Below are 56,607 nucleotides of genomic sequence, written 5' to 3'. Positions count from 1 at the left end.
AGATGTCAGGGTCATACGTAGCCCTCGAGCAGTTTGGCCACGCCAGCAGGCTGCACGTCGCCAAAGGTGTCGTCGTCGATCATCAGCGCCGGTGCCTTGTCGCAGTTGCCGAGGCAGCAGACAGGCAGCAGGGTGAAACGACCGTCGGCGGTGGTCTGACCCAGGCCGATGCCCAGATTGTTCTGGATTTCGCTGACCACCGACTCGTGGCCGCCGATGTAGCAGACCATGCTGTCGCAGACGCGAATGATGTGGCGGCCGACCGGCTGACGGAAGATCTGGCTGTAGAACGTCGCCACGCCTTCAACGTCGCTGGCCGGGATGCCGAGGATCTCGCCGATCGCGTACAGGGCGCCATCCGGCACCCAGCCGCGTTCCTTCTGAACGATCTTCAGGGCTTCGATCGACGCCGCGCGCGGGTCTTCGTAGTGATGCAGCTCGTGCTCGATGGCCGAGCGCTCGGTTTCACTCAAGGTGAAACGGTCTGTCTGGATAAGCGTGCTGTTCATGCTTAGCGGTCCACGTCGGCCATAACGAAGTCGATACTACCCAGGTACGCAATCAAGTCCGCGACCATGCTGCCTTTGATCACCGAAGGGATCTGCTGCAGATGCGGGAAGCTCGGAGTACGGATCCGGGTACGGTAGCTCATGGTGCCGCCGTCGCTCGTCAGGTAATAACTGTTGATGCCCTTGGTCGCTTCGATCATCTGGAAGGATTCGTTGGCCGGCATGACCGGGCCCCACGAAACCTGCAGGAAGTGCGTGATCAGGGTTTCGATGTGCTGCAGCGTGCGCTCTTTCGGCGGCGGCGTGGTCAGCGGGTGATCCGCCTTGTACGGGCCTTCCGGCATGTTGCGCATGCATTGATCGATGATCTTGATGCTCTGGCGCATCTCTTCGACGCGAACCATGCAGCGGTCGTAGGCATCGCCGTTGACGGCCAGCGGCACTTCGAATTCGAAGTTCTCGTAACCCGAGTACGGACGCGCTTTACGCAGGTCGAAATCGCAACCGGTCGAACGCAGGCCGGCACCGGTGACGCCCCATTCCAGGGCTTCTTTGGTGTTGTAGGCGGCAACGCCGATGGTACGACCCTTGAGGATGCTGTTCTGCAGGGCGGCCTTGGTGTATTCGTCCAGACGCTTGGGCATCCACTCGACGAAGTCCTTGACCAGTTTTTCCCAGCCGCGCGGCAGGTCGTGGGCGACGCCGCCGATGCGGTACCAGGCCGGGTGCAGACGGAAACCGGTAATCGCCTCGATCACCGTGTACGCCTTCTGGCGGTCGGTGAAGGTGAAGAACACCGGGGTCATGGCGCCGACGTCCTGGATGTAGGTACCCAGGAACAGCAGGTGGCTGGTGATCCGGAAGAACTCGGCCATCATGATGCGGATGACATCGACCTTCTGCGGCACCTTGATGCCGGCGAGCTTCTCGACCGAGAGCACGTACGGCAGGTTGTTCATCACGCCGCCGAGATAGTCGATACGGTCGGTGTACGGAATGTAGCTGTGCCAGGACTGACGCTCGCCCATCTTCTCGGCGCCACGGTGGTGGTAACCGATGTCCGGGACGCAGTCGACGATCTCTTCGCCGTCCAGCTGCAAGATGATGCGGAACGCACCGTGCGCCGAAGGGTGGTTCGGGCCGAGGTTGAGGAACATGTAGTCCTCGTTGGCACCGGAACGCTTCATGCCCCAGTCTTCCGGACGGAAACGTGCGGCTTCCTCTTCCAGCTGCTGCTTGGCGAGGTTGAGGCTGTATGGGTCGAATTCGGTGGCGCGCGCCGGGAAGTCCTTGCGCAGCGGGTGACCTTCCCAGGTCGGCGGCATCATGATGCGCGACAGGTGCGGGTGGCCTTTGAAGTCGATGCCGAACATGTCCCAGACTTCGCGTTCGTACCAGTTGGCGTTCGGCCAGATGCTGGTGACGGAAGGCATGCTGAGGTCGCCTTCGGACAAGGCCACCTTGATCATCACGTCACTATTACGCTCCAGCGACATGAGGTGATAGAACACGGTGAAATCGGCGCCGGTCGGCAGCCCTTGACGCTTGGTGCGCAGACGCTCGTCCACGCCGTGCAGGTCATAGAGCATGACGTACGGCTTGGGCAGGTTGCGCAGGAAAGTCAGGACTTCAACCAGTCTGGCGCGGGCTACCCACAGCACCGGCATGCCGGTGCGGGTTGCCTGCGCGGTGAACGCTTCGGCGCCAAAACGGTTGTTCAGTTCGACGACCACATCCTGGTCGTCTGCCTTGTAAGGCGGGATGTACAGAGCACTGCCTGTAGTCATGGTTATTTTTTCGCTTTCGGTCAACGTAAAGAATGAAGCCAGCTTCTCGTTACTTGGAACAGAACTGGATCAGACTTCGTCAGGGCTGCGCAGATTGGTGACTGCGATTCGCTGTTCGCGGCGCTGTTCCTTCTGCGATGGCATGTCGGCGCGGTACACGCCTTGATCACCAACGACCCAGGAAAGCGGACGACGCTCCTGTCCAATCGATTCCTGCAACAGCATCAAGCCTTGCAGAAATGCTTCCGGACGGGGCGGGCAGCCAGGTACGTAGACGTCCACGGGCAGGAACTTGTCTACGCCTTGAACCACGGAGTAGATGTCGTACATGCCGCCGGAGTTGGCGCACGAACCCATGGAAATAACCCATTTCGGTTCGAGCATTTGCTCGTAGAGGCGCTGAATGATCGGCGCCATCTTGATGAAGCAGGTACCGGCGATAACCATGAAGTCGGCCTGACGCGGCGAGGCCCGGATCACTTCGGCGCCAAAGCGCGCGATGTCGTGGGGCGCCGTGAAGGCGGTGGTCATTTCCACGTAGCAGCACGACAGGCCGAAGTTGTACGGCCACAGGGAGTTTTTACGTCCCCAGTTGACCGCGCCACTCAGCACGTCTTCCAGCTTGCCCATGAAAATGTTTTTGTGGACTTGATCTTCTAACGGATCGGCAACGGTTTCCCGCTGGCCAATCGGATACTGCTCGTTAGGAGCATCGGGGTCGATCCTGGTGAGATTGTATTGCATTGCCAAAGCCTCATTGTTTCAGCTTCGCCTGCCGCTTGCGACGAGCTTCCGGAGCCCAGTCAAGGGCGCCCACTCGGAACAGGTAGACAAGACCTGCCAACAGAATTGCTATGAAAACGAGAGCTTCGACGAATCCGGTCCAGCCGCTTTCGCGGACGGACACAGACCATGCAAAGAGAAAGAGGGCTTCGATATCGAAGATCACGAAGAGCATCGCGACCAGATAGAATTTGGCTGAGAGCCGCAAGCGGGCGCCACCGGTAGGTAGCATGCCCGACTCGAACGGTTCGTTTTTGCTGCGACCCCAGGCTTTTGACCCGAGGAGGCTGGAGACGCCAAGCATGAAGGCACACAGGCCGACGACACCCAGAAGGAAAATGGCAAAGCCCCAGTTGTGGGCCATGAGTCCTGTCGCTTCGGGCATGCTGGTAATCCTTAACAGAGAGCAAAGGTCTCTGAGCTTGATAAAGAAATAAGGCAGTGACGATATGTCGCAGCAATCAATCGGGCTGATTTTATGGCTAAACACCCGGCAAGTAAAATTCCAAAGGCGAAATTATTTACCGGATTAAGGACATAGCGCTTGCCCATAGCCCTGCGGCCCATGCGTTGCGGGCATTAGCCGGGTTTCCATCAATTATGTTTTGTAGGGTTTGTAACGAACATAGTTGCCGCTAAATGATAATTGATATCGTTTGGAGTGGTTTTGTAACTGTTTAACGAGTGAGTGGCTGGGAAGTTGTCTTACTTGCGCGTTACTGCAAGTAGCGAGGCCTACCGTTTTAGCGGAAATTTCTGACGCTTGTTGCGCTTCAGATCAATGTTTCGCGCGGTCGCCGCAGTCCCCTGTAGGAGCTGCCGAAGGCTGCGATCTCTTGATCCTGCCTTCCAAAAGTAAAATCAAAAGATCGCAGCCTTCGGCAGCTCCTACAGTGCACGCATGCATTTCCCCAGGCAAAAAAACGCCCCGATCCAGTCGGGGCGTCAGTCTTGCGGCTTTGCGGTTGGTTTTTTATTCGGTCCGCAAAGGCCGTTTGCTCAGGTGAAGCTGAATCAGTGGAACTGTTCTTCTTCGGTCGAACCGGTCAACGCGGTCACCGAGGACGAGCCGCCCTGGATCACGGTGGTCATGTCATCGAAGTAGCCAGTGCCCACTTCCTGCTGGTGTGCAACGAAGGTGTAACCCTTGGCGGCGTCAGCGAATTCCTGCTCCTGCAGCTTCACGTAGGCAGTCATGTCGTTGCGGGCGTAGTCGTGCGCCAGGTTGAACATGCTGTGCCACATGTTGTGAATGCCGGCCAGGGTGATGAACTGGTGCTTGTAGCCCATGGCGGACAGTTCGCGCTGGAACTTGGCGATGGTCGCGTCGTCCAGGTTCTTCTTCCAGTTGAAGGAAGGCGAGCAGTTGTACGACAGCAGCTGGTCCGGGTATTCCTTCTTGATCGCTTCAGCAAAGCGACGGGCTTCTTCCAGATCCGGCTTGGCGGTTTCGCACCAGATCAGGTCGGCGTACGGCGCGTAAGCCAGGCCACGGGCGATCGCTTGATCCAGACCGGCACGTACCTTGTAAAAACCTTCCTGAGTACGCTCGCCGGTCACGAATGGCTGATCGTACGGGTCGCAGTCGGAGGTCAGCAGGTCGGCCGCGTTGGCGTCGGTGCGGGCCAGAATGATGGTCGGCGTGCCGGCAACGTCAGCTGCCAGACGGGCAGCGGTCAGCTTCTGGACGGCTTCCTGGGTTGGCACCAGAACCTTGCCGCCCATGTGGCCGCATTTCTTCACCGAAGCCAGTTGGTCTTCGAAGTGAACGCCAGCGGCGCCTGCTTCGATCATGCTTTTCATCAGCTCGTAGGCGTTGAGTACGCCGCCGAAACCGGCTTCAGCGTCGGCCACGATCGGCGCGAAGTAGTCGATGTAGCCTTCATCGCCCGGGTTCTTGCCGGCCTTCCACTGGATCTGGTCAGCACGACGGAACGAGTTGTTGATGCGCTTGACCACGGTTGGCACCGAGTCCACCGGGTACAGCGACTGATCCGGGTACATCGATTCTGCAGAGTTGTTGTCCGCAGCCACCTGCCAGCCGGACAGGTAGATCGCCTGGATACCGGCCTTGACCTGCTGAACAGCCTGGCCGCCAGTCAGGGCGCCCATGCAGTTGACGAAATCTTTCTCTGGACGGAAGGACGGCTTGGCACCCTGGGTGACCAGGTTCCACAGCTTCTCGGCGCCCATCTTCGCGAAGGTGTGCTCAGGCTGAACCGAGCCACGCAGGCGGACCACGTCGGCAGCGGAGTAAGTGCGAGTCACGCCTTTCCAGCGCGGGTTCTCGGCCCAGTCTTTTTCGAGGGCTGCAATTTGCTGTTCGCGTGTCAGTGCCATGGAGATAAACCTCGTCGCGTCTTTTATGAAAAGTTGTTCTGCGGTGGAAAATTCCTGCGCTCGCTGACCAGAAGCTTAGGTGGTCAAGTCGGATTCGGCGGGGTAGGCGACGGGATGAACGATGGGCTCGAGGGGAAAGTGAGCAGGTAGTGGCGCGGTGCGGGCGCATTCCGGCGTCGTGGGCCTTTATGCGGTCTGCAGCGTGAAGCCGGGTTACCTAAATACGCTTCCGTCCCTCGGGACAACTTCGTTCCAGTCGGCAACCTCGTCAAACACACCTTGTGGGCGGTACAGACACGAAACGGTTCGCGGGGTAGGTGCGAACGGCGCTTCGAAGGCCCTTGCCAGGGCCTCTGATTAGCGGGAGCGAGGCCATCATGCCTTCGCTTTTTTTTCGCGTCAAACGTTTTGTAGTGCTTTTTTTCAGGCACTACATCTTTCGTCTAATACGACTAATCAGTCAGTTTTCGGTGCTTTAGTCCAGCGCGTCGACTTTCACCCGCAAGGTCATGTCATCGCGGCCCTGAGTCGAGTAGCTGCGGGTCAGGCCCTGTTTATCGGCCTGAGTCTGGCTGTTGACACCCGCCAGCGTGATCCACTCACCGAGGCGCCCGGTGACGGTTGTGTCGGTACTTTGCACGTTCACTACATCGGGACGTTCCTGGCTCATGCGGTCACGGTTGGTACTGATTGCCAGATGGACGGTTTCGCCGGTGACGCTGGCGGTGACGTAGAAGCCCTGGGTGACGTTGCGGTATTGAGTCTCGCTGCTGTAACCGCCGTAGGAATCGCTCTGGGTGTTGGTGATTGGCACGCTCTGGCCAACCTGAATCAGCGCCGGAGTGCCTTCACTGGTCTGCACTTGCTGAACGCCGCCGTTGCGGCTGGTGGTGCTGCGGCTGATGATCCGGGTCTGGTTCGGCTGGGCGCCATTGACTGAATAACCTTCGTCGCCACGGCCGTTGTTTTCGTTGGTGTCGACGGTGATCAGCAAGCGCTTCGGTGCGGTATCGAGTTGCGCCAGAAAGTCCTTCAGTTCCTCAATCTTGCCCGGCTCGGCTTTGACGATCAGTTGGTTGCCGTAAGCGCTGACCTGACCGTCCTGACCGATGAAATCCTGGGCGACCGGCAGCATGTCAGCGCTGGTGTGGTATTTGAGGGGAACGATTTCTGTGGCTGCCAGCACCGAAAAACTGCAGCCGAGCAGCAGGGTGGTGAGCAGGGTGCGTAGGGACATGTCCGTTATCTCCGCGTTCGAAAGGCTTGATATTGCCAGTTTGTCGGCCCGGGGTGGGGCAAGTTGAATCGTAGACAGCAAAACGCCCCGGCATCCGAAAATGGCGGGGCGTTTTGCGGTGTGCTGGCGGGCCTCTTCGCGAGCAGGCTCGCTCCCACAGTAGATCTCCAGCGGACACAAATTGTGTGTCAGGCACAGATCTCCTGTGGGAGCGAGCCTGCTCGCGAAGGCCGCGCCGCGGTCTTAAGCCGAATGCCGAACCATATCAACATGCGGAATCCCGGCTTCAAGAAACTCCTCGCTGACCAGGCTGAAGCCCAGGCGCTCATAGAACGCCGTGGCCTGCACCTGCGCGCTGAGCTTCTGTTGCTGCAAGCCGCGCGCTTCGGCTTCAGCGATGACCGCTTGCATCAGCGCGTCACCGACCTTCATTCCGCGCCAGTCTTTGAGTACCGAAACCCGACCGATATGGCCGTCGGACAACAGTCGCGCCGTGCCGATCGGGAAGTCGCCTTCGAACGCCAGAAAATGCACGGCGGTCGCGTCATCCGCGTCCCACTCAAGCTCGGGTGGTACCGATTGTTCGGCGATGAACACCGTTTCACGAATGCGCCGGATCTCGGCGATATCCTTCTGCCAGTCTGCGACACGAACGCGAATTTTATTCATCGGCGAACCCCAGGCTCCCTTGCTTGACCAGTTCGCAGAGCAGGCTGCGGCCGTCTTCATCGCTCAGCCACTCACCGAGGTTGTCGGCGTGCAGGGCGTCAGCGGCGCAGATCAGCTTCAACAGTTCGCGCAGCTTGCCCGGCAGGTAACGGCTCTGGCCGCTGGCGAACAGCAGCAGATCGTCGTCGACTTCCGACCAGGCCAGGCGTGCGCTCGGGTTGCGAATCAGTACAGCGCCGTCCTGCAGGGCGGCGAGGAAGTCTTCTTCTTCGACGTCTTGCGGGCCGACCACCAGTTCCGGGTAGCGCGGCTCCGTCATGTACTGGCCGAACCAGGTCAGCAGCAGACGCTCATCGCTCATGTGTTCGGCGAGCAGGCTTTTCAGGCGATCCAATGCATCGTGTTGAATCTGGTGCGGATCGACCGCCGGCTTGGCATCGGCATCGGTGTAGCGCTCTTCGTCAGTCAGGAACTGGCTGAGGAAGTCGGTGAAGTGGGTCAGCACTTCAGCGGCGCTTGGCGCGCGGAAACCGACCGAGTAGGTCATGCAGTTGTCGACCGCGACACCGCAATGGGCCAGGCGCGGCGGCAGGTAGAGCATGTCGCCCGGCTCCAGCACCCACTCTTCAGTCTCGTGGAATTCAGCGAGGATGCGCAGGTCGGCGTGTTGCAGCAGCGGGCTCTCGGAATCGCACATCTGGCCGATTTTCCAGTTGCGCTTGCCGTGGCCCTGCAGCAGGAACACATCGTAATTGTCGAAATGCGGGCCGACGCTGCCACCTGGTGCGGCGAAGCTGATCATCACGTCGTCGACGCGCCAGCTCGGCAGGAAGCGGAAGTTTTCCAGCAGTTCGCTGACTTCCGGCACGAACTGATCAACCGCCTGGACCAGCAAAGTCCACTCTTTTTCCGGCAGTTTGCTGAACTCGTCTTCGGCGAACGGGCCACGACGCAGTTCCCACGGACGCTCGCCATGCTCGATGACCAGGCGCGATTCGACTTCTTCTTCCAGAGCCAGGCCGGCCAGTTCGTCGGCGTCGATCGGGCTTTCGAAGTCAGGAATTGCCTGGCGGATCAGCAGCGGTTTTTTCTGCCAGTAGTCGCGCAGGAATTCGCGTGCTGTGAGGCCGCCCAGAAGTTGAAGAGGAATATCGGAATTCATATGTAACCTATTGAAAAAAAGCACTTTTCAGACGGGAATAAAAACGCCCGGCGCGGCCGGGCGTCTCAAACGGGGCAAACGGTCGATCAGATGCGTTTGGCTTGTGCCACTGCGTTGCCGATGTAGTTGGCCGGAGTCAGTTGCTTGAGCTCGGCTTTGGCTTGCGCTGGCATGTCCAGGCCATCGATGAAAGTCTGCAGCGCTTCAGGGCTGATGCCCTTGCCGCGGGTCAGTTCTTTCAGCTTTTCGTACGGGTTTTCGATGTTGTAGCGACGCATCACGGTCTGGATCGGCTCGGCCAGGACTTCCCAGCAAGCATCGAGGTCAGCGGCAATCTTCTGCTCGTTGAGCTCCAGTTTGCTGATGCCTTTGAGGCTGGCTTCGTAAGCGATCACGCTGTGGGCGAAGCCGACACCGAGGTTGCGCAGGACGGTGGAGTCGGTCAGGTCGCGCTGCCAGCGGGAGATCGGCAGTTTGCTCGCCAGGTGCTGGAACAATGCGTTGGCGATACCCAGGTTGCCTTCGGAATTTTCGAAGTCGATCGGGTTGACCTTGTGCGGCATGGTCGACGAACCGATTTCGCCAGCGATGGTGCGTTGCTTGAAATAACCCAGGGAAATGTAGCCCCAGATGTCACGGTCGAAGTCGATCAGGATGGTGTTGAAACGCGCGATTGCGTCGAACAGCTCGGCGATGTAGTCATGCGGTTCGATCTGCGTGGTGTACGGGTTGAAGCCCAGGCCGAGTTCGTCTTCGATGAAGGCGCGGGCGTTGGCTTCCCAATCGATTTGCGGGTAGGCCGACAGGTGCGCGTTGTAGTTGCCGACAGCGCCGTTGATCTTGCCCAGCAGCGGTACGGCAGCGACTTGAGCAATCTGACGCTCGAGACGGTAAACCACGTTGGCCAGTTCTTTGCCCAAAGTAGTCGGCGACGCCGGCTGACCGTGGGTGCGCGACAGCATTGGCACGTCGGCAAAACGGATGGCCAGTTCGCGGATGGCGTTGGCGGTCTGGCGCATCAGCGGCAGCATCACGTCGTCACGGCCTTCGCGCAGCATCAGGGCGTGGGACAGGTTGTTGATGTCTTCGCTGGTGCAGGCAAAGTGGATGAATTCGCTGACCTTGGCCAGCTCTGGCAGCTTGGCCGCCTGCTCTTTGAGCAGGTATTCGATCGCTTTGACGTCGTGGTTGGTGGTGCGCTCGATCTCTTTGACGCGCTCGGCGTGCTCCAGCGAGAAGTTTTCAGCCAGTTCGTTGAGAACGGCGTTGGCCTCGGCGGAGAAGGCTGGCACTTCAGGGATACCAGCGTGGGCGGCCAGGCGCTGGAGCCAGCGCACTTCAACCAGAACGCGGGCACGGATCAGGCCGTACTCGCTGAAAATCGGGCGCAGGGCCTGGGTTTTGCCGGCGTAGCGGCCGTCAACAGGGGAAACCGCAGTGAGCGAAGAGAGCTGCATGGGGTGTTCTCGGACAGTCGGGCAACGAAATGGGGCGCGTATCATACATGAAAAAATCCGCCGGTCCGTCGCCAACTGACCGGCGTATTACGCGTTACAGACTACAAAGCCTTCATGACGCGGCGTTTACTCGCTGCGCATCAACGGATAAAGCTCTTTGAGCAGCTTGCGGCGGCTGATCACCAACTGCCAGCGATGACCACCGAGCTGACGCCACAGGCGCGCCGAGCGGATACCAGCGAGGAGCAGGGCGCGGATCTTCGAGGCGTTGCTCGGCTGCTGCAGGTTGCGCATGTCGCCGTGCACCTGAATGCGCTGGCGCAGGGTGCTCAAAGTGTCCTGATACAACGCGCCGCAAGCGGCTACGACGTTTTCGTGGGCGGGGCCGAAATGTTCCACTTGCGACTGAATCTGCGGCAGGCGCTTGGCAATCGTCTCGAGCATGTCGTCACGCTTGGCCAGTTGTCGCTCCAGGCCGAGCATCGACAGGGCGTAGCGCAATGGCTCGCGCTGCAAGGTGCTCGGGTCGCGCTCCAGTGCGCCAATCAACGCGCGATAGCCTTCGCGCAGATTGATGTCATCGCCGCCGTACACGTCCAGGGTATCTTTCGGATCACGCACCAGCAGGCTGCCGAGCATGCAGCTCAGGCCGGCCTCGTTGGTCTGGCCGGTCTTGGCGATGCGATCCACCAGCACGGCGGCGAGAAACACACCGCCCAGCGCTGTCAGTTGCTCCTGAGTCGGGCTCATGCCTGGCCGCTCCACGGCTCGGCCACTTCGATCACGCCGCCGCCGAGGCAGATTTCGCCGTCATAGAAAACGACCGACTGGCCCGGCGTCACCGCGCGTTGCGGTTCGTCGAACACGGCGCGATAACCGCTGGCGGTTTTTTCCAGGGTGCAGGCCTGATCGCTCTGGCGATAACGCACTTTCGCCGTCAGGCGCAGCGGCTGGCTCAGGTCGATCGGGTTGACCCAGTAGATTTCCGAAGCGAGCAGGGCGCTGGAGAACAGCCACGGATGGTTGTTGCCTTGGCCGACGATCAGCTCGTTGGTTTCCAGATCCTTGCGCAGCACGTACCACGGCTCATCGCCGGCATCTTTCAAACCACCGATGCCGAGGCCCTGGCGCTGGCCGATGGTGTGGTACATCAAACCGTGGTGACGGCCAATGACTTCGCCTTCGGTGGTCTTGATCTCACCCGGTTGTGCCGGCAGGTATTGCTTGAGGAAATCGCTGAAACGACGCTCGCCGATGAAGCAGATCCCGGTGGAATCCTTCTTCTTGGCGGTAGCCAGTTCGTACTTCTCGGCAATCGCGCGGACTTCAGGCTTTTCCAGCTCGCCGACCGGGAACAGGGTCTTGGCGATCTGTTCGCCACCAACGGCGTGCAGGAAGTAGCTCTGATCCTTGTTCGGATCGAGGCCCTTGAGCAGTTCGGTGCGGCCATCGATGTCGCGGCGGCGCACATAGTGGCCGGTGGCGATCAGGTCGGCGCCGAGCATCATCGCGTAGTCGAGGAACGCTTTGAACTTGATCTCGCGGTTGCACAGGATGTCCGGGTTCGGCGTGCGACCGGCTTTGTATTCGGCGAGGAAGTGCTCGAACACGTTGTCCCAGTACTCGGCGGCAAAGTTGGCGGTATGCAGCTTTATGCCGATCTTGTCGCAGACAGCCCGAGCATCCGCCAGGTCGTCCATGGCGGTGCAGTATTCCGTTCCGTCGTCTTCTTCCCAGTTCTTCATGAACAGGCCTTCCACTTCATAACCCTGCTCGATCAGCAGAAGGGCGGAAACGGAAGAGTCCACGCCGCCGGACATGCCGACAATGACGCGCTTCTTGGATGTGTCAGAAGGGGCTGGATCACGCATAGGGATTCAATGAGTGTCTTGGAAAAGGGCGCGATTCTATCAGGCTCGCGGCCGCAAGGCTAAAGAGAAGGGCGGATCAGTTCGAGGCTGAAGTGATGACCGGCCAGATAATCGTCGATGCAACGGATGATCAGCTCGCTGCGCCAGTTGTCGCGCTGGGCGATCAATTCGTCGCGGGTCAGCCACTTGGCGCCGACGATGCCGTCGTCGAGCTGGTAATCCGGATGGTGCTGAACGGCTTTGGCGCTGAAGCACACACGCTGGTAAGTCACGCCGTTGCTCGGTGCGGTGTACAGATAAATGCCTGTCACGCCGGTGGGTTCGACGTCCCAGCCGGTTTCTTCAAGGGTTTCGCGAATGGCCGCGTCAATCAGGGTTTCATCCGGATCGAGATGGCCGGCGGGCTGGTTGAGCACATTGCGCCCGCCCTTGTGCTCCTCGACCATCAGGAAGCGGCCGTTGTCCTCGACGATGGTGGCGACGGTGATGTGGGGGAGCCATTCCATAAGATTTCCTCGACGGTAGCGCGGTCAACTGTGGGAGCGAGCCTGCTCGCGAAAGCGGTGGGCCAGCCTATGACGATGCTGAATGATAAACCGCATTCGCGAGCAGGCTCGCTCCCACAGGGTATTTGTGTGAACTCTGAAAACACAAACCCCGGCACAAGGCCGGGGTTTGTTTAACGCATTACAACCTTAAACCAGCGCAGCAATCGCCGCGTTGAAGGTTGCACTTGGGCGCATGGCCTTGCTGATCAGCTCGGCGTCGGCGTGGTAGTAACCACCGATGTCGACTGGCTTGCCCTGAACGGCGTTGAGCTCGGCAACGATGGTTGCTTCGTTCTCGGTCAGGGTTTTGGCCAGAGTCGCGAACTGCGCTTGCAGTGCAGCGTCTTCAGTCTGGGCCGCCAGGGCCTGAGCCCAGTACATCGCCAGGTAGAAGTGGCTGCCGCGGTTGTCGATGTTGCCGACTTTGCGCGATGGCGACTTGTTGTTGTCGAGGAACTGGCCAGTGGCCTGGTCCAGGGTTTTCGACAGCACCAGCGCTTTCGGGTTGTTGTAGTTCACGCCCAGATGCTCAAGGGAAGCGGCCAGGGCGAGGAACTCACCCAGCGAATCCCAGCGCAGGAAGTTTTCTTCAACCAGTTGCTGCACGTGCTTCGGAGCCGAACCGCCGGCGCCGGTTTCGAACAGGCCACCGCCGTTCATCAGCGGCACGATCGACAGCATTTTGGCGCTGGTGCCCAGTTCCATGATCGGGAACAGGTCGGTCAGGTAGTCGCGCAGTACGTTGCCGGTCACCGAAATGGTGTCCTTGCCTTCGCGGGTGCGCTGCAGGGTGTACTTCATTGCATCGACCGGCGCCATGATCTGGATGTCCAGACCGCTGGTGTCGTGATCCTTCAGGTAGGCCTGAACCTTTTCGATCACCACGCCGTCGTGGGCGCGCATCGGGTCGAGCCAGAAGATCGCCGGGGTGCTGCTGGCGCGAGCACGGTTGACCGCCAGTTTGACCCAGTCCTGGATCGGCGCGTCTTTGGTCTGGCACATGCGGAAGATGTCGCCGGCTTCAACAGCCTGTTCCATCAGCAGGTTGCCCTTGCTGTCGGTGACGCGAACCACGCCGTCAGCCTTGATCTGGAAAGTCTTGTCGTGGGAGCCGTACTCTTCGGCTTTCTTCGCCATCAGGCCGACGTTTGGCACGCTGCCCATGGTGGTCGGGTCGAAAGCACCATTGGCTTTGCAATCTTCGATCACGGCCTGGTAGATGGTTGCGTAGCAACGATCCGGGATCACTGCCTTGGTGTCGTGCAGATGACCGTCGGTGCCCCACATCTTGCCGGAGTCACGGATCATCGCTGGCATCGAGGCGTCGACGATCACGTCGCTCGGCACGTGCAGGTTGGTGATGCCTTTGTCGGAGTTGACCATCGCCAGCGACGGACGAACGGCGTAGACCGCAGCCATGTCTGCTTCGATCTGTGCTTGTTGCTCAGCCGGTAGGGCCTTGATGCGAGCGTACAGATCGCCGATGCCGTTGTTCAGGTTGAAGCCGATCTGGTTCAGCACGTCAGCGTGCTTGGTCAGTGCGTCTTTATAGAACTCGGCAACGATCTGGCCGAACATGATCGGGTCCGAGACCTTCATCATGGTCGCTTTCAGGTGAACCGAGAGCAGCACGCCCTGGGCCTTGGCGCTTTCGATTTCGGCAGCGATGAACGCACGCAGGGCGTTTTTGCTCATCACGGCGCAGTCGAGGATCTCGCCGGCCTGAACGGTGGTTTTTTCTTTCAGAACGGTAGCGCTACCGTCCTTGGCGATCAGCTCGATCTTCACAGCGTCAGCGGCGTCGATCAGGACAGCTTTTTCGCTGCCGTAGAAATCGCCGGTGCTCATGTGCGCGACGTGAGACTTGGAGTCTTTGGCCCAGGCGCCCATTTTGTGCGGGTGCTTGCGCGCGTAGTTCTTCACCGACAGCGGAGCGCGGCGGTCGGAGTTGCCTTCACGCAGAACCGGGTTCACTGCGCTGCCCTTGACCTTGTCGTAACGCGCCTTGGCGTCTTTGTCAGCGTCGCTGGTCACGGTTTCCGGGTAGTCCGGCAGGTTGTAGCCCTGCGCCTGCAGCTCTTTGATCGCGGCTTGCAGCTGTGGCACCGAAGCACTGATGTTCGGCAGCTTGATGATGTTGGCTTCAGGCGTAACGGCCAGGTCGCCCAGTTCGGCGAGGTGGTCGGCTACGGCTTTGTCGCCCAGTTGCTCGGGGAAGCTTGCCAGGATGCGTGCTGCAAGAGAGATATCGCGGGTTTCCACGGCGATATCGGCCGAGGCGGTGTAAGCCTCGATGATCGGCAGCAGGGAATAGGTGGCGAGGGCAGGAGCTTCGTCGGTGAAGGTATAGATGATCTTCGAGCGGGTGGGCATATTCGGATTAACTCTCTCTTCTTTGCTAAAGCGTGCGCAGAAACTCGAGGGGCGCCGGGTAAGCGCGTTCGTTCAAAGTCATCCATGAACCGAATGTCGAGATTCTTCGCGGTGATGTTGGGTGCATCAGTAGAGCGTCAAGCAGTCAGGCTGCGGTAACAACCCGACCAATCAGGCGGAAAGTCTCGTGCTAGAGAGGCCAGCCGTCGTGACCCTGTGGTCAGCGGGCGGCATTATACATAGGTAGCTGGCAATCTGCCGATGGTTCATATGCAACGATTCTCGTCCATTGGTCTAAAGGTCGCAGGGCGCCACGGGGCAAAGACTCGTTACGAATGCTGGAGTTTGGCGCTTTTCCCTTTGCTTTCAGGCTTGTACGAAACGAGATGTGCGCGGTCGCGGAACATAGGGTTTGCGTGTTGATTCAACTGGGTTACGCTCGAAGCAAGCCAGGTGTTCAATCCAAACAATGGAGTTCAGCATGGGTTACAAGAAGATTCAGGTTCCAGCCGTCGGTGACAAAATCACTGTCAATGCAGACCATTCTCTCAATGTTCCTGATAACCCGATCATCCCCTTCATCGAAGGTGACGGTATTGGTGTCGACATCAGTCCGGTGATGATCAAGGTTGTCGATGCTGCTGTTGAAAAGGCCTACGGCGGCAAGCGCAAGATTTCCTGGATGGAAGTCTACGCCGGCGAAAAAGCCACTCAGGTTTATGATCAGGACACCTGGCTGCCGCAGGAAACCCTCGACGCGGTCAAGGATTATGTAGTTTCCATCAAAGGCCCGCTGACCACTCCGGTCGGTGGCGGTATCCGCTCGCTGAACGTGGCCTTGCGTCAGCAGCTCGACCTGTACGTCTGCCTGCGCCCGGTGCGCTGGTTCGAAGGCGTGCCGAGCCCGGTGAAAAAGCCTGGCGACGTCGACATGACGATCTTTCGCGAGAACTCCGAAGACATTTACGCCGGTATCGAATGGAAGGCCGGTTCTCCGGAAGCCACCAAGGTCATCAAATTCCTTAAAGAAGAAATGGGCGTCACCAAGATCCGTTTCGACGAAAACTGCGGCATCGGCGTCAAGCCGGTATCGCGCGAAGGCACCAGGCGTCTGGCACGCAAGGCTCTGCAATACGTGGTCGACAATGACCGCGATTCGCTGACTATCGTGCACAAAGGCAACATCATGAAGTTCACCGAAGGTGCCTTCAAGGAATGGGCCTACGAAGTGGCCGCCGAAGAGTTCGGCGCGACGCTGCTGGACGGCGGTCCGTGGATGCAGTTCAAGAATCCGAAAACCGGCAAGAACGTTGTGGTCAAGGACGCCATCGCCGACGCCATGCTCCAGCAGATCCTGCTGCGCCCGGCCGAATACGATGTGATCGCTACCCTCAACCTGAACGGTGACTACCTGTCCGACGCGCTGGCGGCGGAGGTGGGCGGTATCGGCATCGCGCCGGGCGCCAACCTGTCCGACACCGTGGCGATGTTCGAAGCGACCCACGGTACCGCGCCGAAGTATGCCGGCAAGGACCAGGTCAACCCGGGCTCGCTGATTCTCTCGGCCGAGATGATGTTGCGTCATATGGGTTGGACTGAAGCGGCAGACCTGATCATCAAAGGGACCAACGGTGCGATCAGCGCGAAGACTGTTACTTATGATTTTGAGCGTTTGATGGATGGCGCCAAGCTGGTTTCGTCTTCGGGGTTCGGAGATGCGTTGATTTCGCATATGTAAAAGTCGAAGGCACACAAAAACCGCCTGACTCGATGGGTTGAGTCAGGCGGTTTTTTAAGACCGGATGTCCTGAGGCTTCAGGTGGTCGCCGTTTGTTTTTCCGTGGCAATCGCACTTGGCGCCGAAGCGACTTCGACCGAAGCTATCTTCACGGCGTGCAAGCCTTTGGGGCCTTGAACGATGTCGAATGTAACCGCCTGACCCGCTTTCAGGGTCTTGTATCCGTCCATTTCAATGGCCGAGTAGTGGGCAAAGAAATCAATGTCTTTGCCATCCTCATCGCGACCTTCCCGGGCGTCGGTATTGATAAAGCCGAATCCCTTGGCATTGTTGAACCATTTCACCTTGCCGACAGCCATGCTCAAATCCCTCTGCAACAGACTCCATCGCTGGAGTATCATCCACGACATCCGCAATCGAATTCGATAAAAGAATTGACTCCGCGGATCTTTTTTACCCACTGTGGGCTCTATTGGTTGTAACACCGTTTTCCCGATAGTCAAGGTGACCGGGCAGTCGTAGTTGAAAACGTGTGCAACCGCCCCCACCACTGTATTCGCACAACTGACGAACCTTTTTTTCCATGCATGCAATCAGCCAGATTCGACTAACATTCAATCAGGATCGCCCGCTTCTCCAAAAGGATCTTCCACAGGAGCACGACGACGATTCGGCAGGCGTTGCTGTTCAGGAAGCAAAGCCCGCGTTACAGGCGCCGCCGATGTACAAGGTGGTTTTGTTCAACGATGACTACACACCGATGGATTTCGTCGTCGAAGTGCTCGAGGTGTTTTTTAACCTGAATCGCGAGCTGGCGACCAAGGTCATGCTGGCCGTCCATACAGAAGGCCGGGCAGTATGTGGAGTGTTTACCCGCGACATCGCCGAGACAAAGGCCATGCAGGTCAACCAGTACGCCAGGGAAAGCCAGCATCCGCTACTCTGTGAAATCGAGAAGGACGGTTAATCGCCGACCACTTGGGTATGAGGTGAAGCTATGTTAAACCGCGAGCTCGAAGTCACCCTCAATCTTGCCTTCAAGGAGGCTCGTTCGAAGCGTCATGAATTCATGACCGTCGAACATCTCCTGCTGGCCCTATTGGATAATGAGGCTGCCGCCACCGTTTTGCGTGCCTGCGGCGCAAACCTCGACAAACTCAAGCATGATCTGCAGGAGTTCATCGACTCCACCACGCCATTGATCCCCGTGCATGACGAGGATCGCGAAACCCAGCCAACCCTGGGCTTCCAGCGTGTCCTGCAGCGTGCTGTTTTCCACGTACAGAGCTCGGGCAAACGCGAAGTGACCGGCGCCAACGTGCTGGTCGCCATCTTCAGTGAGCAAGAGAGTCAGGCCGTGTTCCTGCTGAAACAGCAGAGCGTGGCGCGCATTGATGTCGTCAATTACATCGCCCACGGCATTTCGAAAGTGCCGGGGCATGGCGATCACTCTGAAGGTGAACAAGATATGCAGGACGACGAGGGCGGTGAGTCTTCTTCTTCAGGCAATCCTCTGGATGCTTATGCCAGCAACCTCAACGAACTCGCACGCCAGGGTCGCATCGATCCGCTGGTCGGCCGTGAATCGGAAGTTGAGCGTGTCGCGCAGATTCTCGCGCGCCGGCGCAAGAACAACCCGCTGCTGGTCGGTGAAGCAGGCGTAGGTAAAACAGCGATTGCCGAAGGCCTGGCCAAGCGCATTGTCGACAATCAGGTGCCGGATCTGCTGGCCAATGCGGTTGTTTATTCGCTCGATCTTGGCGCTCTGCTCGCGGGCACCAAGTATCGCGGTGATTTCGAGAAGCGCTTCAAGGCGCTGCTCAATGAACTGAAAAAACGTCCGCAGGCGATCCTGTTCATCGACGAGATCCACACCATCATCGGTGCGGGTGCTGCGTCCGGTGGCGTGATGGATGCGTCCAACCTGCTCAAGCCGCTGCTGTCGTCTGGTGACATCCGCTGCATCGGTTCGACCACGTTTCAGGAGTTTCGCGGCATCTTCGAGAAAGACCGTGCCTTGGCCCGTCGTTTCCAGAAGGTCGATGTCGTCGAGCCGTCGGTGGAAGACACCATCGGTATCCTGCGTGGCCTGAAAGGGCGTTTCGAGCAGCATCACAGCATCGAGTACAGTGATGAGTCTTTGCGTGCCGCTGCCGAGTTGGCGTCGCGCTACATCAATGACCGGCACATGCCGGACAAGGCCATCGACGTGATCGACGAGGCGGGCGCCTACCAGCGTCTGCAGCCGGTGGAGATGCGCGTCAAGCGTATCGATGTGCCACAGGTCGAAGACATCGTCGCGAAAATCGCGCGGATTCCGCCAAAGCACGTCACCAGTTCCGACAAGGAACTGCTGCGTAACCTGGAGCGTGATCTGAAGCTGACGGTATTTGGTCAGGATGCGGCAATCGATTCGCTGTCGACCGCGATCAAGCTGTCTCGTGCCGGGCTCAAGTCGCCGGACAAACCGGTCGGTTCGTTCCTGTTCGCCGGGCCTACCGGTGTCGGCAAAACCGAGGCTGCGCGTCAGTTGGCCAAGGCGCTGGGTATCGAGCTGGTGCGTTTCGACATGTCCGAGTACATGGAGCGTCACACCGTATCGCGTCTGATCGGTGCGCCTCCGGGTTATGTCGGTTTCGACCAGGGCGGTCTGCTCACCGAAGCGATCACCAAGCAACCACATTGCGTATTGCTGCTTGATGAGATCGAGAAGGCGCATCCGGAAGTCTTCAACCTGCTGCTGCAGGTCATGGACCACGGTACGCTGACCGATAACAACGGGCGCAAGGCGGACTTCCGCAACGTGATCGTGATCATGACCACCAACGCCGGTGCCGAAACCGCCGCGCGGGCTTCGATCGGTTTTACCCATCAGGACCACTCGTCCGATGCGATGGAAGTGATCAAGAAGAGCTTCACGCCGGAATTCCGCAACCGTCTGGACACCATTATCCAGTTTGGTCGCCTCAGCCATGAGGTCATCAAAAGCGTGGTGGACAAGTTCCTCACCGAGCTTCAGGCGCAGTTGGAAGACAAGCGTGTGTTGCTCGAGGTTACCGATGCGGCGCGCAGCTGGCTGGCGGCGGGTGGTTACGACTCGGCGATGGGCGCACGTCCGATGGCGCGTCTGATCCAGGACAAGATCAAGCGTCCGCTGGCGGAGGAGATTCTGTTTGGCGAACTGGCCGAGCATGGCGGTGTGGTGCACATCGACATCAAGGATGGGGAGTTGACGTTTGACTTCGAGACCACGGCTGAGATGGCCTGACGGCTTGATGTGGATTGGAAAGGCGCCTTCGGGCGCCTTTTTGTTGTCCGGTGTTTTTGGGCTTTGGGTGTATATCCGTTGCTGCGGTGATGGCTTATTACGGTTTCGCCCTTACGGCGAGTCACCTTTTTCAAACGCCAAAAAGGTAACCCAAAACGCTTGCTCCTACGTTCGGCCCTCGCAGGCTCGGGTTCCTTCGCTGCGGGATCGATCCGGGCGCAGCGGCTACGGTTTGCTTCGCTGCACCTCCTTCCGCTGTGTCTGGCTGCGCCAGACGGTCGCTGCGCTCCCACGCCCGGATCAATCCCTCCACTCAGCCTTCCGACGTCGCCGGTGGATCAAGATCAAAAGCGGTACTCGAGCTAACGCTCATTGTGTAGGAGCTGCCGGAGGCTGCGATCTTTTGCCTTTGCCTTTGCCTTTCTGTGGGAGCGAGCCTGCTCGCGAAGACGCCTGCAGGTCAACCCGTTTCTATCGAATTCACGCGATCCAACCGGAGCTGCCGAAGGCTGCGATCTTTTGATCTGCTTGCTGTAGAGCGAAACCGCCAGCGCCAACACCCGTAGCAACGCAGAAGTCCCCAGCCCCAAAACCTCAAAACGCAGATACAAAAACGCCCGGCATAACCCGGGCGTTCTGTATTGACTTGATTAACGAGCGCGGTAAGTGATCCGCCCTTTGCTCAAGTCATAGGGCGTCAGCTCGACGCGCACTTTGTCACCGGTAAGAATACGAATGTAGTTCTTGCGCATCTTGCCGGAAATATGCGCGGTTACGACGTGCCCATTTTCCAACTCCACACGAAACATGGTGTTGGGCAGGGTGTCGACGACAGTGCCTTCCATTTCGAAGCTGTCTTCTTTCGACATGCAGTAAAGCCCTCGGTATCCAATGAATGGCCCGGTGCAACTGCGCCAGGCAAAAGCGGCGTGCATTGTGCCCGAAAAATGGTGTTTACGCCAAGGGGTTTAGGCCGCAGGTTCAGTTCAGGATGACCCAGCGCTGATTGATCAGCAATTCGATGGGCCGATATTGCGTCTTGTAGTTCATCTTTTTGCAGTTCTTGATCCAGTAACCCAGGTACACCGCCTCAAGGCCCAGACGCTGGCTCTCGGCGATTTGCCAGAGGATTGCGTAACGGCCGAGGCTGCGGCGTTCTTCGTTCGGTTCGTAGAAGGTGTACACCGCTGACAAACCGTTGGGCAGCAGATCGGTGACCGCCACCGCGAGCAGCCGTCCGTCGAGTCGGAACTCATAGAAGCGCGAGAAGGGCAGGTCGCGCACCAGGAACGTCGAGAACTGATCGCGACTCGGCGGGTACATGTCGCCGTCGGCATGGCGCTGTTCGATATAGCGCTGGTAAAGGTCGAAATACTCTTCGCTGAAGTGCGGTTTGACCGGCTGCACCTGCAAATCGGCGTTGCGTTTGTAGATACGCTTCTGCTGGCGGTTGGCGATGAACTGAGCGGAAGGAATGCGCGCAGGCACGCACGCATTGCAATTCTGGCAATGCGGCCGGTACAGGTGATCGCCGCTGCGACGAAAGCCCATTTCCGACAGATCTGCGTAGACGTGCACATCCATGGGCTGACTCGGGTCGAGAAACAGCGTTGTGGCCTGCTCCTCGGGCAGATAGCTGCAAGAGTGGGGCTGAGTGGCATAGAACTTCAATCGCGCCAACTCGGTCATGAATCAACCCTCGGGATAAGCTGGTGGATTAAGTGTAAGCCACCTGCGCAAAAGTCGCTCAGCAAACCCAGGTCGCCGAATTCGGTTGATCGAGATGGCGCTGCAGATAGTCGGCGAATTCGCCGCGCGGAATCGACTGCGCACCCAAACTGTGCAGGTGATCGGTCGGCATCTGACAATCGATCAGCACAAACCCGGCAGCTTTTAAATGCTGCACCAGCGTAGCGAAGCCGTATTTGGAAGCGTTGTCGGCGCGGCTGAACATCGATTCGCCAAAAAACAATTGACCCATCGCCAAGCCGTAAAGGCCGCCCACCAGTTGCCCATCGTCCCAGACCTCAACTGAATGAGCGAAGCCGCGCCGATGCAGTTCCATGTAAGCATCCTGCATCGCCTCGGTGATCCAGGTGCCATCGGCGTAGTCGCGAGGCGCGGCGCAGGCGCGGATGACGGCGTCGAAATCCTGATCGAAGGTCACTTGATAGCGTTGCTTGCGCAGCAGCTTGCCGAGGCTGCGCGAGACGTGCAGTTCGTCGGGAAACAGCACGGTGCGCGGATCCGGCGACCACCACAGAATCGGTTGGCCCTCGGAAAACCATGGAAAACAGCCGTGGCGATAGGCCTGAATCAGGCGGTCGGCGGACAGGTCACCACCGGCGGCGAGCAATCCGTTCGGCTCGCGCATGGCTTTTTCCAGTGGCGGAAAGGTCAGGGAATTACGTTGTAACCAAGTCAGCATGGCATCCGGGCTTGCAGAAGGGGAGGGCGGTCAGGGGCGTGCAGGCCCCGCGAAAGAGTTTGCCGCGAAACGCCGCCAATGTCCTGCACCGATGTTTGATGGAGTGGGCATCGAGCTGCAACTTGATGTGTCGGCCGTGGTCGTAAGCGTCACCGTATCGATGCCTGTCCGCATTCCGTCCAGTGGATTCGGCCGGCCTCGCTACGTTCATCAAATACACGTCATAAGCCTTTGTCACAAAAGACAATGCATGCTCCAATTGCAACGCGATTCGCATGCGTTTGGCTATGCTCCAAGCTGTGCTCTCAAGCGTGGCGTCGGGCGCACAAACCCGTACAATGCCGGGTTGTGACGGGCTTTTCGCGCGCACAGTGTTTATGGCTGTGTTTATAAAACCAGTGGCACAGTGTTAAAAGTAGTCCCAGTTGAGCTTTTCACCTTTTTTACCTGCCTGGATTGGGCAGTTTTTATCGTCATTCAATAGATGGACGCGCCTCGGGCGCAGGAAAAGAAGCGTTTTGAAGAAGACCACCGAAGCACCCAAAACAGTCGTTCCGCTCTGGCGCCAGCAACTGCACTACCGGCTCAAGGAAGGTGCATTGATCGCCATAGGCGCCTTGTGCCTGTTCCTGATGATGGCTTTGCTGACTTACGGCAAGGACGACCCGGGCTGGAGCCATAACAGCAAGATCGACGAAGTGCAGAACTTCGGCGGCCCGGCCGGCTCGTACAGCGCCGATATCCTGTTCATGGTGCTCGGTTACTTCGCCTATATCTTTCCGTTGCTGCTGGCGGTCAAGGCGTACCAGATTTTCCGGCAACGTCACGAACCGTGGCAGTGGAGCGGCTGGCTGTTCTCGTGGCGACTGATCGGTCTGGTGTTCCTGGTGCTTTCGGGTGCTGCGCTGGCGCACATTCATTTCCATGCCGCGACCGGTCTGCCGGCCGGCGCTGGCGGTGCCTTGGGCGAAAGCCTTGGCGATCTGGCGAAGAATGCACTGAACATTCAGGGCAGCACGCTGCTGTTCATCGCTCTGTTCCTGTTCGGCCTGACCGTATTTACCGACCTGTCCTGGTTCAAGGTGATGGATGTCACCGGCAAGATCACTCTCGATCTGTTCGAACTGTTCCAGGGCGCGCTCAATCGCTGGTGGTCGGCGCGCACCGAGCGCAAGCAACTGGTCGCGCAACTGCGTGAGGTCGATGACCGCGTCCACGATGTGGTCGCGCCGACTGTCACCGACAAACGCGAACAGGCCAAGGTCAAGGAACGCCTGATCGAGCGCGAGCAAGCGCTGAGCAAGCACATGTCCGACCGCGAGAAGCAGGTGCCACCGGTGATCGCGCCGGCACCGGCCAAGGCGCCGGAGCCGAGCAAGCGCGTACAGAAAGAGAAGCAGGCGCCGTTGTTCGTCGACAGCGCGGTCGAAGGCACCTTGCCGCCGATTTCGATTCTTGATCCTGCGGAAAAGAAACAGCTCAACTATTCGCCTGAATCCTTGGCAGCGGTCGGCCACTTGCTGGAAATCAAGCTCAAGGAATTCGGCGTCGAAGTCACGGTGGATTCGATCCACCCGGGCCCGGTGATTACCCGTTACGAAATCCAGCCGGCTGCCGGCGTGAAGGTCAGCCGCATCGCCAACCTGGCCAAAGACCTGGCGCGTTCGCTGGCAGTGACCAGTGTGCGGGTGGTCGAGGTAATTCCGGGCAAGACCACTGTCGGTATTGAAATCCCCAACGAAGACCGCCAGATCGTGCGCTTCTCCGAGGTGCTGTCGACGCCCGAGTACGATAACTTCAAATCGCCGGTCACCCTGGCGCTCGGTCACGACATCGGCGGCAAGCCGGTCATTACCGACCTGGCGAAGATGCCGCACCTCCTGGTGGCCGGTACCACCGGTTCCGGTAAGTCCGTGGGCGTGAACGCGATGATCCTGTCGATCCTGTTCAAGTCCGGCCCGGACGACGCCAAACTGATCATGATCGACCCGAAAATGCTTGAGCTGTCGATCTACGAAGGCATTCCGCACCTGCTCTGCCCGGTCGTGACCGACATGAAGGACGCTGCCAACGCCTTGCGCTGGAGCGTCGCCGAGATGGAACGGCGCTACAAGCTGATGGCGAAGATGGGCGTGCGTAACCTGTCCGGCTTCAACGCCAAGGTCAAGGAAGCCCAGGATGCCGGCGAGCCGTTGAGCGATCCGCTGTACAAGCGCGAAAGCATTCACGACGAGGCGCCGCTGCTGCAGAAGCTGCCGACCATCGTCGTAGTGGTGGACGAATTTGCCGACATGATGATGATCGTCGGCAAGAAGGTTGAAGAACTGATCGCCCGTATTGCGCAGAAGGCGCGTGCGGCGGGGATTCACTTGATTCTTGCAACCCAGCGCCCGTCGGTGGACGTGATCACTGGTTTGATCAAAGCCAACATCCCGACTCGGATGGCGTTCCAGGTGTCGAGCAAGATCGACTCGCGGACCATCATCGATCAGGGTGGCGCCGAGCAACTGCTCGGTCACGGTGACATGCTCTACATGCCTCCGGGCACCAGTTTGCCGATCCGGGTCCACGGCGCGTTCGTTTCCGACGATGAGGTTCACCGCGTGGTCGAGGCGTGGAAACTGCGCGGCGCGCCGGAATACAACGACGATATCCTCAACGGTGTCGAAGAGGCAGGCAGCGGCTTTGAAGGCAGCAGTGGCGGTGGCGACGGTGATGATCCTGAAGCCGACGCGCTGTATGACGAAGCGGTGCAGTTCGTCCTCGAAAGCCGTCGCGCGTCTATTTCTGCCGTGCAGCGCAAGCTGAAGATCGGCTACAACCGCGCCGCGCGGATGATCGAGGCGATGGAGATGGCCGGCGTCGTTACCTCAATGAACACCAACGGTTCGCGTGAAGTCCTGGCCCCGGGCCCGGTACGCGACTGAAACGCAACGACTCGGGTGGCGCAATGACGCGCCACCCGCTTTCCCACGAGTATTCAAGAGGACTCTCATGCGCCTTATCCGCATGCTGTTGCCAGTACTGGCGCTGACCACACTCACGGCCCACGCCGATGAAAAGGACGTGGCGCGTCTGACCCAATTGCTCGAAACATCGAAAACCCTGTCGGCCAACTTCTCGCAGTTGACCCTCGACGGCGGCGGCACCCAGTTGCAGGAAACCACCGGCAACATGACTCTGCAGCGTCCGGGCCTGTTCTACTGGCACACCAACGCGCCGGCCGAGCAGACCATGGTCTCCGATGGCAAGAAAGTCACCCTATGGGACCCGGATCTGGAGCAGGCAACCATCAAGAAGCTCGACGAGCGGTTGACCCAGACACCGGCGCTGCTGCTGTCCGGTGATGTCTCGAAGATCAGCCAGAGCTTCGATATCAGCGCCAAAGAGGCGGGCGGCGTAATCGACTTCACGCTCAAGCCGAAAACCAAGGACACTCTGTTCGACAACCTGCGCCTGTCGTTCCGCAACGGTCTGCTCAATGACATGCAACTGATTGACAGCGTCGGCCAGCGCACCAATATCCTGTTTACCGGGGTCAAGGCCAACGAAGCGGTGCCGGCATCGAAATTCAAGTTCGACATTCCAAAGGGTGCCGACGTTATCCAGGAATAAGGCGCAAACCCATGTAGGAGCGAGCCAGCTCGCGAAAGCGGTGTATCAGTCACTTCAATGTTGAATGGACCATCTCATTCGCGAGCAGGCTCGCTCCCACCGATGGAATGGGCGCTCTCAAGTTCTAACAGAGGTTTCAACGCTACGTGATGGATCTGTTTCGCAGTGCACCGATTGCCCAACCCTTGGCCGCGCGTCTGCGTGCGGCCAATCTGGATGAGTACGTCGGTCAGGAACACGTGCTCGCTCGCGGCAAGCCTCTGCGTGAGGCGCTGGAGCAGGGCGCGCTGCATTCGATGATCTTCTGGGGGCCGCCGGGCGTGGGCAAAACCACTCTGGCGCGCTTGCTCGCGGAAGTCTCCGATGCGCACTTCGAAACCGTCTCGGCGGTGCTCGCCGGGGTCAAGGAGATCCGCCAGGCCGTTGAGATTGCCAAGCAGCAGGCCGGCCAGTACGGCAAACGCACGATCCTGTTTGTCGACGAAGTCCACCGTTTCAACAAGTCGCAGCAGGACGCGTTCCTTCCGTACGTTGAAGACGGCACGCTGATCTTCATCGGCGCCACCACCGAAAATCCTTCTTTCGAACTCAACAACGCATTGTTGTCGCGCGCCCGCGTCTACGTGCTGAAAAGCCTCGACGAAGCGGCGCTGCGCAAACTGGTGCATCGGGCTCTGACCGAAGAGCGTGGGCTGGGCAAGCGCAATCTGACCCTGAGCGATGAAGGCTTCCAGATGCTGCTTTCGGCTGCGGATGGCGATGGCCGGCGTCTGCTCAATCTGCTGGAGAACGCTTCCGATCTCGCTGAAGACGACAGCGAAATCGGCATCGAGCTTTTGCAAAGTCTGCTGGGCGATACGCGTCGACGTTTCGACAAGGGCGGTGAAGCGTTCTACGACCAGATTTCGGCGCTGCACAAATCGGTACGCGGCTCTAACCCCGACGGCGCGCTGTACTGGTTTGCGCGGATGATCGACGGCGGCTGTGATCCGCTGTATCTGGCGCGGCGCGTGGTGCGCATGGCCAGCGAAGACATCGGCAACGCCGATCCGCGTGCGCTGAGCCTGTGCCTGGCCGCGTGGGAGGTGCAGGAGCGTCTCGGCAGCCCCGAGGGCGAATTGGCAGTCGCCCAGGCCATCACTTATCTGGCCTGTGCACCGAAAAGCAATGCGGTGTACATGGGCTTCAAAACCGCGCTGCGCGCCGCTGCCGAAAACGGCTCTCTGGAAGTGCCGCTGCATTTGCGCAATGCACCGACCAAGCTGATGAAGCAACTGGGCTACGGCGACGAGTACCGCTACGCCCATGATGAGCCGGATGCTTACGCCGCCGGCGAAGACTATTTTCCGGAAGAACTCGATCCGATTCCGTTCTATCAGCCCGTGCCCCGTGGCCTGGAGTTGAAGATCGGCGAAAAGCTCAATCACCTCGCTCAACTGGATCGTCTGAGCCCTCGGCAGCGGAGAAAATAGTGGTTCCATTGATCATTGCAGTGTCGGTCGGCGGTGTTGCCGGCACCTTGTTGCGCTTCACCACCGGTAATTGGGTCAGCGCCAATTGGCCACGGCACTTCTATACCGCGACGCTGGCCGTTAATATCGTGGGCTGCCTGTTGATCGGCGTGTTGTACGGCCTGTTTCTGATACGCCCGGAGGTGCCGATTGAGGTGCGCGCCGGGTTGATGGTCGGCTTCCTCGGGGGGCTGACGACTTTTTCATCCTTTTCACTGGATACGGTGCGCCTGCTGGAAAGCGGGCAAGTGTTGCTGGCCCTGGGCTACGCGGCACTCAGCGTATTCGGCGGGCTGCTCGCCACATGGGCTGGCCTGTCCCTGACCAAACTTTGATAACGAGAAACCGACATGCTCGATTCCAAACTGTTACGTAGCAACCTTCAGGACGTAGCGGACCGCCTGGCTTCCCGTGGCTTTGCCCTGGACACCGCGCGCATCGAAGCGCTGGAAGAACAGCGCAAGACCGTCCAGACCCGCACCGAAGCACTGCAGGCTGAGCGTAACGCGCGTTCGAAATCCATCGGCCAGGCCAAGCAGCGTGGTGAAGACATCGCGCCGCTGATGGCGGATGTCGAGCGCATGGCGGGCGAACTGAGCGCTGGCAAGGTCGAGCTGGACGCGATCCAGACCGAACTGGATTCGATCCTGCTCGGTATCCCCAACCTGCCGCATGAGTCGGTTCCGGTCGGCAAGGACGAAGATGACAACGTCGAAGTGCGTCGTTGGGGCACGCCGACCCAGTTCGATTTCGAAGTTAAAGACCACGTTGCCCTCGGCGAGAAGTTCGGCTGGCTGGATTTCGAAACTGCCGCCAAGCTGTCCGGTGCACGTTTCGCCTTGCTGCGTGGTCCGATCGCCCGCCTGCATCGCGCGCTGGCGCAGTTCATGATCAACCTGCATGTCACCGAACATGGCTATGAAGAGGCTTACACGCCTTATCTGGTCCAGGCTCCGGCGCTGCAAGGCACTGGCCAGCTGCCGAAATTCGAGGAAGATCTGTTCAAGATCGCCCGCGAAGGCGAAGCCGATCTGTACCTGATCCCGACCGCCGAAGTGTCGCTGACCAACATCGTTGCCGGCGAAATCGTTGATTCCAAATCGCTGCCGATCAAGTTTGTTGCCCACACCCCGTGCTTCCGCAGCGAAGCCGGCGCGTCGGGCCGGGATACTCGCGGCATGATTCGTCAGCACCAGTTCGACAAAGTCGAAATGGTCCAGATCGTCGAGCCGTCGCAATCGATGGAAGCGCTGGAAGGCCTGACCGCCAACGCCGAAAAAGTCCTGCAACTGCTCGGCCTGCCTTACCGCACCCTGGCACTGTGCACCGGTGACATGGGCTTCAGCGCGGTCAAGACCTACGACCTTGAAGTGTGGATTCCGAGCCAGGACAAGTACCGCGAAATTTCGTCGTGCTCGAACTGCGGCGATTTCCAGGCCCGTCGCATGCAGGCGCGTTTCCGCAACCCGGAAACCGGCAAGCCTGAGCTGGTACACACCTTGAACGGTTCCGGCCTGGCGGTCGGTCGTACCTTGGTTGCAGTGCTGGAAAACTACCAGCAGGCCGACGGTTCGATCCGCGTGCCGGACGTGCTCAAACCGTATATGGGTGGCCTTGAGGTCATCGGCTAAATGAAATATCTGCCGCTGTTTCACAACCTGCGCGGCAGTCGTGTGTTGGTTGTCGGTGGGGGGGAAATTGCCTTGCGCAAATCCCGCCTGCTGGCCGATGCCGGTGCGCTGCTGCGGGTCGTCGCACCTGAAATTGAAACGCAACTGGCTGAATTGGTCGCTGCCAGCGGCGGCGAATGCCTGCTGCGTGGTTACGCCGAAGCGGATCTGGACGGTTGCGGGCTGATCATTGCCGCGACCGACGACGAAACGCTTAACGCGCAAGTCTCCACCGATGCCCATCGGCGTTGCGTGCCGGTAAATGTAGTAGATGCGCCGGCCTTGTGCAGCGTGATCTTCCCGGCGATCGTCGACCGCTCGCCACTGATCATTGCCGTCTCCAGCGGCGGCGACGCGCCGGTATTGGCGCGCCTGATTCGTGCCAAGATCGAAACCTGGATTCCTTCGACCTACGGTCAGCTCGCCGGGCTCGCGGCGCGTTTCCGCCATCAGGTGAAAACCCTGTTTCCGGATGTGCAGCAGCGTCGCGGCTTCTGGGAAGACGTTTTCCAGGGCCCGATCGCCGATCGTCAACTGGCCGGGCAGGGCGCTGAAGCCGAGCGCCTGTTGCAGGCCAAGGTCGATGGCGAGCCCATGGTCACCACTGGCGAGGTTTATCTGGTCGGCGCTGGTCCGGGTGACCCGGATCTGTTGACCTTTCGCGCACTGCGGCTGATGCAGCAAGCCGATGTGGTGCTCTACGACCGCTTGGTAGCGCCGGCGATTCTCGAGTTGTGCCGTCGCGACGCCGAGCGGGTATATGTCGGCAAGCGTCGTTCCGAACACGCCGTGCCGCAGGATCAGATCAACCAGCAACTGGTCGATCTGGCCAAGGCCGGCAAGCGCGTGGTGCGGTTGAAGGGCGGCGATCCGTTTATCTTCGGGCGCGGTGGTGAAGAGATCGAAGAGCTGGCAGCCCACGGCATTCCATTCCAGGTCGTGCCGGGCATCACGGCGGCCAGCGGTTGCGCGGCATATGCCGGGATTCCGTTGACCCATCGTGACCACGCGCAATCCGTGCGGTTTGTCACCGGCCACTTGAAGGACGGTTCTACCGATCTGCCATGGGCCGACCTTGTCGCCCCGGCGCAGACGCTGGTGTTCTACATGGGCCTGGTCGGTCTGCCGATCATCTGCGAGCAGTTGATCAAGCATGGTCGCGCGGCGGATACCCCGGCGGCACTGATCCAGCAGGGCACCACGGTGAACCAGCGGGTCTTTACCGGCACCCTGGCCGACTTGCCGCGACTGGTGGCGGAGCATGAAGTACATGCGCCGACTCTGGTGATCGTCGGCGAGGTAGTGCGGCTGCGTGAAAAACTGGCGTGGTTCGAAGGGGCTCAGGCGCAGGTCTGAAACCGGGTCGCCTGCTTTGCGGGCAGGCGACCTCGGATTTGCGTCACTCGGCAGACGGCGTGATGCGACAGCCCTTGCGATTGTGGATCTGCTCGTCGGTCGGCCGTTCGCGGACGAATTCGAAGCGTGGTTCGCCTTCGTTGTAATGCACCAGCCAGCCCCATTCCAGTTCGCTTTCGTCCTGTCCGGGATGCGGTGGCCGGGCCCACCAGGGTTCTTTGCTGAGGATCTCGCGCATGGCAGCCTCCGGTTGTTGGCAATCCTTGAACTATAGCTTGCTGTCATGAGTCGTCAGAACAGGCGGTGTTGAATCGGCTCGATCATGACGAAAAAGGGGGCAGGGCAATGATTGATGGGGGGCGCAAGGATGAACCGTCGAAACGGCTGTTTTTCGCTTTGGATTGCCCGCCGGCGCAGCGCAAGGCCATCGCCCAGTGGCGTTCGGAACTGGGCCTGCGCAGCGGTAAAGCGGTGCCGGCGGATAACTTTCATCTGACTTTGCTGTTTCTTGGAGCGGTGCCGCTGGCGCAGATCCATGGCGTTTGCGAAGCCGCGGGCAGTGTGCGTATTCCGGGCGAAGCGTTGCAGGTTGCGCTGGATCGGTTGCAGGTCTGGCATCGCGCGGGTGTGTTGTCGCTGGCACCCGAGCAGGCACCGCCGGCGTTGTTGCGCCTGGTCTACGCGCTGGAGCAGGCAATGTTGCCGTTCGGTTTTGCGGAACCCACCCACGAGTTCCGCCCGCACCTGACATTGGCACGCGAATACCGCGCGCCGGAGCCAGAAGCGAGCACGCCGCCGGAGTTTTTTCTGCGCGCTGAACGCTTCGCTTTGTTCGAATCGCACAAGGGTCGCTATCGGGTCTTGCAGGATTGGCCGCTGATCTGAGCGAACAAAAAAAGGCGCCCGTAGGCGCCTGCAAATTCACCCGAGCCGAGGGAGCCGGGTGAGGCCGTTCAGAGCAGGGAGCAGCGGTGGTAAGGCGCTGCGTGAACGGAAATCTGGCAATGTCCGAATTCGATCGAAAACCTGTGGGAGCTGGCTTGCCAGCGATGGGGCCAGCGCATCTAGCGTCATCGTTGTCTGACCCACCGCCATCGCTGGCAAGCCAGCTCCCACAGGGTTTATCAGTGTTGACTGGTGTGCTTATTTACCGAGCTTCACCCGTGTCCACCCGCGCGTCATGATCCGCTGCGTGGCAATCGGCTGATCCGGCACCGCATACAAGGTCGCCATCACCGCTTGCGACGGATACGAGCCCGGTTCGTTACGGATCGCTTCGTCCACCAACGGCGTGGCCGCTGCGTTGGCGTTGCTGTAGCCGATGCTGTTGGTGACCTCGGCGATGATGTCCGGGCGCATCAGGAAGTCCATGAACAGGTAGGCGTTGTCGACATTCGCCGCATCACGAGGGATGGCAACCATGTCGTAGAAACTGCCGGCGCCTTCCTTGGGAATGCTGTAGTCGATCACCACGTTGTTGCCCGATTCCACCGCACGTGCCTTGGCCTGCAGGACGTCGCCGGAGTAACCGACCGCCACGCAGATGTTGCCGTTGGCCAGATCGGAGATGTACTTCGAGGAATGGAAATACGCCACGTAAGGGCGGATTTTCATGAACAGCGCTTCGGCCTCGGCAATGTGCGCCTTGTCCTTGTCGTTCACCGGATAGCCCAGGTAGTGCAGGGCAGCCGGAAGCATTTCGGTTGGCGAATCGAGGAAGCTGATGCCGCAGGCTTTGAGCTTTTCCGCGTTTTCCGGTTTGAACAGCAAGTCCCAAGAGTTGGTCGGGGCGTTGGCGCCGAGTACTTCCTTGACCTTGACCGGATTGAAACCGATGCCGATCGAGCCCCACATGTACGGGAACGCGTGAGCGTTGTCCGGATCACTGGCAGAGGCGTTTTTCAGCAGCACCGGGTTGAGATTCTTCCAGTTCGGCAGCTTCGATTTGCCCAGCGGCTGATAGACACCGGCCTTGATCTGCTTGGCCAGAAAGCTGTTCGACGGTACGACGATGTCGTAACCGGATTTGCCCGCGAGCAGGCGCGCTTCAAGGGTTTCGTTGCTGTCGAAGACGTCGTAGGTCACGCGAATCCCGGTTTCGTCTTCGAACTTTTTCACGGTGTCCGGCGCGATGTAGTCGGACCAGTTGTAAACGCGCAGCACCTTGTCGTTGGCCTGGGCGCCCATGACCATCGCGCCCATTAAGGACAGTGTCAGCAGAGTCCTGCCAAACATTTTCATCGGTACAACTCCCTTCTTTTTATTCAAAAACACTACTTGATCGACGAGCCCTCGGTAGGAGCTGACGAGTGCAACGAGGCTGCGATCTTTTGATCTTGCTTTTGGAGAGCAAAAAGATCGCAGCGTGCCGCAGCTGCTACACGGCGGTCGCCGCACGTTGCGGCTGCCACGCTTCATTCGCGGTCTGATCCATCGCTTCCTGGATCGCCCGCTTGCGGTTGGCTTCTGCCTTGCGGCCGAAATACCAGACCAGGAAAGTCACCAGCGACACTGCCAGCAGAATCAGGCTGGCCACGGCGTTGATCTCGGGTTTCACACCCAGACGCACCGCCGAGAACACTTCCATCGGCAGCGTGGTCGAGCCCGGCCCGGAAACGAAGCTCGCCAGCACCAGATCGTCCAGCGACAAGGCAAACGACATCATCCCGCCCGCCGCCAGCGACGGCGCGATCATTGGAATGGTGATCAGGAAAAACACTTTGAATGGTTTGGCGCCGAGGTCCATCGCTGCTTCTTCGATCGACAGATCCAGCTCGCGCAGGCGCGCGGAGACTACCACCGCCACATAGGCCGCACAAAACGTGGTGTGGGCGATCCAGATGGTGACAATGCCACGCTCCTGCGGCCAGCCGATCAGCTGCGCCATCGCCACGAACAGCAGCAACAGCGACAGACCGGTGATCACTTCCGGCATCACCAACGGCGCGGTTACCAGACCACCAAACAGCGTGCGCCCCTTGAAGCGCGTCACCCGCGTCAGCACGAAGGCCGCCAGCGTCCCCAGTGCCACAGCGGCAATCGCGGTGTAGCAGGCGATCTCCAGCGAGCGCAGCACCGAGCCCATCAGTTGCGTGTTGTCGAGCAGGCCGACATACCACTTCACTGACCAGCCACCCCACACCGTCACCAGCTTCGAGGCGTTGAACGAGTAGATCACCAGAATCAGCATCGGCAGATAAATGAACATCAAGCCGAAGATCAGCATGAATTTGGAAAAGTTGAAGCGTTTCATCCCCGTGCCTCCATCTCTTTGGCCTGGCTGCGGTTGAACAGCAGAATCGGCACAATCAGGATCAACAGCATCACCACCGCCAGCGCAGAAGCCACCGGCCAGTCGCGGTTATTGAAGAACTCCTGCCACAGCACGCGACCGATCATCAGCGTCTCCGGGCCACCCAACAATTCCGGAATCACGAACTCACCTACCACCGGAATGAACACCAGCATGCAACCGGCAATAATCCCGTTTTTGGCCAGCGGCACAGTGATTTTCCAGAAATTGTTGAAGTTGCTCGAGCCCAGATCCTGCGCGGCTTCCAGCAGGCTGTTGTCGTGCTTGACGAGGTTGGCGTAGAGCGGCAGCACCATGAACGGCAGATAGGCGTAGACCACGCCGATGTACACCGCCGTGTTGGTGTTGAGGATCTCGATCGGGTGATCGGTGAGCCCGGTCCACATCAGAAACCCGTTGAGCAAACCGTTGTTGCTGAGGATGCCCATCCACGCATACACGCGGATCAGGATCGCTGTCCAGGTCGGCATCATGATCAACAGCAGCAGGACATTTTGCGTTTCCTTGCCGGTCTTGGTGATCGCGTAAGCCATCGGGAAACCGATCACCAGGCACATCAGCGTGCTCAGTGCCGCGACCTTGAGCGAGCCGAGGTACGCCGACAGATACAGCTCGTCTTCACCGAGCAGGGTGTAGTTGCCGATGTTCAGCAACAGCTGGAATTTCTGTTCGGCGAAGGTGTAGATCTCCGAGTACGGCGGGATCGACAGCGCGGCTTCCGAGAAGCTGATCTTCATCACCAGAAAGAACGGCAGCATGAAGAACAGGAACAGCCAGATGAACGGAATGCCGATCACCAGTTTTCGTCCACTGGGCACCAGGCGCAAGAATTGCTGATTGAAAGTTCTCATGAGCGCAGTACCACGCCGCTGTCGTCTTCCCACCAGACGTAGACCTTGTCGTCCCAGGTCGGCCGCGCGCCGCGGCGTTCGGCGTTGGCCATGAACGACTGGACGATCTTGCCGCCGGGCAGCTCGACGTAGAACACCGAATGGCCGCCGAGGTAGGCGATGTCGTGGACCTTGCCTTCGGACCAGTTGTAGCGGAACTCCGGTTGAGTGGTGCTGACGAGCATTTTTTCCGGGCGGATGGCGTAGGTGATCGACTTATCCTGCACCGACGTGCTGACGCCGTGACCGACGTAGATCTTCTGCTGCAGGTCCGGGCTGTGAATGATCGCGTGGCCTTCCAGATCTTCCACCACAGTGCCGTCGAAAGCGTTCACGTTGCCGATGAATTCGCAGACCATGCGGCTGACCGGCGCTTCATAAATGTCCACCGGGCTGCCGATCTGCGCGATCCAGCCCAGGTGCATGATCGCGATGCGCTGGGCCATGGTCATGGCTTCTTCCTGGTCGTGGGTCACCATCACGCAGGTCACGCCGACGCGCTCGATGATCTCGACCAGCTCCAGTTGCATCTGTGAACGCAGCTTTTTGTCCAGCGCACCCATCGGCTCATCGAGCAGCAACAGCTTCGGCCGTTTGGCCAGCGAGCGGGCGAGGGCGACGCGCTGTCGCTGACCGCCGGACAACTGGTGCGGGCGGCGCTTGGCGTATTGGGTCATGTGCACCAGGCGCAGCATTTCTTCGACGCGGGCATCGATTTCGCTGGCAGGCAAACGGTCCTGTTTGAGGCCGAAGGCGATGTTCTGCGCCACGGTCATGTGCGGGAACAGCGCGTAGGACTGGAACATCATGTTGATCGGCCGCTCGTACGGCGGCATGTCGGTGATGTCCACGCCATCGAGCAGAATCCGCCCCTCGGTCGGCCGCTCGAAACCGGCGAGCATGCGCAGCAGAGTCGATTTGCCCGAACCGGAACCGCCCAGCAGGGCGAAAATTTCACCCTGATGGATCTCCAGGGACACATCGTCCACGGCCACGGTTTCGTCGAACTTCTTGGTGACACGATCGACTTTCACCAGCACCTTTTTCGGTTGCTGATGACCTTCGAGTGCCTTGCGGTAAGTGCTGGAGGCGTTTGCCATGTGAAACTCCCAACAGGTTTCGTTTGCCTGGCCAATGTGGCCGGGCTTAAGTGGATTGCGGAGCGGTCCGGAATGCCTCTCAGCTGGCGCAGAACCTGTGGGAGCGAGCCTGCTCGCGAATATGGAGTGTCAGTCGACATCATCGTTTGCTGATACACCGCTTTCGCGAGCAGGCTCGCTCCCACAGGGGATATGCGTTGACCTGAGTGGCCTTTGTCCGTACCAATCCGGCTTGTTCGGCGCCGCCGTCCTGGCTGCCTGGGTCGTACTTGTTGTTATCACGGGTGTTGCGGTTCACGGCTGACGGATGTGCAAACGCACACCCGCCAGCCGTGGGGGCAGTAAATCGTTACCTGGTTTGGGATTGCGTCAGCGCTGACGGCGCTTCGCCGCCCGTTGCCGGCACGCTGCGCCGAACGCCTGGAAAATCTTCAGGTAGTTCGGGTTGTCGAGCACTTGCCATTCCGGATGCCATTGCACGCCGAGGGCGAAGGTCGGGCTGTGCTCGACCGAGATCGCCTCGATCAGGCCATCCGGCGCCACGGCTTCGGCGCGCAGGCCGGGAGCGAGGCGGTCGATGCCTTGGCTGTGAATCGAATTGACCTGAAATTCGTCGGGCAGCTCCAGCGCTTCGAACACACCGCCAGCGATCACGCTGACCGCATGAGCCGGGGCGTATTGCACGGCCACATCCGGGCTGTCGGCTTCGCGATGGTCGAGCATGCCGGGCAGCTCATGCACCTTCTGATGCAGGCTGCCGCCGAACGCCACGTTCATTTCCTGGAAACCACGGCAGATGCCGAGCACCGGAACGCCCGCCGCGATGGCTGCACGCAATAAAGGAAGGGTGGTCGCGTCGCGAGCCGGATCGTGATCCGTGCTGGGTGCACTGGCCGGGCCTTGATAGTGGAAGGGCTCCACGTTCGAGGGAGAGCCGGTCAGCAACAGACCGTCGAGCTGACCCAGCAGGTCGTCGATTTCAGTCAGGTTACCGAGAGAAGGAATGACCACCGGCAATCCTTCAGCGCCAACGCTGACAGCACGGACGTACTTGTCGCCGCTGATGTGATAGGGGTGCAGGCCAATCTGTTTGACGCACGCAGTAACGCCGATCAATGGCTTGAATGCCATTTTTATTCACCTCGAAGTCTGTCACTTGAACGAGCTTTTCCGGAGCTTAGCCTCGTTGATTTTAATTAACAACTGCCATGTAAAAAATTCTAAACGCCGTTCATCAAATCGCTCAGGTTTGCCGGGGTTTGGCGACGGATATGGCACGAGAGTGTTAATAAAAGCCCGAAAAATAAAGGCTGCAGGGCAGGGTGTTCGCTATTGACTTCACTTTGCCTTTCGGATTGACTGGCTGCGCAACACGGTGGTGAACATAATAATTAACAGCTAAATAGGTGCATCATGTCGGTCCCTCTGCGTACCGTTCAACTCAACGAAGCCAACGCATTCCTTAAGAAATATCCTGAGGTTTTGTACGTCGACCTTCTGATTGCGGATATGAACGGTGTGGTGCGCGGCAAGCGCATCGAACGCACCAGTCTTCATAAGGTGTACGAAAAAGGCATCAACCTGCCGGCGTCGCTCTTCGCGCTGGACATCAACGGCTCCACGGTGGAAAGCACCGGCCTGGGCCTGGATATTGGCGATGCCGATCGCATCTGCTACCCGATCCCCGGCACCCTGAGCATCGAGCCGTGGCAAAAGCGCCCGACCGCACAACTGCTGATGACCATGCACGAGATCGAGGGCCAGCCATTCTTCGCTGACCCGCGTGAAGTGCTGGCCAACGTGGTGCGCAAATTCGACGACCTCGGCCTGACCATCTGCGCGGCATTCGAACTCGAGTTCTACCTGATCGACCAGGACAACGTTAACGGGCGTCCGCAGTCGCCACGTTCGCCGGTATCCGGCAAGCGTCCGGTGTCCACTCAGGTCTACCTGATCGACGACCTCGACGAATACGTCGACTGCCTGCAAGACATCCTCGAAGGCGCGAAAGAGCAGGGCATCCCCGCTGATGCGATCGTCAAGGAAAGCGCCCCGGCGCAGTTCGAAGTCAACCTGCATCACGTCTCCGACCCGATCAAGGCCTGCGATTACGCGGTCCTGCTCAAGCGTCTGGTGAAGAACATCGCCTACGACCACGAGATGGACACGACCTTCATGGCCAAGCCGTATCCCGGCCAGGCCGGCAACGGTTTGCACGTGCACATTTCGATTCTGGACAAAGAAGGCAACAACATCTTCGCCAGCGAGGATCCCGAGCAGAACGCCGCACTGCGTCACGCGATCGGCGGTGTGCTCGAGACCCTGCCGGCGCAAATGGCGTTCCTCTGCCCGAACGTCAATTCGTATCGCCGCTTTGGCGCGCAGTTCTATGTGCCGAACTCGCCGAGCTGGGGGATCGACAACCGCACCGTTGCCGTGCGCGTGCCGACCGGTTCAGCGGACGCCGTGCGCATCGAGCACCGCGTCGCCGGTGCCGATGCCAACCCGTACCTGCTGATGGCTTCGGTGCTGGCTGGTATCCACCACGGCCTGACCAACCAGATCGAGCCCGGCGCGCCGGTCGAAGGCAACAGCTACGAGCAGAACGAGCAGAGCCTGCCGAATAATCTGCGCGACGCCCTGCGCGAACTTGACGACAGCGAAGTCATGGCGCGCTACATCGACCCGATGTACATCGACGTGTTCGTCGCCTGCAAGGAAAGCGAACTGGCCGAGTTCGAGAACTCGATTTCTGACCTTGAGTACAACTGGTATCTGCATACGGTCTGACGGTTGACCCACCGCCGTAACCCTGTAGGAGCTGCCGAAGGCTGCGATCTTTTGATCTTGCTTTTAAAAAAATCAAAGGCAAAAGATCGCAGCCTTCGGCAGCTCCTACAGGGGATCGGGTTAGCAGATTTTGAACAGCGGCGTTCGTCCGCTGCTCACCACCCCCTTGTCGAGCCCAAAACAATGACCACAACCCGCAACGACTGGGAACAGCGCTTCCAGTCCCTGTCCATCGAATCCCGCGCCTTCATCAACGGTGAATATCGCCCGGCGATCAGCGGCGACACTTTCGAATGTCTGAGCCCGGTCGATGGCCGCTTTCTCGCCGCTGTCGCCAGCACCGATGAAGCCGACGCCAACCTTGCCGTCGAAGCCGCGCGCCAGTCCTTCAACTCCGGCATCTGGGCGAAAAAAGCCCCGGCCGAGCGCAAGCGCGTGCTGATCCGCTTCGCCGATCTGATCCTGCGACACCAGGAAGAACTGGCGCTGCTGGAAACCCTCGACATGGGCAAGCCGATCAGTGATTCGATGAGCATCGACATCCCGGCGACCGCCAACGCGATCCGCTGGAGCGCCGAGGCCATCGACAAGATTTACGACGAAGTCGCTGCCACCCCGCACGATCAACTTGGCCTCGTCACCCGCGAGCCCTCCGGTGTAGTCGCGGCGATCGTGCCGTGGAATTTCCCGCTGATCATGGCCAGCTGGAAGTTCGCACCAGCGCTGGCGGCGGGTAACTCGTTCATCCTCAAGCCTTCGGAAAAATCGCCACTGACCGCCATCCGCATCGCGCAACTGGCGCTGGAGGCGGGTATTCCCAAAGGCGTGTTCAATGTGCTGCCGGGCTTCGGTCATACCGTCGGCAAGGCGCTGGCGCTGCACATGGACGTCGATGTGCTGGCCTTCACCGGCTCCACGGCGATCGCCAAGCAACTGATGATTTACGCGGGCCAAAGCAACATGAAACGCGTCTGGCTCGAGGCCGGCGGCAAGAGCCCGAACGTGGTGTTCGCCGACGCACCGGATCTGCGTGCGGCCGCTCAAGCGGCGGCCAGTGCCATCGCCTTCAACCAGGGCGAAGTCTGCACCGCCGGTTCGCGCCTGCTGGTCGAGCGCTCGATTCGCGAGCAATTCATTCCGCTGCTGGTGGAAGCCTTGCAAGCCTGGAAACCGGGGCATGCACTGGATCCGGCGACCACCGTCGGCGCCGTGGTCGACCAGCGTCAGCTCGATAACGTGCTGCGCTACATCAGCATCGGCCGCGAGCAGGGCGCCGAGCTGATTGCCGGCGGCCAACGCACCCTCGAAGAAACCGGCGGCCTTTACGTGCAGCCAGCGATTTTCGACGGCGTGACCAACGCGATGACCATCGCCAGGGAAGAAATCTTCGGCCCGGTGCTGTCGCTGATCACCTTCGACACTGCCGAAGAAGCTCTGCAGATCGCCAACGACAGCATCTTCGGCCTCGCCGCCGGGGTGTGGACCAGCAACCTGAGCAAGGCGCACACCTTCGCCCGCGGCCTGCGCGCCGGCAGCGTCTGGGTCAACCAGTACGACGGCGGCGACATGACCGCGCCGTTCGGCGGCTTCAAACAGTCTGGCAACGGGCGCGACAAATCGCTGCACGCGTTCGACAAGTACACCGAACTGAAAGCGACCTGGATCAAGCTCTGATTCTTTTACAGCGGCGGTCGCCCCTGGTTGGCGGCCCTCGGAGAAACCTATGAAACAGCAACACGTAAACAGCTACTACGCCGCCACCCGCAACGAAGTCATCGACTTCCCGATTCTCGAAGAAGCGCTCGACTGCGACGTCTGCATCATCGGTGCCGGCTACACCGGTCTGTCCTCGGCGCTGTTTCTCAGCGAAGCCGGCTATAAAGTCACCGTGCTGGAAGCGGCAAAAGTCGGCTACGGCGCCAGCGGGCGCAATGGCGGTCAACTGGTCAACTCCTACAGCCGCGACGTTGATGTCATCGAAGAGCGCTACGGCGACAAGACTGCAGAAATCCTCGGCAGCATGATCTTCGAAGGCGCCGACATCATTCGTTCGCGCATCCAGGATTACGACATCAAGTGCGACTACCGCCCGGGCGGTATTTTTGCGGCGATGAACAAGAAACAACTCAACGGTCTGGCTGAGCAGAAGCGTGGCTGGGAACGTTACGGCAACCGCAATCTGAAGATGCTCGACGCGGCGGACATCCGTCGTGAAGTCGGTTCCGATGCTTACGTTGGCGGTTTGCTGGACATGCAGGGCGGCCACGTCCATCCGTTGAATCTGGCCTTGGGCGAAGCCGCCGCCATCGTGCGTTTGGGTGGCAAGATCTACGAGCAATCGGCGGCGGTGGAAATCACCTACGGCGAGCCGATCACCGTGCGCACCGCCAAAGGTCTGATCCGCGCCAAATACCTGCTGATCGCCGGCAACGCTTATCTGCCGCAGGGCCTCGACAACCGTGTCACCGCGAAAAGCATGCCGTGCGGCTCGCAGATCGTCGTCACCGAACCGCTGACCGAGCAGCAGGCACGCAGCCTGATCACCAACAACTATTGCGTGGAAGACTGCAACTACCTGCTGGATTACTACCGCCTCACCGCTGACAACCGCCTGCTCTACGGTGGTGGCGTGGTCTACGGCGCGCGGGAGCCGGACGATATCGAACAACTGATCCGGCCGAAGATCCTCAAGACCTTCCCGCAGCTCAAGGACGTGAAGATCGACTACCGCTGGACCGGCAATTTCCTGCTGACCATGTCGCGCATGCCGCAATTCGGCCGCATCGAAAAGAACGCCTACTACATGCAGGGCTACAGCGGCCACGGCGTCACTTGCTCGCACCTGGCCGGCAAACTGATCTCGGAAATGATCCGCGGCGACGCCGAACGCTTCAACGCCTTCGCCTCGCTGCCGCACATGCCAATGCTCGGCGGCCGCACCTTCTCTGCACCGCTCACCGCGCTTGGCGCCGTCTACTACTCCCTGCGCGACCGTTTCGGCATCTGATTTACCTCCCGGCGGCGGCCCAAACCCCCGCCGGTTTTCCTGACATACCTGAGGGCAACAGGTTGAGGGGCCTGTCATCAATGCAGCTGAAACCCCAGACATCAAACGGTGGGAGCGGGCTTGCTCGCGAAGGGGCCATATCAGCCAACATTGGTGTCGCCTGACACACCGCTTTCGCGAGCAAGCCCGCTCCCACAGGGGGATTGATGGTGTTGGAAGATTTTGCGCCTGGCGCCAGTTAAATGTGGGAGTGGGCTTGCTCACGAAGGCGGCGGTACGGTCAGCAACGATGTTGCCTGACCCGACGCTTTCGCGAGCAAGCCCGCTCCCACATTGGCTGTATTGCCAAGGCAAGATAGAGTTTCGTCCCGCCATCCATCGAACCTGCTGAGCAACGCCGGCAAACGTGATTTAATAGCCGCCTTTCACGGTTCCGGGACACGGGAGCAACGTGATCCGCGCGACCTGCGCGTCACCCGCCACCCACCCCCATCGCCCCTTTTACATAAGGCAGTCATGGATACGGGTTCTCGACTCAAACTAGTACGCGAAAGCTACAAACTCTCCCAGCGCGAGCTCGCCCGGCGTAGCGGCGTGACCAACGCGACCATCTCGCTGATCGAACAGAACCGCGTCAGCCCCTCCGTCAGCTCGCTGAAAAAGCTGCTCGAAGGCATACCGATGTCCCTGGCCGACTTCTTCACCTTCGACCAGCCCCCGCGCGAACACCAATACGTATTCCGCGCCAACGAACAACCCGACCTCGGCCGCCACGGCCTGCGCCTGCTGCTCATCGGCGCCTCCGTCCCCAGCCGCCAGATGCGCCTGCTCCGCGAACAATACGCCCCCGGCGCCAGCTCCGGCGAAGAACCGATCGTGCATGCCGAAGGCGAAGAGTGCGGTTTGGTCACGCGCGGCACGGTGGAATTGACCGTGGACGGGCAGGTGAGTGTGCTGAGTGCGGGGGATGGGTATTACTTTCCGACGACGTTGCCGCATAAATTCCGCAATATCGGCGCGGATGAGGCTGAGATAATCAGTGCGAATACGCCGGCGAATTTTTGAAGGGCAGGCGTTTCGCATAGGTTTACCGAGGTTGATTTGCAGGCCCTCCCAGGCTGCCTGGGGCGTTGTCATGCGAAGCATTCGGATGTCGACATTTTGCGATGTCTTCAGGCAATAACCACTCGTCCGACACATCGCACGTTCGCCCCACAGCTTCTTCCAATGGTGTAACTCCCCACGCAACGGAAGAGCCACCATGCTGAACCAGAAAATTGCAGTGATCACCCTCGCGGCGTTGCTGTTCGGCAGTGCGCCGTACGCGCTCGCCGCTGGCGAAACGTCGACCCCGAAGGCGAGCGACGGTACCAGCCAGACTCGTGAGCCGGCGTCTCCAGCCACCAATGCCGACCCGGATGCCGATTCGCTGCCCCCAGGTGGTGATGGTGGCAAGACCGACAATGGGCCGGTGCCTTCTGCCTCCAAACCTACCCCTGCGGGTCAACCATCCGGTAGCAGCAGTGGGGGTAGCGGCGGTGGTTGATGGCTCCCTCGCACTAAAATGCCCGGTTTTCCAGCCGGGCATTTTTCTGCATATCAGATAGTGATTTTTCATGACCCGATTTCTCTTGCGAGGTGAAGGGCTGATTTATTTTTGCCATTCGTCAGCCCCTCCGCATTTTCGCCGCTCGCGTTATTCCAATGCATACCTTACCCCGCAAAGGAACCGCCAACATGCGCAAATACAACCTCGCAGCACTGACCTTGGCCACGCTGTTATCCGCCACTTCGCTTTACGCAACAGCCGCCAGCGACACCCCGGCACCGACCGCTAACGACGGCAACAGCCAAACCAACCCGAGTGCGCCGGAGGACATTCATTCCAACGGTGCCACTGTGCCCAAAGGCACACAGGGCAACACCACCAACAACGACGGCTCTACACCTTCGGGTTCCAAACCGAGTGGTTCGAAGCAATCGAATGACAGCGGCACCAGCAGCGGTGCTGGTGAAGGTTGAAGCTGTTTGCAGATACAGCAAGCCCGGCATCAAGCCGGGCTCTCTATCAGGCAATCCTTGATAACCGAGGCTATTTAGCCTTCCAGTTCCCGCCGCTGTTTTCACAATCAATCTTCGCCTGTGCCAGATGCTCACCGTCGTAGTAATACGTCGTGACTTTGGCGCCGTCGGGCATGTTCAGCGGTTTGGCGCTTTTGTCTTTGCTGGTCGAGTGCGGGTTGGCCAGCGATTCCTGGGTGAGGCGGGCGGTGCAGGTGGCTTGGTAGTGGTCGTCGCAGCGTTCGACTTTCTTCTTGGTGGCGTTGAGGGTGTCCTTGCTTTCGTTGCTGCAGGACCAGTTGATGGAGTCCACGGGCATGCCTTCGTATTCGTAGCAGCTGTGGGTTTCCACCGCCGGCACTGCGGCGCTGGAGGAGCGGGTCTGGACGTCGCAGCCTTCAGCCATGACGCAGGTGGGGATGATGGCGAACGTGGCGATCAAGAGCAGCAGTCGGGTTTTCATCGGCAATTCCTCTCCAATGGCGCCGCGTCTGATCGGTGATTTGGCGCTTGTCTGGTTTCGAGGCGGCGAGGGCGGGCAAGGTTCAATCGCTTTGCGCTGCGCGATCTTCGCGTACACTGCGCAACAATCAGAAACATTCAGCGCAGGATTCGATTCCCATGGCCCAAACCCTCGAACGCGCTATCGCCATTGCCGCCACGGCCCACACCGGGCAGGTGGACAAGGGCGGGGCGCCGTACATTCTGCATCCGCTGAAAGTCATGCTGCGCATGAGCACGCTGGAAGAACGCATCGTCGCTGTGCTGCACGATGTGGTCGAGGATTGCGGGGTGAGTCTGGATGACTTGCGCGCGGAAGGTTTCAGCGAAGAGGTGCTGGCGGCGATTGCGGCGGTGACCAAATTGCCCGGTGAGTCCTATGAGGATTTTGTCGACCGCGCCGCGCAAAACCCGATCGGGCGAGTGGTGAAGCTGGCGGATCTGGAAGAGAACAGCGATATCTCGCGGATCGCCTCGCCGAGTTGGGAGGATCTGGAGCGGATCGAGAAATATCGGCGGGCGATTGCACGCCTTCGCGCATAGGAATGCAAATCCCCCTGTAGGAGCTGCCGAAGGCTGCGATCTTTTGATTTTGTTTTTGAAGATCAAGATCAAAAGATCGCAGCCTTCGGCAGCTCCTACCAAGGGATGGTGGTCTGTCAGATAAATAGCCAGGAAGGCGAACGATGAAATCCATTGTGTGCTTGTTGATAGCCGCCGCTCTCGGTGCGTTGTTGCAGTTTGAAGGCGTGCCTCACGGCTTGCTGCTGGGCTCGATTGTGGTGACCGCGTTTTTCGCCAGCAAAACCGGCATCGCCCCGGCAACCCCTTATGGCTTGGGCTACATTCAGGTCACGCTGGGCATCGCCACCGGCCTTATGTTCGAAGCATGGGACAGCCAAACGGCCGCAACAATGGTGCCCAGCCTTGGCGTGTTGCTGATCTGCCTGACGGTACAAATTGCACTCGCCGGATGGTGGCTCACACGCGGTGCCGGATGGAATCGCACTGATGCACTGCTGGCGGTGTATCCCGGCGCATTGGCGGCGGTGTTCGATTTGCTTGAATCGGAGAAGGCTTCGAGCAAAGTCATCATCGTGCATCTGATGCGGCTGCTGTTGATCACCGTGCTGGTGAGTTTGCTGATTCCCGGGCAAGCAGCGGTGAACGAGGTCGCCAGCGACCCATTGACCACAGGCATGGCGCTGACCGCATGTTCAGTGATCGCTTTGAGCGTGTTGCTCGGACGCTTGCTGCTGATGATCGGCGTCCCGGCGCCGTTTATGCTCACCGCAATCCTCATCACCGCGACGTTCGTGAAATCGGGATGGCTGCATGGCTTTCATATGCCGCAGTGGAACCTGAACCTGGCCGCACTGGTTCTCGGCGTGCGCATCGGCTCGCGGTTTCAGGGGCTCGGCATTGCAGAGTTGGCGCGACATGGGCGCACCGCTTTGGTTTCGGTCGGTTTGATGGTCGTCGTTGCAGCGGCATTTGCCGAGGTGGCTGCGCGCTGGCTGGGCAGTGATCCGCTGTCGCTGTGGCTGGCATATATGCCGGGCGCGATCGAGACGATTGCGATTGTCGCGTTTGGCGGCGGGCTGAATGTGGTGTTTATCCTGACGCATCACTTAAGCCGGATGGTATTGCTGCATTTTGCCCCGGCGTTGTTGGTGCAGGTCAGGCGTGGCCCAAGGCAATTGCGAACGATACGACAATCATGCAGGCGAAGGCGAAGTTGAGATTCATGGGCTGTTCATCCTGAGCTTTTGAGAGTGGCGCCATTGTGAACACGCGCCACGCAAAGAAAAAATTCGCCGTGTTGATTCCAATGATCGAAAGCATTGATAGCCGCTGCGTTTGTATTTGCCGGAGACTTTCGCTAGTGTCGCTGAAACCTGCAACTACAAGCACAAACAGGCAGAACCATGCACGATCATTCCATCGCTGAACTTCCATCCTTGCGTCGGCAGAAAATCCTTTTGCTCCTCGAACGCGACGGCAAGGTCATGGCCTCTGAGTTGAGCCAGCATTTCGCGGTGTCCGAGGACACTATCCGCCGCGACCTCGCCGAACTGGACAGTGCCGGGCTGGTGCAGCGCGTGCATGGCGGGGCGCTGCCGCGACCGAAGGATTCCGGCAAGGATTACTTCACCCGCCTGGATGAGACCGATGAGGTCAAGGTCCGTCTGGCGCAAGTGGCGGCGCAGCATATCGAGGACGGGCAGATTGTGCTGTTCGATTCCGGCTCGACCACGTTGCAGGTGGCACGCGCATTACCCGCCGACATCCGCATCACTGCCGTGACCGCCTCACCGCTGACGGCGATTGCCCTGTCGGAATACAAGGGCGTGAAAGTGATTCTGGCGGGAGGGGAGTTGAATCCGCATTCGATGTCGGCGAGCGGTCAGGAAGCGCTGCGGCTGCTGGCGGGGATCAAGGCGGATCTGGCGATTACCGGGGTGTGTGCGATTCATCCCGAGGTCGGCATCACCTCGCTGCATTTCGATGAAGTGCCGATCAAACAGGCGATGCTCGACAGTGCAGCGCAGGTGATTGCAGTGACTACGGCAGACAAGTTGGGCGCGGTGGAGCCGTTTGTGGTGGCGCCGTGTACGCGCCTGCATATGTTGATTACCGAGCGGCATCCGGGGGCGAATGTCGAGGATTATTGGCGGCTGGGGATTGTGGTGGAGCAGTTGCCGGATTGAATTTTGTGTGGGGTTTGAGGGCCTCTTCGCGAGCAGGCTCACTCCCACAGGGGATCTGCAGTGAATAAATGACTTTGTAGGAGCTGCCGAAGGCTGCGATCTTTTGATTTTGCTTTTTAAAAGCAGGATCAAAAGATCGCAGCCTTCGGCAGCTCCTACAGGTAATGGATCAGCGCAACCGCTCAAGCATCTGGTAATACCACATCCCCGCCGCCAGCAACGGGTTGCCCAGCAGGTCGCCCATCGGCACGCGGATGTGCTGGCACGCGGCGAAGGTGTCGAACTGCTCCAGCTGCCCGGTGATTGCCCGGCTCATGATTTCGCCCATGATGTGCGTGGTGGCGATGCCGTGTCCCGAGTAGCCCTGGCAATACCAGACGTTGTCCGAGAGCTTGCCCAGTTGCGGAATGCGGTTGATGACGATGCCCATTGCGCAGCTCCACTGGTAATCGATCGGCACGCCTTTTAGCGCCGGGAACGTGCGCTCGATACAAGGGCGCAGTTCCGCAGCGATGTCGCGCGAATCCTTGCCGCTGTAGTTGGCGCCGCCGCCGAACAGCAAACGGCCGTCGGCGGTGAGCCGGTAGTAATCGAGGACGAAGCGGCAGTCGTACACGGCGAGGTCTTCGGGGTTGATCTGTTTCGCCAGATCACCCAGCGGCGCGGTGGTGACGATGCCGCCCATGGCCGGGAAAATCTTGCCCTTGAGCTGACCCGGTTCGAGCTTGTGATAGACGTCGCCGGCGAGCATCACCTGACTGGCGTTGATCTGGCCGTGAGCGGTGCGCACGCCAGGGTTGTCGCCGTGAATGATCTCCAGCACCTCACTGTTCTCGAAGATCAGCGCGCCCAGGCTTTCGGCTGCGCGCGCTTCGCCAATGCACAGGTTGAGCGGGTGCAGGTGCATGTTGCGGGTGTTCTTGATTGCGCCGTGGTAGAGCTCGCTTTGCAGCAGATCGCTGACCTGGCTGCGGTCGAGCAGGCTCACTTCATCGGCCAATCCGCGACGCACGGCTTCGTCATAATCCTTGCGCAGATCGACCATGTGGCTCGGCTTGTACGCTGCGTGCAAATGGCCGTGTTTGAGGTCGCACTGGATCGCGTATTTCTCGACGCGCTGGCGGATGATTTCGTGCCCGCGCCAGCGCAGGTGCCAGATGAAATCGTCCACGTCATCGCCAAGCTTCGCGCGCATCTGCTTGCGCATTGCGCCGTCGCCGGAGAGGCTGCCGGTGACTTGCCCGCCATTGCGCCCGGTCGCGCCCCAGCCGATCTTGTGGCTTTCGACGATGGCGACTTTCAGGCCTTTTTCCGCCAGTTCGACGGCAGTGGCGACGCCAGTGAAACCGCCGCCGATGATTACCACATCGACCTTATGCCGGCCTTGCAGGGTCGGGTAGTCGGTGTCCTGGTTGAGGGTGGCGGTGTAGTAGGAATTGCAGCGAATGGTCATGTCGGGGTCCACAAAAAATTCTGGGTTCGAAGTGCATTCCCTGTGGGAGCGAGCCTGCTCGCGAAAGCGGTGTGTCAGTCACCCAAAATGTTGAATGTGATGACGCCTTCGCGAGCAGGCTCGCTCCCACAGGTTCGGTGTCGGATCGTTAGGCCTCGGTCAGATACCACCGCCAATCCTGCTCACCCACTTGCGCCATGAACTGCCGATACTCGGCACGCTTCACCGCCAGATACACCCCAAGGAATTCCTGGCCCAACGCCTCCCGCGCCCACTGGGAGTTTTCCAGCGCCTGCAACGAGGTCAGCCAATCGGTCGGCAACAATTCTTTTGCCTGAGCGTAACCATTGCCCTCGACCGGCGCGCCCGGATCCAGCTCTTCACGAATGCCGCGATGAATGCCGGCAAGGATCGCTGCCGCCGCCAGATAGGGGTTGGCGTCGGCGCCACAGATGCGGTGTTCTATGTGCCGCGTAGGCGCCGGGCCGCCGGGCACGCGCAGGCTGACGGTGCGGTTGTCGACGCCCCAGGTCGGCGCCAGTGGTGCGTAGCTGTTGGCCTGAAAGCGCCGGTAGGAGTTGGCGTTGGGGCAGAACAGCAACAGCGAATCCAGAAGAGATGCGAGCATGCCGCCGATCGCCGTGCGCAACAGCGGTGTGCCGGCCGGGTCTTCAGAGGCGAACAAATTACGCCCCTCGGCGTCGGCGAGGCTGACGTGCATGTGCATGCCGGTGCCGGCCAGATCATCGAACGGCTTGGCCATGAACGTCGCCTGCATGCCGTGCTTGTGCGCTACGCCTTTGACCAGACGTTTGTAGCGCACCGCTTGATCCATCGCCTCCAGCGCATCGCCGTGTTCGAGGGTGATTTCCACTTGCCCGGGGGCGTATTCGGAAATCGCCGTACGCGCCGGAATGCCGTGCAGTTTGCAAGCGCTGTAGAGGTCGGCGAGGAATGGCTCGATCTGCTCCAGCTCGCGCAAACCGTAGACTTGCGTGTGCCGCGGTCGCCCGCCGTCGGTGTCCAGCGCCGGTTGCGGGCGGCCGTTGTGATCGCGTTTGGCGTCGAGCAGATAGAACTCCAGCTCGCAGGCCATGATCGGGTGATACCCCTCGGCCTTGAGCCCGTCGATCACCTTGATCAGCAGGTGCCGAGGGTCAGCGATGCTCGCCGGCAGGCCCTGTGTCGGGTGCATGCTGACCTGCACGGCGGCGGTCGGAATCTGCCGCCACGGCAGGCGCACCAGACTGCCTTGCAGCGGATAGGCGCGGCAGTCGATGTCGCCGACGTCCCACACCAGCCCGGAGTTCTCGACGTCCTCGCCTTGCACGGTCAAACCGAGAATCGTGCTAGGCAAAGGCCGGCCGCTTTCGTACACGGCCAACAGCTCTTCACGGTGCAACAGCTTGCCGCGCGGCACGCCGTTGGCGTCGAGGATGAACAACTCGATCATGTCGATATCGGGGTTCTGTTCGAGGAACAGGCGTGCGTCTTCGATGGCTGCGAATTTCATGGCAAATCACTCACGGTGGCGCCGCACAGGCGCGCAGATTCGGCCGGACACGACGCGACAAAAAGGCGTAAGTGTCCCGGCAGGGATATCAGGAAATAGGGAAATTGACTGTCGCGGGTATCAAGCTCACGCGATCAGGCAGGAACGGCGATATCCGGCGGGCGTGCGGAGTGACGCAGCTTGGAACGGCGCAGGGCCATGGGCAGATTGACGATGCGGTTCATACGCAGCCCCGTTTGCAGTGGGTGCGTACAGCAGAGACGTGCAACCTTTGCGGTTGTTGTGGTGACGTACTCATAACGCGTGTTTCCGTTGGCGGAAAGCGTCGGTAGCAGGGCGAACCTGGCGACCGGTGTGCCCGGATAGTAAGGGGGAATTCGCGCGCGTGTAAATGGGAGATTCGTCGGTGGCGCTTACCGGCGTTTGGGCTGATTGACCGAGTTGCCTTTTTCGCGCGCAGGCTCGCTCCCACAAGAGAGTGCATTTCAACTGTGGGAGCGAGCCTGCTCGCGACTGGCCGCACTTCGGTCCAGAGTGAACACGCCGCGCCTTTCGTTGCTTGCCGTTGTGTCGTTCAGCGCAGCACGTAATCGTCCGGTTCCGGTGCGGGCGGCAACGGCAAGACGCCCAGTTCGTGCAGCACGTCGCGCTCCAGGGTGCGCACCAGGGCATCGGTCGGCAGATCGTTTTCATCGCGCCCGAACGGGTCTTCGAGTTCATCGGCAATCGCGTCGAAGCCGAAGAAGGTGTAGCTGACAATAGCCGTGAACAGCGGCGTCAACCAACCCAGCGATTGCGCCATGGCGAAGGGCAGCAGCAGGCAGAACAGGTAGATGGTGCGGTGCAGCAGCAGGGTGTAAGGGAAGGGCAGTGGCGTGTTCTTGATCCGGTCACACACGGCCTGGGCCTGACTCAGGCAGGTCAGATGATTGGCCAACAATTGATACCGCCAAGGCGACAGTGCACCGACCGTTTCCAGCTCGGAACACTGGCGCCCGACCTGATGAATGATCTGTCCGCAGTGATCCGGCGCAGCCCCATCGATCGGCGGGCTGACCCAGTCGGCACTGGCCTGCGCCTCACTGTCTCCACGCAGCCGCGCATTCAACGCATGGGCGAAACCGCACAGGTTGCGCAACAGTTGCCCACGCAGGCGGGTGTCATCGAGGCCTTGGGTTTCGCGCATCACCGCGCGCACCCGCAGCAGCACCTCGCCCCAGGCCTTGCGGCCCTCGTACCAACGGTCGTAACAGGCGTTGTTGCGAAAGCTGAGGAAAATCGACAGCGACAGGCCCAGCAGGGTGAACGGTGTCGCGTTGATCTTGGCGAAGTAGCTCGGCACAACGAGTTCGATCAGCACAATCGCCGCCGCCAGCAGGGTCAGCATCAAAGTGCGCACGGCGATGCGTTTGGCGATCGAGCCTCGGAGGGTGAACAGCACAGCGAACTGATTGGGTCTCGGTCTGACGATCATCTCGCGGTCCCGGTTGCGCGGCGAATCAGCCGCCGGTCATGTTCATGAAGCGCACCACTTGTACATCGTCGTTGACTTCGAAGTTGTGTCGATACGGCTTGAGTTTCATTGCCTCGATGATCGCGTTTTCGAGGCGCTCCGGATGGCCCGGATGGGCGCGCAAGACGGCTTTGAGGTCCATCGAATGCTCGTTGCCCAAACACAGCAGCAGACGACCTTCGACGGTCAGGCGCACGCGATTGCAGGTGCCGCAGAAGTTGTGGCTGTGCGGCGAAATGAAGCCCAGGCGAATGTTCGGTGCTTCGGCCACGCGCCAGTAGCGCGACGGCCCTTGCGTCGATTCGGTCGAGTCGATCAGGGTAAAACGTTCGGCAATGCGTTCGCGCACTTGCGCGCTGGAGTAGAAGGATTCGGCGCGGCTGTGTTCGGCGATCGCGCCCAGCGGCATCTCTTCGATGAAGGAAATATCGAGATTACGCTCGATGGCGAAACTGACCAGATCATTGATCTCGTGGTCGTTGCGCCCTTGCATCACCACGCAATTGAGTTTGGTGCGGGTGAACCCGGCGGCGCGGGCGGCATCGATGCCCTCGATGACCTGCGCCAGATCGCCGGTGCGGGTCAGCTCTTTGAAGCGCTGCGGATCGAGGCTGTCGAGGCTGATGTTCAGGCGTTTGACCCCGGCGTCGAACAGCGGCTTGGCCAGTCGGCCCAATTGTGAGCCGTTGGTGGTCAGGCACAGTTCGCGCAGGCCTGGCAGGGCGGCGATCTGTTCGCAAAGTTGCACGACACCAGGCCGAATCAGCGGCTCGCCACCCGTGAGGCGGATCTTGCGCGTGCCGAGGGCAACGAAGCTTTGCGCCACCTGAAACAGTTCTTCGAGGGTGAGGATCTGCTGGCGCGGCAGGAACTGCATGTCCTCGGCCATGCAATAGACACAGCGAAAATCACAGCGGTCGGTGACCGACAGGCGCAGATAATCCACGCGGCGGTTGTGACCATCGATCAATTCACGCTGTGTCATGGGCTCGCCTCGTGGATGTGGAACGCCGTCAGGGGGCGCAGATCGCGCAGGGTAGGCTGCGCTCGCCACGCCGTCCAATCACTCTGGCTGACCGAGTGATTGACGGCGTCGATGATGCCTTACGGTGCGCCAAACATTGCCGTCCAGTAAATACCGGCGTTGCTTTTCGGATCGGTCGCATAGGCGGCGCCCAGTTCCTGGTATTGCGGGTTCATCAGATTGGCGCAATGCCCGGGGCTGGCGAGCCAGCCGTCGACGACCTTGCCGACGGTGTCTTGCCCGGCGGCGATGTTTTCACCGACCAGTTGCCCACTGTAACCGGACAGCTCGGCGCGGTCGCCCGGCGTGCGGCCGTCGCGGTCCTTGTGGTCGAGGTAATTGTTGTTGGCCATGTCGCGGCTGTGATCCTGGGCAACGGTGCCCAGCGTGGCGTTCCAGGCCAGCGGTGCTGCCGCCGCGAAGGCCTGGCCGCCGCACTGACGGGCCTGACTGCGCGCGGTATTGAGTTGCGCCAGCAGCTTTTGCCCTTCGCTTTGCGCATCGCCGAGTTTCGCCGTCAGCAACGGCCGCGCGAGGACGATGCGCCAGTCGCGGTCAACGCGGTTGACGCCGATATCGACAAACTGCGGGTCGAGCACCACCTGACAGAAGCTTTCCTGAATCGCCTTCATTGCAGACGCCGCATCGCGCGGGCCGTTGAGGGTAATCGCCTGCACGTTGACCATCGGGTAGTGGGCGCTGGTCATGGCCTGCTGCAAATCGACCGCGCCGCTGGCAGGCAGTCGCAGCCGTGGATCGGCCGACAGCGGTGGCAACTCGTTCGACGCCTGCGTGCCGCAACGCTGCGGCTGGCTGCGATAGCTGTTGATCGACTCGATCAATTGCAGTTCATCGGCGGCCAGCGCCGAGGTGGCGAAAAACACGCCCAGCGACAATGCGGCACAACGCAAAACGGACGGCATGAAGCGCATGGAAATCTCCCTTGAGCTGAATGCGCCCATGATGCGCGAAAGGCCCCCGGTGGGTGAATGTCTTTTTCTTTGCGGCGGAATTTTTTCTCCGCTGGTGTGCCCGCGCATTTGCTCGCTACACTCTGCGAAGACCCCGCAAACCGGGCGTCTCCCCGACGTAACATCTTGCCCCGCACGGGCGCTGACGGAAGAACCGACATGGGATTGAAAGGCTGGGTGGGCGGTTTGTTGTGTATCGTTTTAACCGGTGCAGCATGGGCCGGCGCGCAGGCGCCGATCGAGGTGAAGGCCGAACAGAAAGCCGAGGTGCTCGAAGAGAAAGCGGCGGATAAAGTCAGCGCCGCACCGGCACCTAAATCCGAAGCCATCACCCCGACCGAAGCGCAGGCGGTGGACCCGGCCGGCGCCGCGCCGCTGGACGATCCGCTGACCTGTCTGGCGCGCAGCATCTACTGGGAAGCCAAAGGCAAGGACACCCCGGAAATGGAAGCCGTCGCCAGCGTGGTGATGAATCGTCTTGGCCATGAAGGCTTTCCCGACACAGTCTGCGCAGTGGTCAAGCAGGGTTCGGAAAGCGGCAATTGCCAGTTTTCCTGGTGGTGCGATGGCAAGCCGGATCAGGTCAAGGAAGACGCCGAATACACGCTGGCCAAGGAAATCGCTGGCAAGGCGTTGAACCGCCAGCTCAAGGACCGCACGCGCGGCGCCTTGTATTTCCACGATCGCGGCGTGCACCCGAGCTGGGCCAAGGCCTATCGCAACACGGCGCAGACCGGCAGGTTCCTGTTCTACAAACCCGCCGGGGGCGACGCGCGTTAACTGGCGTGGGTGTTGAGAATGCTCGCCACCTGCTGCGGCTGGCAGTTCAGGTACGGCGACTTTTGCAGCCAGCGCTGATCCGGATACCAGGAAAACATGAACTGGCCGTTCTTCAGGCGATCGATCACCTGTTTGGCGATCTGCGGCCGCACGGCGGGGCAACCCTGACTGCGGCCGATACGCCCCTGACGCTTGCTCCACAGCGGGTTCACGTAACTGGCAGCATGAATCACGATCGCGCGATCGCGGGCCAGATCATTGAAGCCGGGTTCCAGCCCATCCATGCGCAGCGAATAGCCGTGGGTACCTTCATAGCTTTCCTGAGTGCGGAACAGGCCGAGGCTGGACTGATAACTGCCTTCGCGATTGGAAAACTGCGTGGCGAAGTTCTCCCCGGAGTTGGAGCCGTGGGCGACCAGATCGCGCAGCACCAGCTTCTTTTTAGTCAAGTCGAAGATCCACAGGCGGCGCTCGGTGGACGGTTGCGAATAATCGATGATCGCCAGATGCCGCGAGGGTTTCGCGCCGTTGTTGACCGCGCATTGCATGGCGTTCAATGCACCTTTGAGCGCTTGGGGATTGAGTTCCGGCGCGGCGTGGGCGAGGCTGTTGTAGAGAACCGGCGATGGCTTGCCGGCGGCAAATACTGGGCTGGTCACGGCGACAAGGGTCGCGGTGCTCAACAGAAGTCGGCGCAAAAACGTCAACATTTTATAAAGTGTCCTCAACTTGCTACATAAACGGCACTTTGGCTCCTGACTCCCAGTCAATACCCGCAGGCTCGCGGTTCGAGCCTGACTGTTCAGCGCACCTGATGTAAGGTTGACCGTCATCTGGACGGCCATGGATTGGAGTAAAGCAGTTGTTCAAAAAGTACGCATGCTACTTGAGCATTTGTTTGCTCGCTGCGCCGTTTGTCGCTTGCGCCGATGAGCCGCTGCCCCCGCTCGAAACCCTGGCTACGCCTGAAACGCAATTGCCGGTCGAGCCGCGCAGCCCGTTGCAGGCGGTTTTGATCAGCCTGGCGCAGTCGTGCCCGCCGATTGCCGCGCGCCTCAACGGCCCGGCCTTGAGCCAATTGCAGGCGTTCTATGAACAGCAGGACTGGATGCCGGTGTGGGCGAGTGAGTCGGCACGCTTACCGGCCTTGCGCGCGCAATTGCAACTGTTGGCCGACGATGGACTGAACCCGAGTCGCTACGCGGTCGCGACGACATCGCCGCAGGACGGCGAGTTGTGCGCCGACATCGACATCAGTCGCAACTACCTGCAGGTCTTGCAGGATCTGCATTACGGCCGTCTGTTGCAATCGCATTTCGAACCGCTGTGGCGTGTCGACGGCCCGCCGACCGACCGTCAGGCGCAATTGCTCAGCATTGCCGTGCCGGGTATGAACGATATTGCTGCAGCGTTCGACCTGGCGCGTCCGCATCTGCCGCAATATCAAAGCCTGCGTCAGTTGTATGCTGCGCAACGCTTGCAAGCCTTGCCGCAATGGCAGCCGGTGGGCAACGGCCCGTTGCTGCGCCCGGCGATGGAAGATGCGCGCGTGCCGGAACTGGCCCGACGGTTGTACAGCGAAGGCTATCTGGCACATGCGCTGGTGACGCCGGACAACGCTTACGATGACGTGTTGGTGGAGGCAGTGAAGCATTTTCAGGCCACTCATTCGTTACAGGCTGACGGTGTGGTCGGCCCAGGCACCATTGCTGAGCTGAACATCAGCCCGCTGACCCGCCGCGATCAGTTGCGCGTCAATCTCGAACGTTTCCGCTGGATGGCCCAGGACATGGAGCCCAGCGGCCTGGTAGTCAACGTTGCGGCCGCTGAGTTGACGCTGTATCAGGGCGGTCAGCCGGTGTGGCAGACCCGCACCCAGGTCGGCCGCGCCGAGCGCCAGACCCCATTGCTCAAATCCCGCGTCACCCGCCTGACACTAAACCCGACCTGGACCGTGCCGCCGACCATCTGGAAAGAAGACAAGCTGCCGGAAATCCGCAAGGACCAGACCTTCCTCAGTCGCCAGAACCTGCAAGTGCTCGACGCCAATGGTCAGCCTCTGGCAGCGGCCGATATCGATTGGGACAACCCCGGCAACATCCTCCTGCGCCAGGACGCCGGCCCGCGCAATCCGCTGGGGCAAATGGTCATCCGCTTCCCCAATCCGTTCTCGGTGTACCTGCACGACACGCCGAGCAAGGCGCTGTTCGACAAAGGCCCACGGGCGTTCAGCTCCGGCTGCGTGCGCGTCGAGCACCCGCTGCAACTGCGCGATCAGCTGCTGTCTCCGGCGGAAAAGACCCGCACCGATACGTTGCTGGCAAGCGGTACCACTCATGAATTTCGCTTATCGGCGCCGGTACCGATCCTGATGACCTACTGGACGGCGCAAGTCGACAACACCGGGCATGTACGCTACGCACCAGACATCTACAGCCGCGACAGCGCATTGCTGGTGGGACTGGATCGGGCACATTGACGTTGTACGGAGCGTACATCAGCAGTGATGTTGCCCGACCCGACGCTTTCGCAAGCAAGCCCGCTCCCACAGGGGAATCTGTGGTGTTGGAAGATTTTGCGCCTGGCGCCAGTTGAATGTGGGAGTGGGCTTGCTCACGAAGAGGGAGGCACATTCAGCAACGATGCTGCCTGACCTGA

General features: G+C 59.9%; 52 protein-coding genes (1 of these 52 only partly in view). 21 read left to right on the top strand and 31 right to left on the bottom strand.

Annotated elements, in window-relative coordinates:
- From nuoF to AC4IHP_RS22440, 14 genes are all read right to left on the bottom strand, one after another.
- A protein-coding gene (nuoF, locus tag AC4IHP_RS22505; RefSeq protein WP_024013417.1) for an NADH-quinone oxidoreductase subunit NuoF crosses the window boundary here: on the bottom strand, positions 1-15 show its 5' portion. It extends 1,341 nt beyond the left edge of the window; the window shows 15 of its 1,356 coding nt (coding positions 1-15); it begins with the start codon at positions 13-15; its stop codon lies beyond the left edge, outside the window.
- Complete coding sequence (gene nuoE / locus AC4IHP_RS22500) at positions 12-509, bottom strand: NADH-quinone oxidoreductase subunit NuoE (RefSeq protein WP_003223804.1); 498 nt, start codon at positions 507-509, stop codon at positions 12-14. The genes nuoF and nuoE overlap by 4 nt, the downstream gene beginning before the upstream one ends.
- 2 nt (positions 510-511) lie before the next feature.
- A complete protein-coding gene (gene nuoC, locus AC4IHP_RS22495; protein WP_016775279.1) occupies positions 512-2,296 on the bottom strand; it encodes an NADH-quinone oxidoreductase subunit C/D in 1,785 nt (594 codons plus the stop codon).
- A 69-nt stretch (positions 2,297-2,365) separates the two neighbouring features.
- Entirely contained in the window at positions 2,366-3,040 is a 675-nt protein-coding gene (locus AC4IHP_RS22490) for a NuoB/complex I 20 kDa subunit family protein (protein ID WP_016775278.1), read from the bottom strand.
- Positions 3,041-3,050: 10 nt separating this feature from the next.
- Entirely contained in the window at positions 3,051-3,464 is a 414-nt protein-coding gene (locus tag AC4IHP_RS22485; protein ID WP_003223812.1) for an NADH-quinone oxidoreductase subunit A, read from the bottom strand.
- Between the two features lie 629 nt (positions 3,465-4,093).
- Positions 4,094-5,419, bottom strand: coding sequence for an isocitrate lyase (aceA, locus tag AC4IHP_RS22480; RefSeq protein WP_003223815.1), 1,326 nt, complete (start codon positions 5,417-5,419; stop codon positions 4,094-4,096).
- 475 nt (positions 5,420-5,894) lie between these two features.
- Positions 5,895-6,656, bottom strand: coding sequence for a secretin N-terminal domain-containing protein (locus AC4IHP_RS22475; RefSeq protein ID WP_490832788.1), 762 nt, complete (start codon positions 6,654-6,656; stop codon positions 5,895-5,897).
- 243 nt (positions 6,657-6,899) lie between these two features.
- Positions 6,900-7,325, bottom strand: a complete 426-nt coding sequence (locus tag AC4IHP_RS22470; RefSeq protein ID WP_490832787.1) for a GNAT family N-acetyltransferase — start codon at positions 7,323-7,325, stop codon at positions 6,900-6,902.
- Entirely contained in the window at positions 7,318-8,487 is a 1,170-nt protein-coding gene (locus tag AC4IHP_RS22465; protein ID WP_460120083.1) for a ribosomal protein uL16 3-hydroxylase, read from the bottom strand. The genes AC4IHP_RS22470 and AC4IHP_RS22465 overlap by 8 nt, the downstream gene beginning before the upstream one ends.
- 86 nt (positions 8,488-8,573) lie before the next feature.
- Positions 8,574-9,944 carry an adenylosuccinate lyase gene (gene purB / locus AC4IHP_RS22460; RefSeq protein WP_016987412.1) on the bottom strand — a complete coding sequence of 457 codons (1,371 nt, stop codon included), beginning with the start codon at positions 9,942-9,944 and terminating at the stop codon, positions 8,574-8,576.
- A gap of 126 nt (positions 9,945-10,070) precedes the next feature.
- Positions 10,071-10,694: a high frequency lysogenization protein HflD gene (gene hflD, locus AC4IHP_RS22455; RefSeq protein WP_039763308.1), complete on the bottom strand. Its 624-nt coding sequence runs from the start codon at positions 10,692-10,694 to the stop codon at positions 10,071-10,073.
- Positions 10,691-11,815, bottom strand: a complete 1,125-nt coding sequence (gene mnmA, locus AC4IHP_RS22450; RefSeq protein WP_490832786.1) for a tRNA 2-thiouridine(34) synthase MnmA — start codon at positions 11,813-11,815, stop codon at positions 10,691-10,693. Before mnmA ends, hflD begins: the two co-directional genes overlap by 4 nt.
- A gap of 59 nt (positions 11,816-11,874) precedes the next feature.
- Positions 11,875-12,321 carry an NUDIX hydrolase gene (locus AC4IHP_RS22445; protein ID WP_460120079.1) on the bottom strand — a complete coding sequence of 149 codons (447 nt, stop codon included), beginning with the start codon at positions 12,319-12,321 and terminating at the stop codon, positions 11,875-11,877.
- 189 nt (positions 12,322-12,510) lie between these two features.
- The gene (locus AC4IHP_RS22440; protein ID WP_490832785.1) at positions 12,511-14,736 is read right to left on the bottom strand and encodes an NADP-dependent isocitrate dehydrogenase; all 2,226 of its coding nucleotides are present in this window, start codon (positions 14,734-14,736) and stop codon (positions 12,511-12,513) included.
- Positions 14,737-15,217: 481 nt separating this feature from the next.
- Here AC4IHP_RS22440 and icd point away from each other — a divergent pair, with 481 nt between their 5' ends.
- Positions 15,218-16,474: an NADP-dependent isocitrate dehydrogenase gene (gene icd, locus AC4IHP_RS22435; RefSeq protein ID WP_460120075.1), complete on the top strand. Its 1,257-nt coding sequence runs from the start codon at positions 15,218-15,220 to the stop codon at positions 16,472-16,474.
- A 77-nt stretch (positions 16,475-16,551) separates the two neighbouring features.
- On the opposite strand, the gene AC4IHP_RS22430 is transcribed toward icd, so the two are convergent.
- Complete coding sequence (locus tag AC4IHP_RS22430; RefSeq protein ID WP_460120073.1) at positions 16,552-16,833, bottom strand: cold shock domain-containing protein; 282 nt, start codon at positions 16,831-16,833, stop codon at positions 16,552-16,554.
- Between the two features lie 224 nt (positions 16,834-17,057).
- Between AC4IHP_RS22430 and clpS the strand changes: the two genes are divergently transcribed.
- Together clpS and clpA are read left to right on the top strand one after the other, a co-directional pair.
- Positions 17,058-17,441 carry an ATP-dependent Clp protease adapter ClpS gene (gene clpS, locus AC4IHP_RS22425; protein ID WP_011334948.1) on the top strand — a complete coding sequence of 128 codons (384 nt, stop codon included), beginning with the start codon at positions 17,058-17,060 and terminating at the stop codon, positions 17,439-17,441.
- A 30-nt stretch (positions 17,442-17,471) separates the two neighbouring features.
- A complete protein-coding gene (clpA, locus tag AC4IHP_RS22420) occupies positions 17,472-19,742 on the top strand; it encodes an ATP-dependent Clp protease ATP-binding subunit ClpA (RefSeq protein WP_039763303.1) in 2,271 nt (756 codons plus the stop codon).
- Between the two features lie 650 nt (positions 19,743-20,392).
- Here clpA and infA read toward each other — a convergent pair.
- The 3 genes from infA to aat form a co-directional block, all read right to left on the bottom strand.
- Positions 20,393-20,611: a translation initiation factor IF-1 gene (infA, locus tag AC4IHP_RS22415; protein ID WP_002553999.1), complete on the bottom strand. Its 219-nt coding sequence runs from the start codon at positions 20,609-20,611 to the stop codon at positions 20,393-20,395.
- A gap of 112 nt (positions 20,612-20,723) precedes the next feature.
- Positions 20,724-21,431, bottom strand: a complete 708-nt coding sequence (locus tag AC4IHP_RS22410) for an arginyltransferase (RefSeq protein WP_016775265.1) — start codon at positions 21,429-21,431, stop codon at positions 20,724-20,726.
- A 58-nt stretch (positions 21,432-21,489) separates the two neighbouring features.
- A complete protein-coding gene (aat, locus tag AC4IHP_RS22405) occupies positions 21,490-22,170 on the bottom strand; it encodes a leucyl/phenylalanyl-tRNA--protein transferase (protein WP_490832784.1) in 681 nt (226 codons plus the stop codon).
- A gap of 518 nt (positions 22,171-22,688) precedes the next feature.
- Here aat and ftsK point away from each other — a divergent pair.
- From ftsK to cysG, 6 genes are all read left to right on the top strand, one after another.
- The gene (gene ftsK / locus AC4IHP_RS22400) at positions 22,689-25,097 is read left to right on the top strand and encodes a DNA translocase FtsK (RefSeq protein WP_490832783.1); all 2,409 of its coding nucleotides are present in this window, start codon (positions 22,689-22,691) and stop codon (positions 25,095-25,097) included.
- A gap of 67 nt (positions 25,098-25,164) precedes the next feature.
- The gene (lolA, locus tag AC4IHP_RS22395; protein ID WP_042609224.1) at positions 25,165-25,785 is read left to right on the top strand and encodes an outer membrane lipoprotein periplasmic chaperone LolA; all 621 of its coding nucleotides are present in this window, start codon (positions 25,165-25,167) and stop codon (positions 25,783-25,785) included.
- Between the two features lie 149 nt (positions 25,786-25,934).
- On the top strand, positions 25,935-27,257 hold the full coding sequence (locus AC4IHP_RS22390; protein ID WP_460120067.1) for a replication-associated recombination protein A: 1,323 nt from the start codon (positions 25,935-25,937) through the stop codon (positions 27,255-27,257).
- Positions 27,257-27,631 carry a fluoride efflux transporter CrcB gene (gene crcB, locus AC4IHP_RS22385; RefSeq protein ID WP_460120065.1) on the top strand — a complete coding sequence of 125 codons (375 nt, stop codon included), beginning with the start codon at positions 27,257-27,259 and terminating at the stop codon, positions 27,629-27,631. The genes AC4IHP_RS22390 and crcB overlap by 1 nt, the downstream gene beginning before the upstream one ends.
- 15 nt (positions 27,632-27,646) lie before the next feature.
- Positions 27,647-28,927: a serine--tRNA ligase gene (gene serS, locus AC4IHP_RS22380; RefSeq protein ID WP_460120063.1), complete on the top strand. Its 1,281-nt coding sequence runs from the start codon at positions 27,647-27,649 to the stop codon at positions 28,925-28,927.
- On the top strand, positions 28,928-30,322 hold the full coding sequence (gene cysG, locus AC4IHP_RS22375) for a siroheme synthase CysG (protein WP_490832782.1): 1,395 nt from the start codon (positions 28,928-28,930) through the stop codon (positions 30,320-30,322).
- A gap of 43 nt (positions 30,323-30,365) precedes the next feature.
- On the opposite strand, the gene AC4IHP_RS22370 is transcribed toward cysG, so the two are convergent.
- Positions 30,366-30,560: a hypothetical protein gene (locus AC4IHP_RS22370; protein ID WP_460120059.1), complete on the bottom strand. Its 195-nt coding sequence runs from the start codon at positions 30,558-30,560 to the stop codon at positions 30,366-30,368.
- Between the two features lie 107 nt (positions 30,561-30,667).
- Here AC4IHP_RS22370 and thpR point away from each other — a divergent pair, with 107 nt between their 5' ends.
- Positions 30,668-31,207 carry an RNA 2',3'-cyclic phosphodiesterase gene (thpR, locus tag AC4IHP_RS22365; protein WP_490832781.1) on the top strand — a complete coding sequence of 180 codons (540 nt, stop codon included), beginning with the start codon at positions 30,668-30,670 and terminating at the stop codon, positions 31,205-31,207.
- Positions 31,208-31,465: 258 nt separating this feature from the next.
- Here the strand turns inward: thpR and AC4IHP_RS22360 are convergent, their stop codons facing one another.
- The 5 genes from AC4IHP_RS22360 to AC4IHP_RS22340 all read right to left on the bottom strand — a co-directional run bounded on the left by AC4IHP_RS22360 (position 31,466) and on the right by AC4IHP_RS22340 (position 36,756).
- Positions 31,466-32,563 carry a polyamine ABC transporter substrate-binding protein gene (locus tag AC4IHP_RS22360; protein WP_490832780.1) on the bottom strand — a complete coding sequence of 366 codons (1,098 nt, stop codon included), beginning with the start codon at positions 32,561-32,563 and terminating at the stop codon, positions 31,466-31,468.
- A 136-nt stretch (positions 32,564-32,699) separates the two neighbouring features.
- Complete coding sequence (locus AC4IHP_RS22355; protein ID WP_490832779.1) at positions 32,700-33,575, bottom strand: ABC transporter permease subunit; 876 nt, start codon at positions 33,573-33,575, stop codon at positions 32,700-32,702.
- Positions 33,572-34,486 (bottom strand): ABC transporter permease subunit, encoded by a 915-nt coding sequence (locus tag AC4IHP_RS22350; RefSeq protein ID WP_024013334.1) that lies wholly within the window; start codon positions 34,484-34,486, stop codon positions 33,572-33,574. The genes AC4IHP_RS22355 and AC4IHP_RS22350 overlap by 4 nt, the downstream gene beginning before the upstream one ends.
- Entirely contained in the window at positions 34,483-35,625 is a 1,143-nt protein-coding gene (locus AC4IHP_RS22345) for an ABC transporter ATP-binding protein (RefSeq protein WP_039763289.1), read from the bottom strand. Before AC4IHP_RS22345 ends, AC4IHP_RS22350 begins: the two co-directional genes overlap by 4 nt.
- A gap of 369 nt (positions 35,626-35,994) precedes the next feature.
- Positions 35,995-36,756 (bottom strand): gamma-glutamyl-gamma-aminobutyrate hydrolase family protein, encoded by a 762-nt coding sequence (locus tag AC4IHP_RS22340; protein ID WP_490832778.1) that lies wholly within the window; start codon positions 36,754-36,756, stop codon positions 35,995-35,997.
- A 282-nt stretch (positions 36,757-37,038) separates the two neighbouring features.
- Between AC4IHP_RS22340 and AC4IHP_RS22335 the strand changes: the two genes are divergently transcribed.
- The 6 genes from AC4IHP_RS22335 (at position 37,039) to AC4IHP_RS22310 (ending at position 43,444) form a co-directional block, all read left to right on the top strand.
- On the top strand, positions 37,039-38,415 hold the full coding sequence (locus tag AC4IHP_RS22335; RefSeq protein ID WP_007918694.1) for a glutamine synthetase family protein: 1,377 nt from the start codon (positions 37,039-37,041) through the stop codon (positions 38,413-38,415).
- 183 nt (positions 38,416-38,598) lie between these two features.
- Complete coding sequence (locus tag AC4IHP_RS22330; RefSeq protein ID WP_490832777.1) at positions 38,599-40,089, top strand: aldehyde dehydrogenase; 1,491 nt, start codon at positions 38,599-38,601, stop codon at positions 40,087-40,089.
- Positions 40,090-40,138: 49 nt separating this feature from the next.
- Complete coding sequence (locus AC4IHP_RS22325) at positions 40,139-41,422, top strand: NAD(P)/FAD-dependent oxidoreductase (RefSeq protein WP_490832776.1); 1,284 nt, start codon at positions 40,139-40,141, stop codon at positions 41,420-41,422.
- 516 nt (positions 41,423-41,938) lie between these two features.
- A complete protein-coding gene (locus AC4IHP_RS22320; RefSeq protein ID WP_011333561.1) occupies positions 41,939-42,487 on the top strand; it encodes a cupin domain-containing protein in 549 nt (182 codons plus the stop codon).
- Positions 42,488-42,683: 196 nt separating this feature from the next.
- Positions 42,684-42,968 (top strand): hypothetical protein, encoded by a 285-nt coding sequence (locus tag AC4IHP_RS22315; protein WP_460120041.1) that lies wholly within the window; start codon positions 42,684-42,686, stop codon positions 42,966-42,968.
- 191 nt (positions 42,969-43,159) lie between these two features.
- Positions 43,160-43,444 (top strand): hypothetical protein, encoded by a 285-nt coding sequence (locus AC4IHP_RS22310; RefSeq protein WP_490832775.1) that lies wholly within the window; start codon positions 43,160-43,162, stop codon positions 43,442-43,444.
- Between the two features lie 70 nt (positions 43,445-43,514).
- Here AC4IHP_RS22310 and AC4IHP_RS22305 read toward each other — a convergent pair whose 3' ends face one another.
- Positions 43,515-43,946 (bottom strand): hypothetical protein, encoded by a 432-nt coding sequence (locus tag AC4IHP_RS22305; RefSeq protein ID WP_490832774.1) that lies wholly within the window; start codon positions 43,944-43,946, stop codon positions 43,515-43,517.
- A gap of 158 nt (positions 43,947-44,104) precedes the next feature.
- Between AC4IHP_RS22305 and AC4IHP_RS22300 the strand changes: the two genes are divergently transcribed.
- The 3 genes from AC4IHP_RS22300 (at position 44,105) to AC4IHP_RS22290 (ending at position 46,695) form a co-directional block, all read left to right on the top strand.
- A complete protein-coding gene (locus AC4IHP_RS22300) occupies positions 44,105-44,527 on the top strand; it encodes an HD domain-containing protein (protein ID WP_490832773.1) in 423 nt (140 codons plus the stop codon).
- 143 nt (positions 44,528-44,670) lie between these two features.
- Entirely contained in the window at positions 44,671-45,726 is a 1,056-nt protein-coding gene (locus tag AC4IHP_RS22295; RefSeq protein WP_490832772.1) for an AbrB family transcriptional regulator, read from the top strand.
- A 186-nt stretch (positions 45,727-45,912) separates the two neighbouring features.
- Positions 45,913-46,695: a DeoR/GlpR family DNA-binding transcription regulator gene (locus tag AC4IHP_RS22290; RefSeq protein ID WP_490832771.1), complete on the top strand. Its 783-nt coding sequence runs from the start codon at positions 45,913-45,915 to the stop codon at positions 46,693-46,695.
- 169 nt (positions 46,696-46,864) lie between these two features.
- On the opposite strand, the gene AC4IHP_RS22285 is transcribed toward AC4IHP_RS22290, so the two are convergent.
- The 5 genes from AC4IHP_RS22285 to AC4IHP_RS22265 form a co-directional block, all read right to left on the bottom strand.
- A complete protein-coding gene (locus tag AC4IHP_RS22285) occupies positions 46,865-48,148 on the bottom strand; it encodes an NAD(P)/FAD-dependent oxidoreductase (protein ID WP_490832770.1) in 1,284 nt (427 codons plus the stop codon).
- A gap of 148 nt (positions 48,149-48,296) precedes the next feature.
- Positions 48,297-49,661 (bottom strand): glutamine synthetase family protein, encoded by a 1,365-nt coding sequence (locus AC4IHP_RS22280; RefSeq protein ID WP_490832769.1) that lies wholly within the window; start codon positions 49,659-49,661, stop codon positions 48,297-48,299.
- Positions 49,662-50,235: 574 nt separating this feature from the next.
- Positions 50,236-51,135, bottom strand: coding sequence for a bestrophin family protein (locus AC4IHP_RS22275; protein WP_490832768.1), 900 nt, complete (start codon positions 51,133-51,135; stop codon positions 50,236-50,238).
- A 25-nt stretch (positions 51,136-51,160) separates the two neighbouring features.
- Positions 51,161-52,159 carry a GTP 3',8-cyclase MoaA gene (gene moaA, locus AC4IHP_RS22270; protein ID WP_490832767.1) on the bottom strand — a complete coding sequence of 333 codons (999 nt, stop codon included), beginning with the start codon at positions 52,157-52,159 and terminating at the stop codon, positions 51,161-51,163.
- 119 nt (positions 52,160-52,278) lie between these two features.
- Positions 52,279-53,130: a CAP domain-containing protein gene (locus AC4IHP_RS22265; RefSeq protein WP_490832766.1), complete on the bottom strand. Its 852-nt coding sequence runs from the start codon at positions 53,128-53,130 to the stop codon at positions 52,279-52,281.
- Between the two features lie 198 nt (positions 53,131-53,328).
- On the opposite strand from AC4IHP_RS22265, the gene AC4IHP_RS22260 reads away from it, so the two are divergent.
- On the top strand, positions 53,329-53,949 hold the full coding sequence (locus AC4IHP_RS22260) for a cell wall hydrolase (protein WP_490832765.1): 621 nt from the start codon (positions 53,329-53,331) through the stop codon (positions 53,947-53,949).
- Here the strand turns inward: AC4IHP_RS22260 and AC4IHP_RS22255 are convergent.
- Complete coding sequence (locus AC4IHP_RS22255) at positions 53,946-54,659, bottom strand: murein L,D-transpeptidase catalytic domain family protein (RefSeq protein WP_281893641.1); 714 nt, start codon at positions 54,657-54,659, stop codon at positions 53,946-53,948. The genes AC4IHP_RS22260 and AC4IHP_RS22255 overlap by 4 nt on opposite strands.
- Before the next feature lie 152 nt (positions 54,660-54,811).
- Between AC4IHP_RS22255 and AC4IHP_RS22250 the strand changes: the two genes are divergently transcribed.
- A complete protein-coding gene (locus AC4IHP_RS22250) occupies positions 54,812-56,428 on the top strand; it encodes a L,D-transpeptidase family protein (RefSeq protein WP_490832764.1) in 1,617 nt (538 codons plus the stop codon).
- The last annotated feature ends 179 nt before the right edge of the window (positions 56,429-56,607 follow it).

Source organism: Pseudomonas sp. UF-293 (assembly GCF_058245595.1).
This window is presented reverse-complemented; position numbering and strand designations above follow the sequence as displayed.

Bases quoted from the DNA above. Each gene is read 5' to 3' on its own strand.
- nuoE (WP_003223804.1), bottom strand. From the start codon at position 509: ATGAACAGCACGCTTATCCAGACAGACCGTTTCACCTTGAGTGAAACC.
- nuoC (WP_016775279.1), bottom strand. From the start codon at position 2,296: ATGACTACAGGCAGTGCTCTGTACATCCCGCCTTACAAGGCAGACGAC.
- AC4IHP_RS22490 (WP_016775278.1), bottom strand. From the start codon at position 3,040: ATGCAATACAATCTCACCAGGATCGACCCCGATGCTCCTAACGAGCAG.
- AC4IHP_RS22485 (WP_003223812.1), bottom strand. From the start codon at position 3,464: ATGCCCGAAGCGACAGGACTCATGGCCCACAACTGGGGCTTTGCCATT.
- aceA (WP_003223815.1), bottom strand. From the start codon at position 5,419: ATGGCACTGACACGCGAACAGCAAATTGCAGCCCTCGAAAAAGACTGG.
- AC4IHP_RS22475 (WP_490832788.1), bottom strand. From the start codon at position 6,656: ATGTCCCTACGCACCCTGCTCACCACCCTGCTGCTCGGCTGCAGTTTT.
- AC4IHP_RS22470 (WP_490832787.1), bottom strand. From the start codon at position 7,325: ATGAATAAAATTCGCGTTCGTGTCGCAGACTGGCAGAAGGATATCGCC.
- AC4IHP_RS22465 (WP_460120083.1), bottom strand. From the start codon at position 8,487: ATGAATTCCGATATTCCTCTTCAACTTCTGGGCGGCCTCACAGCACGC.
- purB (WP_016987412.1), bottom strand. From the start codon at position 9,944: ATGCAGCTCTCTTCGCTCACTGCGGTTTCCCCTGTTGACGGCCGCTAC.
- hflD (WP_039763308.1), bottom strand. From the start codon at position 10,694: ATGAGCCCGACTCAGGAGCAACTGACAGCGCTGGGCGGTGTGTTTCTC.
- mnmA (WP_490832786.1), bottom strand. From the start codon at position 11,815: ATGCGTGATCCAGCCCCTTCTGACACATCCAAGAAGCGCGTCATTGTC.
- AC4IHP_RS22445 (WP_460120079.1), bottom strand. From the start codon at position 12,321: ATGGAATGGCTCCCCCACATCACCGTCGCCACCATCGTCGAGGACAAC.
- AC4IHP_RS22440 (WP_490832785.1), bottom strand. From the start codon at position 14,736: ATGCCCACCCGCTCGAAGATCATCTATACCTTCACCGACGAAGCTCCT.
- icd (WP_460120075.1), top strand. From the start codon at position 15,218: ATGGGTTACAAGAAGATTCAGGTTCCAGCCGTCGGTGACAAAATCACT.
- AC4IHP_RS22430 (WP_460120073.1), bottom strand. From the start codon at position 16,833: ATGGCTGTCGGCAAGGTGAAATGGTTCAACAATGCCAAGGGATTCGGC.
- clpS (WP_011334948.1), top strand. From the start codon at position 17,058: ATGCATGCAATCAGCCAGATTCGACTAACATTCAATCAGGATCGCCCG.
- clpA (WP_039763303.1), top strand. From the start codon at position 17,472: ATGTTAAACCGCGAGCTCGAAGTCACCCTCAATCTTGCCTTCAAGGAG.
- infA (WP_002553999.1), bottom strand. From the start codon at position 20,611: ATGTCGAAAGAAGACAGCTTCGAAATGGAAGGCACTGTCGTCGACACC.
- AC4IHP_RS22410 (WP_016775265.1), bottom strand. From the start codon at position 21,431: ATGACCGAGTTGGCGCGATTGAAGTTCTATGCCACTCAGCCCCACTCT.
- aat (WP_490832784.1), bottom strand. From the start codon at position 22,170: ATGCTGACTTGGTTACAACGTAATTCCCTGACCTTTCCGCCACTGGAA.
- lolA (WP_042609224.1), top strand. From the start codon at position 25,165: ATGCGCCTTATCCGCATGCTGTTGCCAGTACTGGCGCTGACCACACTC.
- AC4IHP_RS22390 (WP_460120067.1), top strand. From the start codon at position 25,935: ATGGATCTGTTTCGCAGTGCACCGATTGCCCAACCCTTGGCCGCGCGT.
- serS (WP_460120063.1), top strand. From the start codon at position 27,647: ATGCTCGATTCCAAACTGTTACGTAGCAACCTTCAGGACGTAGCGGAC.
- cysG (WP_490832782.1), top strand. From the start codon at position 28,928: ATGAAATATCTGCCGCTGTTTCACAACCTGCGCGGCAGTCGTGTGTTG.
- AC4IHP_RS22370 (WP_460120059.1), bottom strand. From the start codon at position 30,560: ATGCGCGAGATCCTCAGCAAAGAACCCTGGTGGGCCCGGCCACCGCAT.
- thpR (WP_490832781.1), top strand. From the start codon at position 30,668: ATGATTGATGGGGGGCGCAAGGATGAACCGTCGAAACGGCTGTTTTTC.
- AC4IHP_RS22360 (WP_490832780.1), bottom strand. From the start codon at position 32,563: ATGAAAATGTTTGGCAGGACTCTGCTGACACTGTCCTTAATGGGCGCG.
- AC4IHP_RS22355 (WP_490832779.1), bottom strand. From the start codon at position 33,575: ATGAAACGCTTCAACTTTTCCAAATTCATGCTGATCTTCGGCTTGATG.
- AC4IHP_RS22350 (WP_024013334.1), bottom strand. From the start codon at position 34,486: ATGAGAACTTTCAATCAGCAATTCTTGCGCCTGGTGCCCAGTGGACGA.
- AC4IHP_RS22345 (WP_039763289.1), bottom strand. From the start codon at position 35,625: ATGGCAAACGCCTCCAGCACTTACCGCAAGGCACTCGAAGGTCATCAG.
- AC4IHP_RS22340 (WP_490832778.1), bottom strand. From the start codon at position 36,756: ATGGCATTCAAGCCATTGATCGGCGTTACTGCGTGCGTCAAACAGATT.
- AC4IHP_RS22335 (WP_007918694.1), top strand. From the start codon at position 37,039: ATGTCGGTCCCTCTGCGTACCGTTCAACTCAACGAAGCCAACGCATTC.
- AC4IHP_RS22330 (WP_490832777.1), top strand. From the start codon at position 38,599: ATGACCACAACCCGCAACGACTGGGAACAGCGCTTCCAGTCCCTGTCC.
- AC4IHP_RS22325 (WP_490832776.1), top strand. From the start codon at position 40,139: ATGAAACAGCAACACGTAAACAGCTACTACGCCGCCACCCGCAACGAA.
- AC4IHP_RS22320 (WP_011333561.1), top strand. From the start codon at position 41,939: ATGGATACGGGTTCTCGACTCAAACTAGTACGCGAAAGCTACAAACTC.
- AC4IHP_RS22315 (WP_460120041.1), top strand. From the start codon at position 42,684: ATGCTGAACCAGAAAATTGCAGTGATCACCCTCGCGGCGTTGCTGTTC.
- AC4IHP_RS22310 (WP_490832775.1), top strand. From the start codon at position 43,160: ATGCGCAAATACAACCTCGCAGCACTGACCTTGGCCACGCTGTTATCC.
- AC4IHP_RS22305 (WP_490832774.1), bottom strand. From the start codon at position 43,946: ATGAAAACCCGACTGCTGCTCTTGATCGCCACGTTCGCCATCATCCCC.
- AC4IHP_RS22300 (WP_490832773.1), top strand. From the start codon at position 44,105: ATGGCCCAAACCCTCGAACGCGCTATCGCCATTGCCGCCACGGCCCAC.
- AC4IHP_RS22295 (WP_490832772.1), top strand. From the start codon at position 44,671: ATGAAATCCATTGTGTGCTTGTTGATAGCCGCCGCTCTCGGTGCGTTG.
- AC4IHP_RS22290 (WP_490832771.1), top strand. From the start codon at position 45,913: ATGCACGATCATTCCATCGCTGAACTTCCATCCTTGCGTCGGCAGAAA.
- AC4IHP_RS22285 (WP_490832770.1), bottom strand. From the start codon at position 48,148: ATGACCATTCGCTGCAATTCCTACTACACCGCCACCCTCAACCAGGAC.
- AC4IHP_RS22280 (WP_490832769.1), bottom strand. From the start codon at position 49,661: ATGAAATTCGCAGCCATCGAAGACGCACGCCTGTTCCTCGAACAGAAC.
- AC4IHP_RS22275 (WP_490832768.1), bottom strand. From the start codon at position 51,135: ATGATCGTCAGACCGAGACCCAATCAGTTCGCTGTGCTGTTCACCCTC.
- moaA (WP_490832767.1), bottom strand. From the start codon at position 52,159: ATGACACAGCGTGAATTGATCGATGGTCACAACCGCCGCGTGGATTAT.
- AC4IHP_RS22265 (WP_490832766.1), bottom strand. From the start codon at position 53,130: ATGCGCTTCATGCCGTCCGTTTTGCGTTGTGCCGCATTGTCGCTGGGC.
- AC4IHP_RS22260 (WP_490832765.1), top strand. From the start codon at position 53,329: ATGGGATTGAAAGGCTGGGTGGGCGGTTTGTTGTGTATCGTTTTAACC.
- AC4IHP_RS22255 (WP_281893641.1), bottom strand. From the start codon at position 54,659: ATGTTGACGTTTTTGCGCCGACTTCTGTTGAGCACCGCGACCCTTGTC.